Here is a 57,671-nt window from a genome sequence, read left to right on the forward strand (position 1 = left end):
AAGCTTTGCGATAGACGCATTGTTTCAGAAAAAATGCTGAAACGTATGCAAACATCAGGAGAACGCGATAACTATTTGAAAGGCGCACTTGGGCCCAGGCTGGCAGAAGAGTTCAGAGATGCACCACTATTTAATAGTTATCAGTGGGATGCTGTATTCGCTGATAGTGACCTCTATAAGAGTGGTATGAATGGCCAGGGCTTATATGTGTCACCTTCCAGAGATAATGTAGTAGTCTGGTTTGCTACCGACTTTACGGAAATTCCGATGGAAGCTTTCAGCCGAAGAGTCAGCCTGTACCTGGATTAGAGTAATTTAAAAGTCTACTGTCGTTATGTTTAAGTTTCTGTCATCGTGTTTAAGCCTGATTCTCTGCCTGTCAGGTTATTGTGACGACAATGAGCTGGCAAAAAAATTAACCAACCCTGTCGCTGATTTGATCAGTGTGCCCGTGCAAGCCAATTATGATACGGGCTTTGGTCCTCAAGACGGGCACAGAGTAACTGTTAATATACAGCCTGTTATACCCATCGAGATGAATGATAATTGGAATATCGTGTCCAGAACCATTCTACCTTTGATCGAACAAAATGATGTGGCAGGTAACAGCGGTTCGCAATCGGGTACTTCTCTCCTGCACCCAAAAAGGCTGGACATATACGCTACAATCCGAAAGCACTTACGATTGGGAGAATAGTCAATGGAATATTCCAGTAAATGCTGTGCTGTCAAAAGTAGTTCGCATAGGCCAGCTACCGGTGAGCTTTGCAGCTGGTGTGCGTTACTGGGCTGATGCGCCAGAACAGGGCGCTGAAGGTTGGGGGTTCCGCTTTGCGGTTACGGCGATGTTCCCCAAGTAGCTAGCCAGGCTTTGTATGAGAGACAGAGGCTGATCCATTGCATCAGAAGAGTGCGCGATTTAAGTGCGAGAATTGTTAGAGATGGGCTTTGTTGGTGCATGAAATTTAACAAGTGAACGGAAATGGGCCTTTTTTACTCTAAAGACCCGTTTATCAGGTTATTTTCAAAATTTGGCACATTGTCTGCATGTAAGCCACCAAACTCAGTTGGAATCTAGATCAGCTGAATATTCAGGGCTGGGAGCGCGGATCACAATAACAATGTCCGGATTTTCCCTGTTGGCCAACAGGATTCACTCAGGAGAGCTTTTATGAAGTTGGTATCAGCCATCATTAAGCCATTCAAACTGGACGACGTGCGAGAGGCTTTGTCCGAGATTGGTGTTCAGGGTATCACTGTCACCGAAGTTAAGGGGTTCGGTCGACAGAAAGGACATACTGAGCTTTATCGTGGAGCTGAATATGTGGTTGATTTTCTGCCCAAGGTTAAGCTGGAGGTCGGCATTGCAGATGACTTGCTGGATCAGGTGATCGAAGCCATTTCTTCAGCTGCCAACACAGGAAAGATTGGTGACGGGAAGATCTTCGTTACTAATCTGGAGCAGGCGATTCGGATCAGAACTAACGAAACTGGCGAAGACGCTGTTTGATGTGCAGAGCAGCAAGAGACCATAGTCAGGAAATTGATGGTTCTCAGGGTGCATGCACAACAATAAAAAAACTTCGTCGTTTGTTGCAGATACACTAAAAGCACCAGACGACATTCGCAAGAATAAAAATAGCTAATGTGGAAACAGTTTCCGAGTTGAGGAGACTGTTTTCAGGGCACAAATGCCGTAGCAAAAGACTACTTATCTGCTGAACTTTTTTGGGAGGAGCCCTGTGGAAAATCTGGCTCAAGTGTCGTACGCACTCGATACTTTCTACTTTCTGATGTCCGGTGCGCTGGTAATGTGGATGGCAGCCGGTTTTGCCATGCTCGAAGCCGGTCTGGTCCGTTCTAAAAACACCGTTGAAATTCTAACAAAGAATATCGCCCTGTTTGCGATTGCCTCTACCATGTACCTGCTCTGTGGTTACGCCATTATGTACCCTGGAACCAATGAAGGCGGTATCCTGCCGGTCCTTGGCTCTTTGATTGGTACTGAAAACACGGTTGCAGCGGTAACTGCGGGTGGTGATGATGCGCCATACTACTCTGTACGTTCAGACTTCTTCTTCCAGGTGGTCTTTGTAGCGACTGCAATGTCGATCGTTTCCGGTGCGGTTGCAGAGCGCATGAAACTCTGGTCTTTCCTGCTGTTTGCGGTCTTCATGACTGGCTTCATCTATCCCGTTCAGGGCTTCTGGAAATGGGGCGGTGGATTCCTGAACGAAGCTAACTTCCAGGACTTCGCAGGTTCCGGTGTTGTGCACATGGCTGGTGCTGCTGCCGCTCTGGCAGGTGTGCTGCTTCTGGGTGCACGCAAAGGCAAGTACGGTAAAGACGGTGCTGTTAATGCGATCCCCGGTGCCAACCTGCCACTCGCTACTCTGGGTACCTTTATTCTGTGGCTGGGATGGTTCGGTTTCAATGGTGGTTCTCAGCTGAAACTGTCTGATGTTGAAAGTGCGAACGCTGTCGCCCAGATCTTTGTCAACACTAACGCTGGTGCTGCTGGTGGTGTCATTGCTGCTCTGATCATAGCCCGTGTCCTGTTCGGTAAGGCTGATCTGACTATGGCTCTGAACGGTGCTCTGGCCGGTCTGGTATCCATTACCGCTGAGCCGCTGACACCAACCGCAGTATCTGCGACTCTGATCGGTGGCGTTGGTGGTTCTCTGGTTGTTCTGGCCATCCTGGCACTGGATAAACTGCGCATCGACGATCCAGTGGGTGCCATTTCAGTACACGGTGTTGTAGGTATCTGGGGTCTGCTGGCAGTACCGCTGACCAACGACGGTGCAACTTTCGGCGCCCAGCTGTTGGGTATCGGTTCAATCTTCGCCTGGGTATTCCTCTCTTCCCTGATCGTCTGGGCTGCTATCAAGCAGATACTTGGTCTGCGTATTACTGAAGAAGAAGAGTATGAAGGTGCTGACCTGACCGAATGTGGTATGGAAGCTTATCCCGAGTTTATGGGTAAACAGTGATAAGATGCAGGTGATTAAAAAAAGCTGTCGCCGTGTGTGTTGATACTTCCATAACGTGACATAAAACGTTTAGGAATGACATAAAACGACGACTTTGACAAAACAGACCCCGGCAACAATACTTCTGGTGTTGTATGACCGGGGTCTTTTTTATGTATCGTAGAAAACTCGGAAAATCCAAGGTTAACAATATTCATCGTTTCGTTAGCCTCAAGAACCCTTCAACGATCCTCACTGAATCAGCGCTCGAATTTGATAGTTGTTACCCTCTTGAATACAGCTCAAAGGTACTCTCCTATGAGTCCCAGCCTGAGGGTTATGAGTATGTTTTTGAAGGTCGCATTTGCAGATATACCCCTGATTTTCTGTCTCGAATGATAGGAGGTGAAAGACCATATATAGAGGTTAAACCAGAGAGAGTTGCCAGGCGGAAAGATTTTCTGGAGCGTTTTCATTGCATGAAGGCTGCTGCAGAACGTTCAGGCACTCAGCTCTTGTTGTGGACTGAAGAGTATATCCGGAGACAGCCTTACCTAAATAATCTGAAAATACTGCACAGGTATAGGACTGGTGGTGTTCTAGCATCAGAACAAAGAAAAATAATTGAAATAGTGAGATCAAACGAAGAACAGCAACTAAGTCTTCAGGATCATGCTGTTCTGTCTGATATGGAGCTACCTTATTTTCTTCCGCTGGCATATGACCTTCTTGCCAGAAACGAGTTGACCACTGACTTAGATACTTCTCCCTTGACCAAAGACTCTGTAGTGAGAATATGCCATGACCATCGTCCAGCGTTTCACTGAAGGAACTGTGTTTAAGTTTTTTCCAGAGGAGGAAACGCAAGTTGAAAAACTTTTTCGAGTGGAGAATCGCAATGAAAAGGAGCTTGCTCTAAGAGATCTTTTGCAAAGTGGTGAGGTTCTCAAAAAAAGCATAGAAGAGATTGAAACCAGTCTGGCTGCTGGAAGAGTTGAGTTTGTGATCAATAGTCCAGAAAGCTTGGAAGAGGATTCTTTATCTGAAGATTTAGCCAGCTTACCCAAAAAGCAAAGAGAAGAAGTACTACGAAGATTCAAATATGTCAGTAAATTGCGAAAATCTGTTGATTCTTGGACAGAGAAATCACTTTCTCCATTAATTCCTGAGATTGCCAGAGAGCTGAATGACTCAAAACCTCCTGGTTGGAGAACTCTCGCACGCTGGAATGCTGCGTACAGTTCCAATGGTCAAACAGTGAAAGCATTATTTACGGATTATATTAAGCAGGGAAATCATACCAGCAGACTACCAGAGGAAGTTGAGGATTTCATAAAGCAGGCAATAGAAACATACAAGACCAAAGAACGTATATCGATTCAGGAAGCGTGGGATAACCTTGATGGTTATATAACAAAGGCGAACAAGCAAAGATCTGAAGATGAAAAACTCAAAACACCTTGCTATGACATATTCCGAAAACGTATAAAAGCTGAGCCGCCCTATGAATTGATGATGGCAAGAGAAGGAAAGAGAAAGGCTGATATTGAGTTTTCTTCTACAGGTAAGTCCTTGAACCTAGAAAGGGTTTTACAACGAGTAGAAGTCGATCATACGAAGCTTGATGTCTTTGTTGTTGATGATGAGAACTTCCTACCTCTTGGACGTCCCTGGCTGACTACTTCCATAGATGCTTTGTCTCGCTCTATTACTGGCTTCTATATAGGCTTTCATCCACCGAGCTTTTTGTCTCTTATAAAGCTGCTCAAGTCGATAATTATTCCCAAAAATTATATTAGTGAAAAATATCCGGAGATACAGAATCCATGGATTTGCTCTGGTGTGCCAGAGCTGTTTGTTTTTGATAATGGAAAAGAGTTTTGGTCAAAAGACCTTGAGGTTGTTCTGGCAGAGTTAAACATCCAGACCCAATATAATCCTGTGCAAAAGCCGTGGCTGAAAGGGAAGGTTGAGAGGTTATATGGAACCATCAATAAACAATTGTTGATTGATCTACCGGGTAAAACCTTCTGCAATATCCTTGAGCGAGGTGACTATGACCCAGCCAAAAACGCCGTAATAACTTTTACTACCTTCACAGAAATTCTATATACCTGGGTAGTGGATATTTATCAGCAGCAACCAGTAGCGAAAGGAACCATTATTCCTGACCTTGCCTGGAAGGAAGCCATCCTTGATTTCCCTCCTCGGCATGTAGATCCAAAAAGACTGGATGTTATCTTAGGTCGAACCAAGTACAGCAAGTTGCGTCGTGGTGGTGTTCAGTATTCAAATCTTCGATATGACTCAGATGAACTGGCTATGTTGAGAGGCAGAATCGGTAGCGGTACGGTCATGTACAAAGTTGACCCTGATGACCTTGGGTATATTCATGTGTTTAATGAATCGGAGCGGCGTTACTTGAAAGTACCTGCTGTCGATTTTGAATATGCTGATGGTCTCTCTGAATGGCAGCATAAGGTACATAAAAAGTACGCTCGGAAATATATTTGTGCGAAATACAGGCATGATGACGTTGTAGCGGCAAGAGACGCTATCAAAGAGTTGGTTCGAAAGGAGATTGAGCGTTGGGAAAGTCATGGAAGAACCGGAAAAAATAGTACGTCTGTCAGAGCTGCTAGGTATGCCAAAGTCGCAGACAACTCAACAGGCTCTTTGACAAGTGTAACCAAGGAGCCTGGAAATAATGCAGTGAGCTCCAATTCCAGTGATTCATCAGATCAAAAAGATGATTGGTATGTTCCTATTGACCGTTCAGCTTGGAGTTCTTCTGGAGGTGAAGAGTAATGGCGTTAGTACTGTCAGACTGGCAAAAAAAGAGAAGTGCTTACGTCAGAGACCTGCGAATCTGGATGGAGATTCATAACCTTGTTTTTAGTGACATGGAAGAATGTAAGGAGCTGGCAAAGTACGGGGGAGAACCACCATGCATGTTATGTTACGGAGACACTGGAGCAGGTAAGTCAGCACAAATCGAAAAATTTAGAAATGACCATAAGCGCTATGAGAAGGCGGATCGATCAATAATGCCTGTCGTATATTGTGTCTTGCCTACGAAACTGTCAGAGAGAGGCCTGTTGATCAAGATTCTAAAAGCCATTGGTCAGGAGATTGAAGATTACAAGGAACTGGATGAGGAGGATCTGCTGCAATTAATAGTTAAATATGTGGATCAGCTTGGTATTGAGCTTTTCATTATTGATGAAGCCCAGGGGTTTCTGGAACACGAAAGTAGAAAATTGGTATATGACGCTACAGAGTGCTTAAAAAGGCTAATCATTGAAACCAAAAGACCTTTTATCCTGTTTGGGATGCCTTGGTGCCTGCATGCCATTGAACAGAACTCCCAGTTAGCAAGTCGTTTTCTTCGTAGAAGATATCTGTCTCCATTTATCATCTCAGACAAACCAAAAAAGGCAATTTATCTCAACTTTCTGGATGAATTGGACGAGGAGCTTGGGTTTGAAGAAAAAGCGAATTTGAAGAGTCGAGAAATATCTCTTCGACTTTTTGTGGTGAGTCGTGGCAATTTGCGGGTTTTAAGGAATGTTATCGATCAAGCTGCATTCCTTGCAATCAAAGAAAGTACTCGACAAATTACTTACGACCATTTTCTGAAAGCATGTGAGGTATTCTTTCCAGAGGATAAAAATCCATTCCGTATGAAAGACCTTGATCAGATAGAATTTGTTGAGCTAGAGAAACCATCGTACTGGGATCAAAATGCAAAGAGAGGAGTAAATCCAGTTGTTGAGGAAACATTTACAGAAGTGAGAACTCTATCCGAGATATTATAGAGTCCACGTGTAGGTCAGGTTTTATCTGGCCTACACAAAAATAAAAAATTTTTCACCACCCACGCTGCCGCCAACTCCCCGCTTCTTTCGTAACCTCAACCTTGTCTCCAAAGCGAGACTCGAAACGCAACCTACGGTGGGTTGTGTAGAACGCTTGAGGGTTATCTCATGGCTAATAAGTCCAAGACCAGTGCTCCTATGACACCCAGTGCAGCGGCACGCATCCAGAGCAGTGAAGCTAAAGCAGATGGTGGAAAGGTTTCCAGTGGCAGTTTTGCTTCTCGTGCACAGTCTGCTGCAGCTAAGAATACAGGAAGTTCCAAAAAGTAAGTAAATGAATATGGCAGGTGTATGAATGCACCTGCCTTCAAGGATGTTGATAATGCGAAAGTTCAGCAGTTGTAAAGAGATCGGCGCACTGGTCTCAAAGAAAGTCGACCAAGGCTGGTTATTTCAGAACGGTAAAAGGCATGGAAAGCTTATTTCCCCATTTGGCCCATTTCTTAGGGTACCATGCTCACCGAGTGACAAGAGAGCATTTCAGAATTTCAGACGTGACATGAAGGCCATTGAAAGGGAGTATCTATCGGCCTACAAAATTGCTTTTACGTCAGAAAATGCATGTAACTCATTGATTTTTAAAGACTTAATGCTAAACTCCAAGAATTAACACTTTGTATGAAAAAACGGACAGAATGCACCCTACACTGAACTGGATGACAAAGTTTGAGGTTTGTGAATTAGTAAATGAAATACTCTTCGATACAAATATTGTCATTAGGGAAAACCATAAAAAAGCGAAGATAGCATGAATAGTGACAAGACTATATAGCGTTGCAATATTGCTACCGTAGTAGCCTGAAAATTGTGGGAACACAGAAATATAAAACAACGAAACTTTAGGGTTTAAAGTATTAGTCAAGAGTCCTTCTGTTAAAGATAAGATGTATTTTCTCCTATAAAGGCACCGTCCTTTTTCGATGTTGTATCCATCACTCTTTAATTCTCTATATTTAATAGATGACATAAAAGCTTTAATCGCCAAATATGCAAGATATATAGCTCCTATAGTTTTTATTGCATTGAAGATCCCAGTAGAAGTCAATATAATTGCTGATAATCCGAATATAGATAAAGTACCGTGTATAAAAAATGCTGCTACTATTCCAAGCACATTATGATAACCATGCAATTTTCCATATTTTGAAACTGTTTTTATTATAAGTGCTCCATTAGGCCCTGGAGTAATTACCATTACTGATACCGCAAGAAAGAAAAATAAAAGCACTGGTGCACCCCCTATAGTTGTCTGGCGAAATAGATTATTTCAAATAGACGATCCCTGATTTGATTAGAGAATCAGCTATATTTAGTGCATCATCAGAATCAATATCACTAACCTTGAATACCTTCTTTTCGAGTAATAGTCGTTTAATAAATATATGCGCTTGATCTATAGTAATTTCACCTCCTATATAAAAAATCTTATTTTCATTCTCTGAAAAGAATAGGTTTTGGTCTTCGCAAACAGTTAATATCGAATTATGATCAACAACCCTATTCATATCAGAGAATTCAAATGTCGAGTTTATTGATATTGTTCTTTGATGATCGTGAATATCTTTTATTAAACTAAGAGCTGCGTCAAGTAGAATTCTTTCTTCTGTTTTTTCAATACTGTTACATATGAACTCATTAAGAGAGTCAACTAAACGTGTTATTGATCCAGTGTCTTTCCCACTTAAGGTTTTTTTAATGTCGCTTAAAGTAACCGCTTTCCTTAAAAAGGAATGATTATTAACAGCCTGCTCCAGCATTGCATGCAATAAGTGTATCTTTCTGTACGGTGTTAGCGATATTGTGAGGTGAATAGAAGTATTATCACCTTCATTAAGGGCTTTATGAACACAACCTCTTGGCAAATAAAGAATACTCCCAGGAGTTAAAACCTCTGAGTGAAGTTCTATAATATCTTCGACATGTTGGTCATCGTAATCATTGTCCATTGGGTATAAGGTTGATTCTTTTTCAAAGAACCACTTCTTACAGCCTTTTATCTGAAGCACTATTACATCTTGAGTATCATAATGAGCTTTCAAACCTTGAGTGTTTGGAGGTGTAATATACATATTGCAATTTGATTTGCAAAAAAAACTATTTTCAAAATCCCTACAAAGTTTATAAAGGTCAATATTGTTGAGCGCCATAGCCTTCCAAACAAGCATTTGCAACCATTTGGTTCGCAAACCACTCACCATCATTAGCAAGCTCTCTGTAAGCTCGAGAAAATTTATCTTTTGCAAAGATCGGGCTATTAATATCAAAAGAGTGTTTTAAAATCTTTTCGTACAATGGATACTTATTAGCACCTATACTTTTCAACTCCCTAATAACATTTTCAGCAAGCTTCATAGTCTTATCCTTATCGCCTAAAATGTGTCTGACAGAATGAACTGCTCCACTCTGCCAAACAGCTTGCTTTATCAAAAATACAGCTTATTTTTTTGATTTAAACGCATGATTACGAATAGTGAATGCACTTGGGCTTTTTGTTTCAAATGCATGATTACGAATAGTAAATGCACTTGGATTTTTTGTTTCAAATGCATGATTACGAATAGTGAATGCACTGGGGGCATCGACATTAACATCTGCTTTAATTTACATTTTATCATTCCTTTCAAGCTCATGGGTTGGCTACCTTATACTTCACAGGAAGCATGAGAAAATTTAATTGGATCGTCTGCGTAAGTCAATAATTTTTCAAAATAGGAAATGCCTTATATGAGTGCGAAAGTATGCTTTCAAATGGTGCAAAGGCTTTAGCTTTTTGATTTTTCTTAAAAAATATTGTCTCTATGTTTACCCTGTATTTGTAGTTTAATTATTTCAGGTAAGTTCAGCTAATTTTTAGTAGATTTATGCCTTCACATGCAAGAGTGTTACTGTGTCAGTTCAAATTTTAAAGCGTAAGTCAGATGATTGCAGCACAATCCATAGAAGCGCAGGAAAATGCCACTCCGTGTGGAGAATTAGCCGCTATATTGATGCTCAGAATTCCTGAGTAATGGTGCTTATGTTTCTGATCCGCCCAGACCCTGAATACGACGAATCTCTGGAGAGCTATATTATCCGGCTCGCCGAAGAAAACCATTTCAGGGTAAAGAAGCTTTTCCCCCATTTAGGGAAGCTCCTGCAAAAGCAACATGGCAAGTTGGCAGGGGCAATGCCCACAGACCTTGGCTCTTTCAATCTCTATCACGCCAACACTTCCTCAAGTAAACGCTACTGGGCGTTGAGCCTGCTATCTGATTTGTGCTGCAAAGAACACCTGCCTTTTCTGGAGCTGTCGGTACTCAAAACAGATCGGCTGTTTGCGGGGCATCACTCTTCACTGTACTGGAAAGGGCTTGATATTCCCAAGGTGTTTTTTCGATCAGAGAACATTCCTGTATGCCCTCAATGTTTAAAAGAGAAATCTTATATCCCAACTTTTTGGCATATCTCTCTGGTGCGAGCTTGTCCCAGGCATGGTACCGCGCTTGTTTTTAAATGTCCTCAGTGCGGGGTGGGTGTCGATTATATACGAGACGCAGCAGTCCACTCTTGCCGGTGTGGCTTTGATTTAATCTCGGCAAAAACTGAAATTGGGAATCCTCAGTTGGTGAAGTTGGCGGAACGGGTCTACGGGTACAAGACAAAAAGCAAAGGAGACAATCTTCTGTACAGTGCTTCAACGACGGAAGCCGTTTTTGGAGCAGTGCTGTGGTTTATGCTGTGGGCTGATGATTCTGGCGGACCATCTGTGGATGAAGACGACGTTCTGCTTCGGTGCATTGATTTCTTTGATGACTGGCCGCGCAAGCTATACGTCCGGCTGGATCAGCTGGCTCAGGGCGGACTTGAGTATTCTGTGCGGTCGATGCAAGAAACTGCATTTCGCTCTATTTTTGGTTCGTTGCTGAGAGTAAGCCGTTATTTGCCAGATAGTCGGCTGGCGACCAACGACATTCTCAAGTTCGTATTTTCCTTTTTTGACCGGGCTATTTTTCAGGAGGGGCATCCCTATGCTGAAATCGGACAAACCCTGCTGGATGGTTTTGAGGCCTGTGTGATTTTAGGGATTAATACTCGGCATCTGGCACGGCTGATTGAAGAGGGGATGCTGCATCCGTATAGGCTGCAAAAAGACAAGCAACTCATAAGCCCTGAACAGCCGTTATTCAGATTGAATGACGTTTTTGTCCTATGGTGCGTGAGCTTTCAGTCAGGAGAATCCAACCGCAGCCTCTATCTTTCAAGGTGGTGATAATGGTGAAACTGAGTGATCTGCTGGAGGGTAAGGACAGTCAGGAGCGTAACATCAGAATGAAGCATGCCTTTTTCTCTGATGTTCCTGTGGTGATTGATGGAAGTATTGCTCAGGCTCTGATCATTCTGGCAAATTTGACACGATCAATGGGTGACAAGACGGATTTGTTTGATGAAATGGCAGCAAAGGAGCTCTTCAAAAGTGAGCACTGGCATAAAGGCATACTTGCAACCGCGCCATGGGTGGTTACCCATTACTTTAAGGATCCAAACAGTCGTGCCTCTGGTTGCGCCCGATGGTTCCCTGAACACTATGGCGAGGACGGCCAGAAGCATTTGGGATATTCCCATAACAGCAACAAAGTATCGAAGAGCCATTTCCTGGCGACGGAGTTTTTCTGGCATAACCGAGTGACCTCGCTTTTTGAACAGTTCTCGAACGAGAGGGGCAGCCCGTTTATTCAAAAGCTTATCACCCTTGGGTTTCCGGAGAAGCGAGTTCAACCACTACAGGATGCTTGTCGAGGGGGAATGTATAACACTCTACCTGATTTTGTGAGTCCAAACAGTGTGGTGGTCTCTTTTCCCGATGGAGATGGAAATTATATCGCTGTTACCCCGTTGGTTGAGGTTGGTTTTCAGAGATGGATACACAACCTGGTGAGGCATACGAACATTCGTTGTCGTCCGTTATTCTATGCGTGGCCCTTTCAAGTCAGCAGTTTTTTGGCGACTTGCGGAGGGAAACTGTATTGCCTCTATTACCCGCCAAGTCTGGATAAACGTGATCTCAGCCTCGAATCCATACTGGATAAGTGGCGATCTAAAAAACATGTGTTCAATGATCGGGCTATTTTTCGTAAGGGAAATTTGAGCTTTCTTCTGCAGTTGATCTCGAACAGGCAGATTGTTGAAACGGAAAGGCAGAGACAGGAACGACTGAGTAATGAAAGGAACAAGTTAGCACAGGTCATTGAAGAACTTTTTTCATTCCTTTTTATCTTGAGGACTCACTATTTGGCAGGTCAGAGCCAGATTTCCAGAGTTCTAAGTGAAGCTTTGGAAATGAGGCTGATTCAGGGGGGCCTGAATGAGGAAGATCGAGCCGCTGAATATGTGTTGACTTATATCAATACCCTTTTTGAGCATTCCTGGTATTCAGCACAGCTGTCCTACAATCCTGATCTGTTGCCTCTACTGGAACAAGCAGTAAATATCACGCTAAATAAATTTACAGTACCGATTAAAGTCCCGGCAATTTCTGGCCGGTTCCTGCACTTCAAACGACTTTTAGTCTACAACGCCAACGCTAGAAGCAATCCTTATGTTATTGGTCTGCCCTCATTAACAGCCTGGACTGGGTTGGTGCATGCCTTTTTATGCAACCTCGGGTATGAACCTGGCAGAACGGATTTTCGGTTTGCTGTGGTGCTGCGAAAATACGGTCTGAACAAAGGGCATCCCGCTTCGGCTCAAGAGATGAAAAACAGTAGCTTGGTTAATAGTCCAGTGATTGACCACAGAAGTTGTGATGTTGAGTTCGATCTGATCGTACAGCTTCCGGAGACCAGAGAAGAGATAGACCTGAGTGAAGACAACCTGTTTGGCTGTCTACCCTCAAGGTTTGCTGGAGGGACTTTAACGCACCCAATGGAGGGAATTTATGGGCAATGTGAGCTTTACAGGAAATGTGATCGTTATGGGACTGTGGAAGAAGTCTCAGCATCATTGGTGCGGATGCCTAGTTATGGGAGAGTGATTGTCGCTTTACGTAATTCTCCCGAGAGAAGCGAACTGCTGAAATGTCTGTCCCAGGGCAAGAGTTTTCCCATTGGTGGCGGGTTCCGATTCCTGGGTAAACCGGAAACAAGAGTGGGTGCTGGAGGTTGCTCTCATGCTTTTGCGACACCTGTCGTATCCGTTGTTGCATTGCGTCCGGTGCAGCAAATAAATCCACTTGAACGTGCTTTTTGGTCTATTACTTTCAGCAGCTCTGGTATTGAGGTTTCAGTAAAGGAGAATCCAGGTGATGAAGCTGTGTAGTCAGCATGCTCAACAACGATCGATCTACCTTGGGAAAGGATTGTTTTTTTGGGTTGATAATGAGGCCAGGGAGCATCCGCTGTTGCCCGATACAACCACTATTGCTGCAACCAAAGAAGGTTACGCAGAAGCCTATGCTGCTAAAGGGGGCGTAAAAGAAAGTTGCCAGCCCTCATCGTTATCCCATGCGAATATCCAAACCATTCAGGAGGTTTATATGCCACCTGAGTCCGAGGCATTGGTGGTTCGTTTTTCAATAAGGATTAAGGCGCATTCTGGGCAGTTGTATCAATGTGATCGCCCGGAAATGAAGGAAGCCGTGGCGAGGCTAAGTGATGCCTACAAAGAAGTGGGCGGTTATCGAGTGTTGGCCCGAAGGTATCTGGAGAACCTGTTGTTGGGTAACTGGCTATGGGAAAACCAATACACTCTCGGTACAGAAATTCGCCTTCATGATTGCAGGGATAAAGATCAAATGATCATTGATCATGTGGAAACAAGGCGGTGGAACAGAGAGCTGGATGACCTTGAGGAATCCATCGAAAAATGGGTTGATCGATTTGAAAAGGCTCTGACATCCTTGAGAGATTCCTGCTCGCTATTGGTTGAGGCAAGGTTGATGTTACCGCTCTGTTCTGAGGTATTTCCAAGCCAGGCATTTGCCGATGGTGAATCAAGAAGTAAGTTGCTGGCCACTTGTGAAATCAATAGTGAGGAGCAAGTGGTATTCAGCCGCCATAAGCTTGGGGCAGCGTTGCACGAGATTGATGACTGGTTTCCTGGGGCAACATCTCGGAAAAAAGTGAGTGCATATTGTGCGGATAGGAAAGAGCTGACAGCTCACCGACACCCAAGTACAGGAAAGGATTATTTCTCCCTGTTAAAGAATATAGAGCGATATATTGAGTTTCTGGTAGCGAAACCTGATTTGAATGATCCAGCAATGGATGATATCCACTTCCTTATGGCCTGCCATGTGTGCGGTGGTATGAGACCGGAGAAAAAAGAATGAAACGCTTTACCTTCGGTATCCAGTTTCAGCCGGGATCGAATAATGAACTGTTGGTTGGCAGGTGCTTGAAAATCCTCCATGGGTTCCAGTGTAGGCATAGCATCAACAGTGTGGGGGTCACATTTCCGAAATTCTGCGATAAAACCATCGGTGACATCATTGCTTGTGTTTCAGTAGACCGGCTCTGCTTACAGCAACTAATGTCACAGCCGTACTTTCTGGAGATGCAAAGACTTCAGAAGTTTTTCTTTCATGAGATCACCATAGTTCCTGATAACGTTAAAGAAGTTCGATACGGAAAAGAATTAAAAAGCGATAAATATTGTGAAGGAGGCAGGCAGCGGCGCATAAGGCGTGGGCAGCGAATAGCTGAAAAAAAAGGCTATAAATATCTACCGAGGCAGAACCCATCAAGTCGTGTTCGCAATATTCAGTTGTTTCATAACATTCCAATGACCAGCTCTGAGGATCCCACGCAAGTGTTTTACTTTAGGCTCCAGAAGCACGCGGCTAAAAATATATGCTGTGATGGGTATACCAGTTATGGGTTAGCAAACCAGGAGTGTGTATGCGGAACGGTGCCGGATCTGACTTTTACCAAAAAATAATCAGGGCTTTTAGCTGGTTGTTTTTTTAGAAATTTTTTGATCGAGCTAAAAAAGGGTGTTTTGTGGATTGTTGGCCTATCCTCTTGAGCTGTGAGGGTTATATACATTTTCCCTCCCGGTGACCTGCCGAGCAGGCAGTTGGAAATTACACACAAATAGGACGTGTCGAGAATGGTTCGTGACCTGCCGAGCAGGCAGTTGGAAATGCCGACGGTAACTGTTAAGCACCCTCGCCCCCGTGACCTGCCGAGCAGGCAGTTGGAAATCGGAGATCGGACAGCGACACTGATTTTGTAATGTGACCTGCCGAGCAGGCAGTTGGAAATAGAAACAGGTGTAGCGTAAAGTTATCAATTTTGTGACCTGCCGAGCAGGCAGTTGGAAATTGCACGGCAGTGAACATGCTCTGGCTGTCGCTACAAGCATCTCATGACATAAAACAGATAAAAATGACATAGATACAAACAACTTTGACATACCAGACCCCAGCAACAATACTTCCAGTGTTGTTTAGCCGGGGTCTTTTTTATGTACAGGAGAACACTTGATTTGAGAAAGTATAAAAGTGACGCCGGATTAAACTGCTTCTGTCTACTCATCTTTTTCAGAACTAACATACCCATTAGAAATGTGGGTGTCGCAAAACACTCTCTTAATATCAAATTCAGCTTTTATCAGTCTGCCGGGCAGGTTTGGGCAGCCGATTTTCCTTGATTAACTTACGTTCATTGCTTTTCACGCGACGAGACAATTTGTTGATATCTTCTTCTGGTGGCAACTCTTCTGGTGTAATGCCACGTTCCTGCAACATTGTGCGAACGCTTCGGTTGTTCTGAACATGTTCTTGCGTAATGGGGCGCTCTCCCTGCAAGTCATGCTCAGTGACATTGTGGTTGGTAATTTCGGTGGCCAGATTCTTCGCTGCAATGGTCACCGTAGGCAGGAAATCAGCCAGTGGCCGCTTCTCAGGCATACCCAGCTTTTGTTTCATGTTTCTGGTGTTGTTGCCTCCAAACAGGGCGGCATCACCTTTTGACCGAATACGACCAAAACCCCGTTCATCAACGCCCCGCTCATAGATATTTCTCGAAAGCTCGGTTTCAGATTCCCTGAGCTTTTGCCGGGCATCCAGTCGATCCTGAAGCCGTAAACGTTCTTCCAGAACCTCCTGTTTTCGGGTCTGAAGAGCAAAATAGGTTTGGGCAAAGGCAATGGATTCTTTACGGGGGTCGCCATTCTGGGCAACCAGATAGCAGGCATAGCGGGTCAGCATAACATCAGCAACAGGGCGCTGTGCACTGGAGCCCAACTGAACCATTTTCGTGACGTCACGAAAATGGTCGTCTTGAGGATTTCCTGAGTTTTCACAGGCAGCTCTGGCCTTATCTACAACCTTGGTGAAGTTTTCCCAGCGGTCATACCCCAGCTCAGACATCAGCTCCCGTGCATACCAGAACTCTATGGTTGCATCGGCTAATGTGTGGGTAATTTCCTCGAATCGGTTGGTTAGCTGGGAAATCAACGCTTTGTTCATAGTGGTAACCTTCGATTAAGTTATAAAAAATGCTTTGGGTATTATTGCTCAGCAGAGTCTACAGTGCTTTCAATCTTGACGTTTCGCAAGTCGATTTTCCCAGTGACGGCAGCGGTAAGTACAACATGACACCCATATGGCTTATGCTAAGAAAAGTTCTGAAGGAAGCTATACCACCCAACAGGATGTGGTACGGGCCAGTCTGGAAATTGAGCGTAGAATTCAGGAAGAAGCAAATGGCTGGGATATCAGCTCCACTGCTTCTGTCAGCTCTACTACGGCATTAGCCAAATACTTAGACATCGCACAAGATGCGAACTCCAGCCTGAATGAAGGTCTTGAGGCAATAGCGTCTCCCTCTAAAAAAACCGATAAGGAGGTTTCAACGGCTTCAGTTGTGGACTTTGAGTTAGAAGATGATGAGATAGATACAACTGGATGGCAGAGTAATGTGTCATGAATGCACTTTATGATCGATATGACAACATAACGGATGAACAAGATAAAAAGATTCTCCAAGTAAGAAATTGCTATATCAGTTCTCCTAACCTGGATCGTATTCTAGCCGACATTCACCGATGCCGTAGAATATCGGAAAGAGGTGGGTATCCAGAGTGTATGCTTGTACTTGGCGAGCCCAGTGCTGGAAAAACGACTTTAAGGAAGGAGTACCTAAGGCTAAACCCCACAAGAGAAGAGCTAGAGAGATCCGTCGTTAGTGTTTTTTCAAGTGACTTCCCAGATAGAACTGTACCAAAGCAGGCCGCTATCTGCTTTTTGGAGGATCTTGGCCATGAGCTTTCATCTAAAGGGCTTTCAGCACCACAGCTGACAAAAATCCTGGCCAACTTAATGAGGCAATGTGGTGTTGAGATCAGTCTTCTGGATGAATTTCAGCATCTAATTGAAACGAAGTCATTCACTGTTCTTGAAGATGCTGCAAAGTGGCTCAAGATTCTAATCAATACATCAGGTCTTCCTGTTGTTCTCTTTGGTATGCCATACAGTAAAATTATTCTTGATTGTGATGATGCCCTTGCTGGACGGTTTATGATCCAGAGAAGAATTGAGCCATTTCGAATTATTGATAAAGAGCAGCGGAAAGACTTCAGAACTTTTTTAAAAGTATTTAACGACAGCTTGCCATTCTCTAAAAAACCTGGGCTTCACGAGGTGGAGCTTTACCCAAGACTTTTTACCTTCTCTAAAGGCAATATGAGGAGATTGAGGGTTTTAATAAATTATGCCGCTGAAGAAGCCATCCTGAATAATGATGATGAGCTGAATATGGAACATTTCATAGCAGGATATCACTATTACATGGATCACATTACAAAAAAAGACCAGGTTGATGCAGATGAAAAGCTAGAGGCACAACCAAACCCGTTTGATGTTAGTATTGATGAATTGGAGTTCAAACAGATGCAGTCTGCCTCTTGCTGGAAAATGGATGCCCGCAAGGGGGAGTCCCGTATTATACCCGCAAAATATACAAGACTGATTCCTTTACGCTCTTTACTAAAACGCAGATAATATGCGGTTCATTAACACCATGTAGGCATCTTTGAAGTACTTCAGATCCCCCTAGGGTCTGAAATACTAAATTCCAAACCGCTGGTTTAAAGTGTGAGCAGGTGAAGAAAAATTATGACTGTAAAATTTCGCTCATTCTTTCCTGAAAATAGCTTGGGTATTTTTCTATCACAGCAATGGCCCTGTCTCGCTCCTGTTTAAGTTGTTTCACAATTCCTTTTTTATCTGCCCCTGTAAGATTGAGAGATGCCATGAGATCCTGAGAAATCACACGATCTGAAAAGCCGAGCTCATACACAGTGATCGTTGTCTCAGAAGGCAGTCCATATTTAAGCTGTTTTTGAAAACGTTGCAGAAGCTGAACCAGCTTTTCTGTATCGTTTTGGTCAAGCAATTCAACAATTTCGCAGATTGCACCAATAAGGAGAGCACCATCGTAAGCAATCTTACCCTCACAGACTTCTACGACATGATCAACCTTAAACTCCCGTCGTTGGTTACCCCATATCATTTTGGTTTTCTTTGTTTTAATTAGCTTCAGTAAATTACTGAATGATTCTCCACAAATCCATCCATAAGTAATTTCTTTGAGTACTTCCGGTGGGTCAAATCTACTGAAAACACCTCCCCCTACATATTCAGTAATCATAGGCCATACAAGATCAAGCACTTCTATATCCTCTACAAGAGAAAATAAGTTGGTTTCATTTGCACGAACCCAACCTTCAATAGCTTGTGCGTCTTGAACGCCATATAGTGTTCTTCCATAGATTTGACGATGGTTAGAATCCGGTATTTTAGTGTAAATGTTTTTCGCCAAAAGCAGGAATAATTCTCGGATACGCTCTTTTTTGTAGTAGGCATTGGCTAGAAAGAAAGCAAGCGTGCCCTCTGCTAATCCAATGACATCTTCTTCCAAAAGGCTGCCTTCGTTTTCATGCCAATGTGATAGTAAAAAGCTTTCAATGGCGTTGATAAGCTCAATCCTCCATCTAATCTGCCTTTGGAGCTCTTCTCTTGGAAACCCAGTATCAGCAAGTCTTTCAATCAATCTTGCAACATCATCTGGGCCTCCGATGTGAGCTACCGCAACATCTAAATCATCCAAAATTATTCTTATCTTGCCGTTGCTACTCTTAATGAGGTCAAAAAAAGAAAGAAGGTTACTAATGCAAGGCTCCGAGTTTTGTGGCTCAAGCAGTTCTTTTACTTGCTCCCAGCGCCATCTGTCTCTACGAACCTTTTTCTTGTCATAAACCACAGGATCTGAAAATAATATACTGCCTTCGGTATGTAATCCTGCTCGGCCTGCACGACCTATAAGGTTATGGAAGTCACGAACTTTAATACGCTCTGTCCCCTGGTAGACGCTGGTAACAATAAGGTACCGAATGGGCAAATTTACACCTTGAGCCAAGGTGGAGGTGCATATGACAAAGCGTACGAGGTTCTTACGCATAGCGTGCTCTACCGCAAGCCGGATACCATGCGGCGTATTACCATGGTGAGTGAAAATACCGTGAACAGCACTCTGGGATACCGCTGCATCAGCCCCCAGATTTTGAACATACAAGTTCGATAAATGGTCAACCTCCTGCATGTCTGAGAATTCTGTTGGGAACGTTAATGGAGCTCCTCGCTTAATAACGTTTATAGCTTTCTCACAGATCTTGGTAGCTGTTGACTTTCTTCCACAGAAAATAGCGATACTTCCGTTAGGAACGAGTTTAAGGCCGAGATAAAGAGCAATAGACTGTTCATCATTTTCGTTTGGAAAAAACCGATCAGTTCTTTCTCTATCGATTCTTCCAAGGTTTAATTTTTCAATAACTCTGGGAACAAAAAACTCTCTCTCCTCAGCATTTTGGCTATTAACGTACTCAATCCTTCCCAGCTGATCCATCCAACTTACAAATCCAACAGATCTGAAGGTTGGACTAAGAGCAGTTCCTTGCACTACTTCAGGGCTACCATTTAACCATTCTCCAATCGCTTCCGCGTTACTAATGACTGCTGAAATCAGCACTTTTTGAGTGATCTCAGGAAGCATGAAGCGTAGTGATGTCAGAAGTAACTCATAGCTTATGCCGCGGGAGCCATCATCAAACTGGTGACCTTCATCAAAGACAACCAGTCCAACCTGAGATGCAAGCTCCGGATCATGTCGTAAGACATAAAGCAATTTTTCAGGAGTAACAACAAGAATCTGTTGGTGTCCCAGAAACTCAGTTGCTTCAAAATCAGCCTGGGGAGTATCAGACAGTTCATCCACTCTGACTGTCTCATTAAGGAATGCTTCAGCAAGACTGTTCTTTATCTCATGGCATAGCGCTCTGAACGGCGCAATAATGATGGCCAGTGACACACGTTCAGCCAGAAAGGCACTCCTTAAAACCAGCTCAGTTGCTTTCGTTTTGCCTGCACTGGTAGGCATTTGGACGATAGCTGATTCACCTTTAAGAACACCTGCCCGACCCAATAAGTGTTGAGCTGGCCAGAACTCTTTGATAAAGGTCTCTTTTTGTAAGGCAGAAAGCCATTTGACACGGTTCAGTCCAGAATAGAGCGGCAGCGCTTTCCATGAAGAGTTGTCGAGTTTTTTTCTTAATACAGCACCTATTACATCTCCGAATAACAGTTGCCTGGGTGTACCAAAGTCATAGACAGAATTCCTAAGTTGTCTAGCCAGATCAACCAGGAGCTCTTCGCCATCTCCCTCCGCAATATAGCGAGAAAGTTGTCGTGAAATTTCATCGATCAATTTACCGTAAGGCCCGGTTGACCCTTCAAAATAGGTGTTGATGTTCGCCTGCAACATCCAGAGTAATAAAGCCTCAAGTCCTTCTCCATCCAAGTCAGGACAGTTGCCTTTGATACATTTGGCCAGGACTGAAGCACTACCGGGTAAATCACAGAGGTAGTATGAGGAAGATCCTAGTAGTAGAAGATAAGGGTCAAGCGATTCATTCAGTTTTGTTTGAAGGTAAGAGTCAAAGAAACGTGCAGAAAAGAGCAGATTACTTTTCAGCTCAGTGAGCAAGTCTTGATCTGGTTCCTCAAGGTTGATTGCCGCAGCGAGATCTCCCAGCAATGCAATGGATATTCTGAATAGCTTGGCTGGATCTTGAGTGATTTTGATATGGTGCTCTCTGGGCACACTGTATTCGAGCATCTTGGCTTTTGAGCGGGTGACCCCCAGTAGATGCAGGGATCTTTGTTCAGGCCTCATTAGCAGCCCTCCTGTATAGCTCGTGAACCAGAGTCATCATATTAGGACCTTTGATCACCAGTAGTACCAAATTATCGATGTTTGGATGGGGTAGAAACTCTTTGGATTTTGCTGACTTGGGGATTTGAGTGCAGTTGGATAATGCAAGTTCATCAACATCAAAAAATTCATCGGAAATAAGTGCAGCAGCGCCAAACTTCTCCTCATAGGGGATATCTACTGGGGTCTGAAACCTTGCAATCTTCCGGGCCTGTTCAAAATCGCGCCTCTCATGGAGTTTTCGCTTAATGAAGTTCAGCGACTCATCAATACGAATATGATCCTTGGCTGAATCATTGATAGCATCCTGCAGACGATTAATCTTTGACTTTGAGAACTTTGTTTTGGATTCAAAAACAAACAGGCTATCCTTGCCCGATGCTTCACCGCTCTCCTGATCGAACCTGAACCCTATCACATCGCTTCCTTTGGGGGACTCATCTCTGACAACTTTGGATGACCACCGTATTCTGGGAACCCAGAAGCCTGAAAACCATTGAAGGTAATCACAAACCAGAATTTCTCCAAAGTCGCCAGCACGTATGCCCGGACCCAGTTTGCTGCTTTGACAGGGGAAAATAGTGTTGTTCAGGTAGTCTGCACACGAAAGCCTGCCACGGAGAAACTCGATATCACTATCCAGGCAGTAGTGATTCCGGAAATGCCTGGCCCATGCTGTGAGCACTTCCTCGTCCTCCGCATGACGAAACTCCCAGAGCTCAATTTCTTTACCATCAGCAGTCCTTAACCGTTCACCAGTATCAACGAGCCACTTTTCAACATGCTCTGTAGTCCAAGGCATTTACTTCTCACCTATGGCAATTAATCACTTAGATCCTGAATGGCAAACTCATCATTGATTTCAAACAGTGCTGGCGTTGAGCTTTTCACGCCAATGCCGTATTCCATCAGAAGCGTTACCAGTTGTTCACCATTCATCAATGCGATTGGGGTCTTGTCGGGTTGTGCAGCCTCGTTGATCGCTCCTGAACTAAAGTTGCTGGTAGTAATTATTAGCCCTTGCTCATGTACGCCGAGACTACCACGAACCTGCTGTACAACGGGAGCCTGGATATTATTTTTGGGTTTCCATTTTTTAGCCTGTACAGCCATTTTGATGCGGACTACATCGCCAACCACCAGGATTCCACGAACATCAATGCCGCCATCACCGCTCAGCTTGGTAACTTCGACACTTTCAAAACCCATTTCTGCTAGCAAAAGTGAAATGAGTTCTTCAAACTCTCCGGGCTTCATAGCCAGCAGCCGCTTATGTAAGGCCTTGCGAATCTGAAGATTATGCTGCTCAATCTGGAAGGTTAATCCTCGTTTCATCCATTGACTTAAGCCAACATAACCCTTGCCATGTTGAACAAAACGTGGATGATCCCCACGTTTTTTTTGCCTTTTGATCTCGCTAATCACCTGAGCATACATAGTGGCTTCTGGTGTTTTTCCAGCCGTGACCAGCCAGCCTTGTTGCAAAGCCTTCTGGGTGATCTCCTTATAATGCATAGGCTTTTTGTTACCAAAATTCTCAAGCACTTTCTGAGCACATTGAGTGAATGAAAAGCCATGATTTTCAGAGGCTGATTCCACCGGTTTTTTTACAGCCTTATGAACCAAGCCATCCGGGATCGGCATTTCACTACTATTCCGAAGCGCAAATACCTGAGGGCCAACTTTTACAAAAGCAGAGTCATCCCCTTTAGCCTTGATATCAGAATAAATACGGGCGCTAACGCTAGCATTTGGTGTTTTACCTGCCGACTGCCATAGGCCATCAGAGATGATCTGTTGAGCGATATCTTTGGCATGCAGCGCTTTCCCCGCCTGCTTTAAAACCTGAATGGCAGCGGATTTAACATCCATGATTAGCTCCTGGTGAGGTTCGTCCTGAATCTTGCTGATAGGTCACACCAAACGTAGTGTCGCCCTGCCATTTCTTGAATGAAGGGTTATCGCTGAACTGCTTGAATAACTCGGTATTATCCGCCAGCAGATCAATCATTACCCGTTGCAGGGCTGCATCGTGCTCTATTCTGGCAGTCTTCTTGTCGTTATTTTTCATGGCATTCTGGTAGGCTGCGTCTGCTGCTACCTTGGCCGGGATTTCTTCGACAATAATCTTGCTGACTTTGTCGCCATCCCTCCAGTCGAAACTCCCGAACTGGTCATTGAATGTCTTGATAATATTGCTGAGTTGATCCAGTTCCGGCTCTGGCATGCGGCCACCCCCACTGGTTGGCACTGAGCCTATTTCGGCATCCTGATCTTGTAGACTGATGCTCTGACTGCTTTTCACTTCAACGCGGTAACTGTTCATATCAATGGCTTCCAGTATGCCCCGGGAGCAACTCGTTGCCCTCGTCGTCCTGAACCGGCTTCGGGCTTATATTGATGCGGTTGTCGAGAAATTTTTCTACCAGGTGGCCGAGAATATCCGCTTCAATCAGTGTTGGGATCTGATTGCGGAACTTGAACTTATCGAGAATCTCCTTCACGTTGTTGGAGAATCCATCCAGATATTCTTCAAAATCGGCTTTAAACTGTTGTGTTTTTGCGCGGTTTTTCAGATCACGGAGTGTGAAAGGAGAGATATTATAAAACGCTTCACCAGAGGCCTGGCAGAGTGCAGCGTCCTGATTGGCGATACCAGCGTTAACCAGCTGCTCCTGCATTGCCAGTACACGTTCTTTGCTGGGCTCCAGTACAGCATCCAGACGACGAATGACTGTCATCGGCAGAATAACGTCGCGATACTTGCCACGCACATAGATATCCCGAAGTACATCGTCGGCAATACCCCAGATAAAACGCACAATACTGTTATGGATTTCGTGGTTCATAGCCGGGTGTTACTCCTGGGTTATCTTTTGGGGGCTTCTTTTGGGTGACTTTTTGGGAGGGGAAGGTTCAGCAGCTCCGCCCGTTTTAACCCAGGCATCAAGCTCATCTTTTTTGAACTTCCAACGTCGGCCCAAGCGGTGGGCTGGCATACCCTGCTTATCGATCCAGCGGTATACAGTATCGCTGCTCACACCAAGATACTTACCGATTAGCTGCACTGTCCAGATTGACCACCTCTACCGTTCAAAAGTCACCCACTCTGCTGTTATCCGGTGACCACCCCGCTGCTCAAGGTCCAACATATTTCTTATAATCGTCCATTCTGTCCAGTAGTTTTTTAATATATGGGTGTTGCTCCAGCCTGATTGGTTTCTCATTGAACAAAACATGCTCAAGCTGTTGTACCTCTGTCAGAAAAACCGACCATAAAAATGCTCTCTCATCCAAGACGGTTTTCTGAACCAGCTCTATTTCTTTAGCTTGACTTAACCACTCTTCAAACTATGACAGGCTGTTGTAAAAAAGTTCATACGCATAACCGAAAAAACAATTCATTATGCAGTCCTGGTTCTGATTGCGATCTGTGAACACAAAATAGAAAGGTTCGCAAGAGTCGATGCTATGCAAGCGCCGAAGTCGCTTTGAAATGACGTCATAGAGATCATGTGCTATCGCCGACATGGGACTCAAAACACAAAGCCGAAGAAATAGCTTAATGGCTGTAATCTGTCGTCCATGTATCCGATAACAGTCGTCTTCTGACCCTGCCACTCCTTCCTCAATAGCCAGTACCAGAAAGCAGGTAAGTGAATTCAAATCATAAGTACCTGGCCAGTTGGTTTCGCATATTCTGGTGAGTGGATTTTTTCATCCTTCAAGGCGCAACGACGGGCGCGTAGCCATAGCTACGCAACCAGAGTTGGAACGCAGAAGGGTGGAAAAAGCCGCCGTCCAGAATATGCGAAACCAACTGGTTAGGTACTTAAGGCACTTCTACTTGAAAGTGTTCGTTATTTGTTCTTTTGATGAACATTTGGTGACATTTAGTGGTAAATCTTGACAAGCACTGCCATAAAAGTATCCAATCCAAACTCACAAGGAACAGAATAATTATAGGAAGTCGCACCGATGGATGGTGTACGCAGTTCGGAATCAGCAGTGACCTGTCTGGTGATGCTGGCCCGTTTTCATGGATTGGCCGCTCAGCCGGAGCAGATCAAACACCAGTTTGGTGATTCCGATCGACCTGTTGAGGGGTTAGACCTTTTAAGGGCCGCAAAATTTTTAAAGCTCAAGGCTCGTCGTACAGAAGTTCAGTGTGAAAAACTTCAAGATCTGCCTCTACCCGCCATTGCCCGTCACTCTGATGGCCATTACTTTATCATTGCCCGCTTTCATGATGGCAAAGCACTGATTCAGGACCCTTTGAAAGACCGGCCTGAAACGGTATCGCTGGATGTACTGGTAACCCTGTTCACTGGTGAACTCTTTCTATTCACCAAGCGATCATTGCTACCAGGGGGAATGGCAAAATTCGACTTCAGTTGGTTTATTCCGGCCATACTCAAGCATAAAAAACTGATTTATGAAGTGCTGCTGGCATCCTTCTTTATTCAGCTCTTTGCCCTGATTACGCCTCTGTTCTTCCAGGTCATTATCGACAAGGTTCTTGTCAATCAGGCACTAACGACACTGGATGTATTGGCTTTTGGTCTGCTCGTGCTGTCAGTCTTTGATATTGTGCTGAATGGGCTCAGGAACTATGTGTTCAGCCATACTACCAATCGGGTAGATGTGGTGCTGGGTTCCCGGCTTTTTAATCACCTGCTCCGCTTGCCCGTTGCTTTTTTTCATGCCCGCAGAGTCGGTGACACGGTAGCCCGTGTCCGTGAGCTGGATACAATTCGGGAGTTTATTACCGGTTCTGCGCTGACGCTGTGTATTGATTTGTTGTTTACTATCATTTTCTTTGTAGTAATGTACCTCTACAGCCCGACACTGACCTGGATTGTTCTCGGCTCTATTCCTTTCTATATCATTCTGTCCCTGATAGTAACGCCTGTTCTTCGTGCCCGATTGAATGAAAAGTTCAAGAGAGGCGCAGAAAACCAGTCCTTTCTGGTGGAATCTGTCACCGGGATGGAAACCATTAAAAAGCAGTGCGGTTGAGCCTCAGATGCAACGAGTCTGGGAAGATCAGCTTGCAGCTTATGTCTCTGCCGCGTTCCGGGCGATGAACCTGGGTAATATTGCCAGCCAGTTTGCAGGGCTAATCAACAAGGTAGTCACAGTGCTGATTCTCTGGGTTGGCGCCACCCTGGTGATCAATGGTGAGCTATCGGTCGGTATGCTGATTGCCTTCAATATGATTGCTGGCAGGGTCAGTGCACCTATTTTGAAACTGGTTCAACTTTGGCAGGACTTTCAGCAGGCAGGTATTTCCGTTCAGCGGCTGGGCGATGTTCTGAATAAACCCACAGAGCCGGGACATGACCCAAATCGTACGACACTTCCAACACTGAAGGGTGTTGTCAAGTTTGAACATGTCACGTTCCGCTATCAACCCGATCGTCCTGCTGTCTTGAATGGCATCTCCATCGCCGTCAAACCGGGTGAAGTCATTGGCATTGTCGGTCGCTCCGGTTCAGGAAAAAGCACACTTACCAAACTGGTACAGCGACTTTATGTGCCTGAGTCTGGTCGAGTATTGGTCGATGGCATTGACCTTGCGTTAGTCGAGCCCGCCTGGTTGAGAAGGCAAGTCGGCGTGGTGCTTCAGGAAAACTTTCTGTTTAACCGCTCAGTACGCGACAACATAGCACTGGCTGATCCGGGTGCCTCTATTGAGCGGGTCACTGCTGCCGCCCAGCTGGCAGGTGCCCATGACTTTATTCTTGAATTGCCTGAAGGTTATGACACTCAGGTTGGTGAACAGGGTAGCTCCCTCTCTGGTGGGCAGAAACAGCGTATTGCCATAGCTCGGGCATTACTGACCAATCCGAAAATTCTGATCTTCGATGAAGCCACCAGTGCCCTGGACTACGAGTCCGAGCATATTATCCAACAGAATATGAAGCGGATCAGCCGGGGTAGGACGGTTTTTATTATTGCCCATCGTCTTTCAACTGTGCGGGATGCTGACCGCATCATTGTCATGGAAAAAGGTCGTATTGTGGAAGAAGGCGCTCATGATCAACTGGTTAAGCAAGGCGGCCATTACGCCCGACTGAATGCCCATCAACATGGTTTGCGGGAGGCTATCTAATGGTCAGACCACTTTGGGAAAAAGCGACCAGGTTCCTGTTGTCCAGAACAGAAAAGCAGGCAGCATTGCACAATACACGACGCCAATTTCTACCGGCAGCTCTGGAAGTGGAGGAAACACCGGCGAACCCGACCAGCCGAATAATTGTAAAAACCATCATCCTGTTATTCACAATAGCCATTGTGTGGGCTTGCGTGGGCAGGATTGATATTGTTGCCACGGCACAGGGCAAAATCGTACCGGGCGAGCGCGTAAAAACCATTCAGCCGATGGTGATAGGTGAAGTACAGGCCATTCACGTTCGGGAAGGCGATGAGGTGAAAGCTGGCGATCCACTGGTTTCTCTGGTTGGCATTGTGACCGAGGCAGAACTGGTCAGGCTGAAAAAAGAAATAATCGCTCTTGAGCTGCAACTGGCCAGACAACGGGCGTTTGTTAGTTATCTTGATCAACCAGCCCAAGACCAGCCGGACAGTATCCGGGTACCCCAATATAAGCCAGCTGACCAGTACTCGAGTGGCTCGCCGACACAGGAAACACTGGCTTTTGAAGAACAGTTGCTTGCCCAGCAGATAGAAGACTACTTAACGGCTTCAGACACCCTAAAGAGCCAGCTTAAGAGTAAAGTGGCTGAGCAGCGGACTATTGAAGCTATCGTCAGCAAGCTCCAGCGGATTTTACCGATCATTGAAGAGCGAACACTGGCACTGGAGGGGCTCTACAAAAAGAACTTCGGCTCAAGGGTTCAGTATCTCGAACTGGAACAGCAACGCATAGAGCTGGAAGAAGATATCAAGGCACAAAAAGCGTCGGTTCAGCAGCTGGTCGCAGAACAGGAAGAGACTCAAAACCAGCTGCACAGCCTCCATGCCCAGAAACGCCGGGAGAGCCTGGATCAACAGGAGCAGGTTCGTCGCCAGCTGACCAGCCTGAAGCAGGAAAGCATCAAGGCCCAGGAACTGCATGACCAGCAGAAGATTGTTTCGCCCATAGACGGCACAGTGCAGCAACTACAGATCCACACTATTGGCGGTGTCGTCCAGCCTGCACAGGCACTGATGCAGATCGTACCTAAAGAAGCAACCATGGAAGTTGAAGCCTGGGTGCTGAACAAAGATATCGGCTTTGTGCAGGAAGGCCAGCGGGCAGAGGTGAAAATCGACACCTTCAACTTCACCAAATACGGTCTGATTGGGGGTGAGCTGATCAATATCTCCGACGACGCTGTACCCGATGAAAAGCAAGGATTGCGGTACCTGGCCAATGTCCAGATAGAAAAAGACTGGATGCTGGTAGAGAAAAGGAAAGTGAATCTGTCGCCTGGCATGAGTGTAGCTGTGGAAATTAAAACCGGGCAGCGGCGATTGATAGAATACTTTTTGAGTCCGCTTTTGAGGTTTAAGCAGGAGAGCATCAGGGAAAGGTAAAGCCTTTTTCTGGGCAGTCTATTTTATTGATTCAGTTACAGGTAGAGAGAATGAAGAAGAGAAAAGTAAAACAAGAAATGCAAGAACTACTCAACAAAGGTATGGGAAAAAGTGAAATTTACAAAAAATATCAGGATAACGGCCTACCAGAGAAAAAACTGGCCTTAATGGTAACTGCACTTCCTGATCCTTTCTTGTGCCAGAAGTATGAAAAAATGAATAACCTGCTTATTCTTATAATGTTCGTTCAGGCAAGCATCGCAGCTCTGATTGGTTTCAATACGGGGGCCTTGTTAGGAGGGCATAACATTATCCTTTTTGGTCTGATCAGTATTGCTGTGCCCGTACTGTTTATTATTGGTTTCTATCGCTATAGCTTAACAGCCTACAATGCTTTTCTTATCCTTGGCATTATCCAGTTCCCCCGCTTATTCAAAGATATAGGGCAAGTGCCAGTTTTTACCACTTTGGTCGTTGTCTTTTCAATATTGAGCTTGGGCTACGTCTGGTTTTTGAAAAGTAGGCTTTATCCAGACAGTGGACTGTTTGGTGTAAAGAAAGTTAATGAGTGGGGTTAACCACTTTAATAGCTATTATTGCTGTTTGAATATAAAAAAACTGATACGAAAGATTTTGGTAGTGATATTTTATTTTTGAGAAAAGATTAATAAATGTATAAGGTTTTTAAAATCATAGCTAAAGCCTCTGTTTTCGTTTTTCTCTTAGCTTTTATTATGTGCCTAGTGATCTTGGTGAGCTATAGAGAATATATCGATAGAGTAGTTATGGCATTTTACCCAGCTTATGGTCAAAGCCAATCCATAAGTATGGAGCTTGAATATATCAGTATACCAAGTATTAGTGGAAGTAGTGCTAATAATAAGGTGGTTTATTTTGGTATACCTAAAACATACTTATTATATAACAATGAAGAAGAAAGTAGCCGTGATTTAATTCGTCTGCAGTTATTTTTAAAAAATGGTGATCTACATTCACGGGCAGATTTTTTTAGCGGTAGTTTAAAAAAGAGTGAAGACTATTATATGATTTTTGTTGATATACAAACATCTAATGGTCTTTATATTAAAGAGCGTTCTATTCCGAGAATAAGAAAACCGAATACTTATAAGTATGTTAGCTTTTATGAAGATTTTGTTCGATATGAAAATGAACGAAATACTGGAACTAACTACATACTTTTGCCAAAAAAACAGGAGAATGAAAATGGAATATACATAGACTGTCCAAAAAATGGAAATCCAAAAAACCTTCTTTGTACTGCTTACTCTCACCTTAATAGAGATGTTGCGTATTCATTTATGGTTAAAGCTATTGAGATTGACAGCTATAAGCAGATTGATAAGAAAGTCAGAAGAATGATTTTTGATTTTATGAAAAACCATAAGAAAAAATAGGACTTAAGTTTGAATATACAAGATATTCTATCAACTAAAGCAGTTGATCAAGTTACAGAACAACATTTGGCTATAATGGATAGCCTTATAAATCAGGGGAAGCGAGCTGAAGCATACATTTATTATGCAAAATTAAGCAACCTTAATGTTGAACAAACTAATCAACTTATGTTGCAGGCTCAAATAACAACTTATAGTGGTGTTATTGGCGGTGCAGCACTCGAAGGTAATTATGGAGCAAAAGTATCAGATCCAGAGAATTACAATTTATCACTAGATCAATTTACAGTGGATATAGAAAAAGGCTTGGTTAGTGCTATTAGAGCAGACATAGAGTCTGGTAATTCAGGAAGAATCACTCAAAACCAAATACAAAACGCTGATCAGGCTGTTTGGGCAAGTAAGGGGATGTATAGTTTATTTCCAGGTAATTATCAGACGCACGACAATATAAATGCAATAGATACTAATAATCTAAAAGATTACCTTCTGGCAGTAAGTGCGTTAGAGGGTTCTGGTTTAGGTAAGTTGCAATCGGAATTTTCGAGCATAGAGTATGACTCTATTTCAGATAATGGTTATACCTTATATGTCAGTAAAAAAACAGGTGTAGTAGAAGGTGTTTTTCCTGAAAGTGGCCCTTATGCTGTAGCAAATAAGTTTTATGATTCCATAGGGCTTTCAGAAGCTAGAGCTACAGAGCGAGATGCAAAGTGGAGCTTTTTAGGAGCAAACGGAAAAGAGTTTGATCCTAATGCTATTGCCCCTGAATATGGAATTAATATAGTTGAGGAGCTGAATGACGCTGTTGATGAAGTAAAGGGGGCAGCAGATTATCTTAGTTACTTGTTGAAAGAGTACTTTGGTGCGGAAAATCATGACGTAGACAACTCCCTCCTCGACATCGACACCCACACCACTCAGGGTACTTCCGAAAACTCGCATTTCGATCCAGAGCAGTCATCCAGCCTGATTGATGAGGGGTATCTGGAATACGACAGTAACTGGTATGCGCTCTCTACCGACAGCATTGTCAACGACAATGGCATTCACAACACCCTGATTGGCGATATCATCGGTAACGGATTACGGCCCGGTAACCATAACCTCAATCTGGAGTTCGACTATGGTCTGGGTTCTGTCTCCTCCCTCCACCAGGCTGTTGCCAGCAGCTATCCGGGTAGAGAACAACGAACAATGGAGCGATTGTCGTGATGAACCTCTTTTACTCCACGTTGGGATACGGGTACCTCCTGAAAAAACTGAAATCAGCGGTTAGCCTGGTTTTCTTATTGCCAGTCACCCTCTGGGCAGAACACAAACAATCTGACAACTTTCGGATCACCCGAGACCGCTCTAATTTTGTAGAGGGCATTGAAGGGAACGTCTGCAAAGCTTTTCTGGAGGTTATCAATCGTATTCCAGAAGAAAAGCTGTTGCCTTGTCACACCCCGGATTTCAGTGATAGCCCCTTTAATCTGGTGCCTTTTACGCCGCTGGACAGTAAACGACAGATTGAATACGGAAAGATTCTCTATCACCGGGATAATGGCACAGAAGCTTACCGGAATGCCTGGCCGGAGAAAGAAAAAGAGTATGAGACAGGCTACAGCAAACTCTCTGAGGCTTTTCTAGACTTGGATGGGGATGGGGTTAAAGAGCATGTAATTGAAGAACGAGTTCCAACCAAGCTTTGTATACCTTCAATAAAAGGAGAAGCGCTATCGACTAAGGAGAAGTGGGATGACTTAAGTAACGATCAAAGATATAGGGCTGCACAAAAGTACGGCTTCAGCAAACATTATGTTGTGTTCACAGCGGATAGAAAACGTGAATGGATGGCTTTGGTTGAGAATATTGTCCAGTATGAACAGCGTTTTTTTTCAATAGCAACAATATTCACTCTAGATCGAAAAAATAAGATAGGAAACTGGAGAGATAGGGAATGGGTTGAGCTAGATAGAATACAAAAAAACAGAAAAAAAGCTCGCTTCGAAGCATGGCCTTCATGCAAATATTGGCTTAATGAAAATGTAAAATGATAAAAGGATTTTATGATGAGTCTGTTCGAAGAAATAAAAAGATTGGAAGATGCAAAATTGAACGTTTATGCTGATTCCAAGGGCATTCCCACGATTGGGGTTGGTTATAATCTACAAGAACGAATAGTACTTGAAGCTGTACTGAACCAGTTTGGTTACAGCATTAATTCTATTGGAATTGATGAGTTCAAAACTCTTACGGATGAATTATTAGATATTTTTGATAAAACTTGGTCCCCACAAAACACGCCCACCTACACTATCCAGGTCAACCAAATCCTGTCGGACTATGCGATCAAGGTCACAGACGGCAGCAGCCCGAGAATCACCTTCACCTTTGAAAACACCACCACGGATATGGAGCCCGTATTCGATACGGCCATTGCTTTTATTGAAGACGATGTGGTCAACCGTCTTCAGGTTAAGCTGGGTACAAGCCAGCAAAATGCCCAGAACCTGTTTGATGGCCTGTCCGATGCCCATAAGGCTTCCCTGCTCTCTCTGGCTTATAACGGTGGTCCAGCGATTATTGGCAACAACCTGAGCAAGGCCATGGATGAAGGAGATTGGGCCAGTGCTTATTTTGAGATTGCCTATGCCAGTAACTGGAATGACACCGATGGTAATGGCCAGGGGGATACCCGAATCTACGGTATTCATCTCAGAAGACTGGATGAGGCCAGAAGCTTTTCGGAGAACCTGGATACGGCTCAGTCAAAGGCTTTGCTTGACAAGTTGTCTTCAGAAAAGAACCGTATCACGGGTTATTTAAATGAGCTAAAAAGCAGCCTTGAAAGTGGGGGTTACGCTGAGGTGGCCATTGCAAAACGGGTGGCCTTGTACGATGACCTGAATAATATGGCAAGAGACCTGAGAAATGAACTGGGCAGCTCTGGCGTTAATCCGCCTTTCACCACCCCTATCAGGAATACATGGACTCGTAAAAAATGCCCAAAATTTGAATGATCGTCCACTGCCTTTCCTTCAAGCCAATCACATGTTCCTCCTGATTATTGACCGTTAATACACTAAGCCCCTGGAAACAGAAAAATACCCATCTTGCTGTTGGGTTCTGGCAGGGTTTTTTTTCTGGTCTGGAAATACACGACTTTGCTTTTTCAGTTCCTGCCTGATTCTGTGCTGGATAGCAGCATAGACCATCAGGCATAGAGTCATCACCATTAACAGGGCTTCAATACGTTCCGCTTTCTTCAGATAGAGCGAAGAGACCAGAAAGTCCGGGCTCTTCAGAAACCGAAAGCCGCCTTCAACTTTTTGTTGCGACTTATAAGTAGACAGCAGCTCAGAGGCATTCAAACTATTTTTATCCAGTTCATTGGTGCTTAGGATAAAACAACCCAGTGAGGCTTCTGCATGCTCCCTTTTCTCGCAGGAAACAAAGCATTCAGCCTGCACAAAGTACTCGAAGTGATCAGGCTTGCTATCCGGCGATGGTCTTCCTTTGCCCGAATAGCAAGGTTTACGGATAACCTCTGGCTCTGTTTCGCTTTGGCAAAGTTTCGATTGTTTCTGCCACAAGGCAAAAGCCTTCAATGCATCGTCCCGGCACAAAAAGGCCTTTTTGCTCAGCTTCTCCAGATCACGGGCCTCTTTCAGTGACTGCTTTTGCATCTTTCGGGTCAATGTTTTCCGTTCACTAAGCCCGCGCTTTTTGTTGAGAAACAGGAACCATCGTTGCTGAACCCCTCCGTAGCAGGAAGGCACTTCAGCTGAGTAGTAATCTTCATAGCCTTCAACAGGCACCAGCGACATGGTTGGCGCTTTGCAGACCAGCTCCTTTGCCTCCTTGATGTTCAGGGGCACCCGGGAGATAAACAGCTGCTTTTGCTCATCAAGCAACTGAAGGGTTTCTGCAACATACATGACAGCATCAGCAACCAGATAGCGGCTATTCAAAGCGGCCTTAAAACATGACAGATGATTTTTGATAATTTCCTGAAAACAGGTTTTGTCGTTTACATTACCGCTGGCAGGGGCCATAAACACAGGGATGCCCGCCTGATTTTCAGTCATTAACTGCAAGACTACCTGATTCAGGTCAGGCCGGTGGTCACGGCTGTAACCTTGGCAGATATGAATACAATTTAAGTCGTCTGGATTGTCATGACTGTTATAGACTCCATCCACATGAAAGCTGGTGCCATCCAGATTTAATGCCTTGCAAGGAAGTTTCAGATGATTGACGACCTTGACGGCCAGATTGAGATACAAGTCGCTAACACCAGCGTCGTACAAACTGTCGAGAGCCCGACCAAGTACCTTGTCGTTCAAGTGTTCAGCCTGTATATCTTCCCCGATAAGGCGGTCAATCGGCTTATCCTCAAAAAACTCAGGGAGCATGTACAGAGTTTGCCCCGTAAAGCCCAAGCCATTGATGATCATTGCAACTACAGCTTGTCCAATAGTGACATTACGAACATCGGAGTCATTTGTGATACGGGCATCAATGTATTCGGCTATCTTTAACTCCCGACACATAGCGGCAACCAAGCCAAGGTGGTTGAGGTTCTTAGACTGGTATTGAGCTTGAGGCATGTTGGTGCACCTGAATGTCTGTTTATTTCTTTGACAACAGATTTTAGGCAAATATCAATCGGGGTGGTGAAAGGCAGTTTTATCCTCAATTTCTTGCAATCCTCGCTACGGACGCTTAAGTCCGACAGGCTGCTAGTGCCATTTTCTTGGGCCAGGTTCGCCGAATGATGCCATTCGTGTTTTCGTTAGTTCCTCGCTGATAACTGGCATAAGGTTTGGCAAAGTAAACATCCGCATTGAATGCCTTGCTGACCTTCTCGTGAGCAGCAAACTCACCCCCGTTATCCAGTGTAATTGTATTAACCGATGAGACGCGCTTCAGAAGTTCTATCATCCTATCTGCCACGGTTTCAGCTTGCTTGGTGTCAACTTTTCCAATCAATGTTAAACGACTCTTACGATCAACAAGGGTAACCAGGTGGGCGTTCTGTCCAAAGACGGTATCGCCCTCCCAATCCCCTATGCGAGATCGCAAACCAATGATCTCAGGACGTTCCTTGATATCGATCCGGTTTGGGATAAGTGCGACCGAGGTCTTTTTTTATGTTCCGGAGAACACTTGATCTGAGACAGTATATAAGTGACGCCGGATTAAACTGCTTCTGGCTATTCATATTTTTCAGAGCTCACATACCCGTTAAAACTGTGTTGACGCGTCCGACTATAATCAATTGGTTCTTTTGAAAAACGAGTGGCTAACGGAGTATAGTGCTCTCTCAATCTTTCCCGTTAAACTAACCTGAGTTACCTCTCCATGGAAGACCTGTTTCAGACAGCTCTCGGCATCGCCTCTCCCTGGTTTATTGAGTCTGTTAAGTTCAACACTGAGCAGTCACGGCTGGACATATACGTTAACTTCCAGAAAGGCTCTACCTTCCGGGACAGCATAGAGGATGACCCTTCCGGCAAGGCATACACAGCCTTTGACACTGTTAAGAAAACCTGGCGGCATCTGAACTTCTTCCAGCATGAGTGCTACCTGCATGCTCGTGTACCACGGATTAAACGAGATGATGGCAGAGTCCGTCTGATTCCTCCGCCCTGGAGTGGCAAGCTCAGCGGTTTTACCCTCTTGTTTGAGGCTTTCCTAATCCAAATGTGCCGATCAATGCCGATTCACCACGTCAGCAAGATAACCGGGGTTTCTGACTACCGGCTATGGATACTTCTTGAACTCTACGTCAATGCGTCCAGATTTGATGAAGACTACAGTCGTTTACATACCTTGGGCATGGATGAAACATCGGCCACCAAAGGGCATGACTACATCACGCTATTTGTGGACCTTGAGGAAAAGAAAACCCTATTTGTCGCTGACGGAAAAAGCAGTGATACCGTTAAGGCGTTTACAGAGGACCTGAAAGAGCACAATGGCAAGCCGGAACAGGTCAAACAAGTGAGCTGCGATATGTCGCCAGCCTTTATCAAAGGAGTTCGAGAGGAGCTGCCATCAGCAGAAATCACCTTTGACAAGTTCCACATCATCAAGATCATCAACGAAGCTGTCGACAAGGTTCGCCGGGAAGAAGCTAAAACCAACCCGCTGCTTAAGGGGGCGAAGTACATCCTGTTAAAGAATGAAAGCAACTTGACGGCAAAGCAAAAAACACATCGTGAAAGTCTGAGTTTGCCTGGCCTCAACCTGAAGTCAATTCGAGCTTTGCAGATACGGGAGACCTTTCAGCAGCTCTACACGGCGACCAACAGAGAAGAGTTTGAAGCAAGGCTCAAGAAGTGGTACTTCTGGGCAACACACAGCCGCCTGAAGCCTGTTATCAATGCAGCGAAAACCATCAAACGACATTGGGATGGCGTTATTCAGTGGAAAGACAGCCAAATCAACAATGGCTTACTGGAGGGGTTAAACTCGGTGATACAGGCTGCAAAGCGAAAGGCAAGGGAATATAAGAAGCCACACTTCAAGATAATGGTATATTTGCTGACAGGAAAGCTCGACTTCAGTAGGGTGAGCGAAGCCTGCTTACCCACTTAAAATTCAAAAGAACCAATCAATTTCAATATATTCAAACACCGCCTGACGCATCTGCTGCCCCATTCATCATAGGCATACAAAGCTGCGTTTCTACTTTCAAAGAATGAAAGTAGCTTTCAACGCAAGCATTATTTCAGCAATCAACTTTACGACTCTTACTTTGCTCTCATTCGTTTTTGTAGAGGATGTTTCTAAAGGTTTTTAAACCCTACTGGCTTCCTCGACCACGAAGTGAAGTGTCGGTAGACAGAACTCTGGAGAATGGCAATGGGTATTGCAAAGAGCTTGTCTATTGCGGGTTTGGTTCTCTTATTGGCATCAAGCTGTATGCAGGCATTTGCTCAAACGGCCGTTACTGCCTCGCCAACAATGCAACCTCAACTGATCCACGGGCTTAATATAGATCCGAACATGTTGCCGGTAACGACCGCTCCAACACCCACAGGAGGCGTTGTCCCACCAAGACATTGTGGGCCCCACAGGGTTATGAGTGTCTCATGGAATAAGGACAGTACACTCATGGCTGTGGGAATGGGTTCCGGCGGTTCCGGATGCCCTTTTTCAGGTCCCGTACAAATCTTTGATATGAGTGACCCGGCGAGGCCCAGACTGCTGCATACCCTGCACGATTTTAAAGACCGGGTGAGGGCTGTTGCCTTCAACCACGACGGCACCCGGCTGGCAGTCGGGGGAGATGATAAAAAGGTCAGGATTTATGACCCAGTGTCCCCGTCCGCCCCCCTTGCTACCCTGTCCGATGCGACAGGCCCGATTCGCAGCGTTAAATACAATCACGGCGGCACTCAGCTGGCAGTGGGTGGGAACGATCAAAAGGTCAGGATTTATGACCCAAGGGACCTGTCCATTCGCCCGACAATTCTGACCGATTCACGAGGCTGGGTAATGGACATTGACTACAGCCACGACGACACCGAACTGGCAACGGTATCAAGAGACTACAGACTCAGGGTTTATGACCCGAGGGATCTGTCCATTGCCCCGCAAGCTAAGATCCCTTGGCTTGGTCAAATGCGGAGCGTTAAATTCAACCACGATGGGACGCTGCTGGCAATTGGGGGAAGTGATCTTGGAAGGCCGGAAAAAAGGGTTGGGGTTTATGACACAAAGAACCTGGCCAGCACGAAGTATACTCTGTTGGGTGCGACAGACAAGGTCATGAGCATTGACTTCAATCACGACAGCACCCGAATCGCCGCCGGGTCGGCTGATTATAAGGTCAGGATATATGACATGTTGAATCTGCCTGGCGTTTTGTACACCCTCTCTGATGCGACAGATGTTGTACGGAGCGTTGAATACAACCACGACGGCACCCTGCTGGCAGTTGGGGCGGAAGATGGAAAGGTGAGGATTTATCAGGTCGCTACAGGAGCGCCAGCGACAACATCGTCATCTGCGCGTCCCTCAACCAGTCAACTCACAACTGCTTCGCCATCTGCACGTCCCTCAACCAGTATACCTACCACTGCTTCTACAACCATTTCGAGATCTCCATTAGGAAATTCAACGCTGACCAGACCTTCATCGTCGTATACAACCCAGCCAACAACGTCTGGTACTACAAACATGCGCCCTCTATTGATCCATGTGATTAATATAGATCCGAACGTTTTGCCGGTAACGACTGCTCCAACACCCACAGGAGGCGTTGTCCCACCAAGATATTGTGGGCCTCACAGGGTTATGGGTGTCTCATGGAATATGAACAGTATGCTCATGGCTGTGGGAATGGGTTCCGGCGGTTCCGGATGCCCTATTTCAGGCCCCGTACAAATCTTTGATATGAGTGACCCGGCGAGGCCCAGACTGCTGCATACCCTGCACGATTTTAAAGACTGGGTGAGGTCCGTTGCCTTCAACCACGACGGCACCCGGCTGGCAGTCGGTGGGGATGATAAAAAGGTCAGGATTTATGACCCAGTGTCCCCGTCCACCCCCCTTGCTACCCTGTCTGATGCGACAGGAGCGGTACGCAGCGTTAAATACAACCACGACAGCACCCAGCTGGCAGTGGGTGGGCAAGATCAAAAGGTCAGGATTTATGACCCGAATGACCTGTCCATTTCCCCGCACACTCTGTCCGATGCAAGTGATTGGGTAATGAGTGTTGACTACAACTACGACGGCACCCAGCTGGCAGTGGGAGGGAGAGATAAAAAGGTCAGGGTTTATGACCCGAGGGATCTGTCCATTTTCCCGCGCATTCTGCAGGATTCAAACGGTCAGGTACGGAGCGTTAAATACAATCACGACGGCACTCAGCTGGCAACTGGGGGAAGTGATAATAAGGCACGGAATAGGGTCAGGATTTATAACCCGAATGACCTGACCTTTGCGCCGCAAGTTCTGTCCGATGCGAGAGACTGGATCATGAGCATCGACTTCAATCACGACGGCACCCAGCTCGCAGTTGGGTCGGGTGATCGAAGGGTTAGGATATATGACATGTCGAATACATCTGACCTCCTGCACACCAAACTGCCCCCGCCCATTGCGTCCAAGGCAATAAATCCAACACGCCCCCTGTACATCATCTCTGATGCGAAAAACGATGTACGGAGCGTTGAGTATAATCACGACGGCACCCTGCTGGCAGTTGGGGGGGAAGATGAAAAGGTCAGGATTTATCGTTTCGATATAAGAGCGTCAGCTACAACATCGTCATCTACACGTCTCTCAACCAGTAAACTAACCACTGCTTCGTTCTTTGCAAGTCACTCAACCAGTAAACTCGCCACTGCTTCTACAACCATTTCGGGAGTTCCATCAGAAAATTCAACGCTGATCACGCATTCATCGTCGTATACAGCCCTGCCTCACAATACAAAAGCGCCAAGCCTGCCGGGTAGTTGCCCGCAGCCAGAAGGAATACCCCTGTTTCAAGCGTATGATGCAAAAAATGAGCAGATATACGTTGTCATTCAGCCTGAGTCGCATACCAAAAAGGTTAATCTGGCACGTTATAAAGGCTCTGAACTGGATGAACAATTTGGTCTGTGTGGCATTGTGACTTACACAACCTCTGCCAGCAGTTTCAGAAGGTTGGCTTCCTATCAGTCTCTGGCTGGACAGGTTATTCACGAAACTACAGGCTCTCACCTTGACCTTATTGCAACGCCAACGTCTGGAAAAACGGTTCTGTTGGAGTTTCCGTTAATTGTCGGCCAGGGATACCGGGCACGATTCAGCGTACACGACAAGGTATTTCCTGAAGGGGTTCAAATTAATGATACTGCTCATCATCAAGGTGTCATGTATTTAACAGGAAAAATCAATAACAAACTGTTGATGAGCAGTTATCATCAACAACGACTCACGTTTCCTAAAAAATGTTTTAAGAGCGATGGGGAACGAGGACTTTTTTTGAGGGTTTCCCCAGATGGCAAGCACCTTTATGTAACAGGCATCAGTGGCGGTAAAAATGCGCCCTATTCTGTATTTATAAGACAGTTCGAAAAAAAACAACTCAATCCCGCTTTCTCTTTTGGATACAATGGCAAAGAGATAGTAATTGACACAAACATTGAAAGTGACAACAGTCTGCAGGACATTCTGATTCAAAAGAACCATGTTTATGTTGCCGTATTCAACCCAGCATCAGAGAAACTCTCCATTTGTCGGTTCGCCACTGACAATGGACAAATGGATAGCGCTTTTATTATTGACGATACGATTCGTTGTTCTTCAGGCACATCTGGTAGGTTTTTAACCGTTAGACTGGTGACTGCGAAAAATTGTTTGCAAGCCATTATTTACAACAGTAATGGGCAACTGTCTGTTATTACTTATGAAAATCAGGTCAATGTCCATCATTTTGACACCGCATTCAAGATCCCGGCAACAAGGTCAATGCGCCCGGTTTTTGTGGGCAATAACGCCTATCTGGCAGCTGCATACGCCGATATTGAGAAGGGTACCCGGCATGTCCGGATGCAGGTGATTTCTCTGCATCTTGAGAACCTGTCGCCTTCACCCCCCGGAGAATTCCCTGAGTGGGGTATTGGGCTTATTACAGTGGTTGTTGTGGTCCTGGTTGTCGCGGTTTCAGTCTTAGTCCATAAGAAGTTCAGGAGGAAACCACCCGTTCCAGTAAGTGATGCCACGAATGCGCTCCAAGAGTGATGATCATTAATAACCACCAAACAGTCTGGCAACCAGATCAACCCGCTGATGATCCTCTGGGATTAACGAGAAGACACCTGACATTCCTGTACAGCGTATCAAAGCCCATTATCAGCAAATAGGGTCAGCAACGCTTCCGCATGAAATCGTATATATTTATCCATACCGAAAATGGTGATTTTTTTTAACGATGTGCTTACGAGGATCCAGTAATCACAGTACAGCAGCGTTAACATCTGGAAATGAATGGATTGATAGCTACCTATCTGAAAGTCGTCGTAAGATACAGCGTTTAGCAGAAGATGTTGAAGAGCTGATTGAAGCGCCAACACCCACTGAGACTCACGTCTATTGTTGCTGTTTTCTGAAATAGCTGTCTCGACAACTGTTATTTTACCGCTGACCGACAGCGTCAGGCACCTCACATCTTTCCCTGTTTTTTAACCGGGCGGCAGTGAATTTTGTGTCCATTTTCATTGCCTCAGATCACCAAGCTGGAATTCTGGAGAGTGGTTATGGGCATTGCAAAGAGCTGTTCTATTGCGGGTTTGGTTATCTTATTGGCAACAAGCTGTATGCAGGCAGTTGCTCAAACGGCCGTTATTGCCCGGCCAACAATGCAACCTTTACTGATCCACGAGATTAATATAGATCCGAACATGTTGCCGGTAACGACCGCTCCAACACCCACAGGAGGCGTTGTCCCACCAAGTTATTGTGGGCCCCACAGGGTTATGAGTGTCTCATGGAATAAGAACAGTACGCTCATGGCTGTGGGAATGGGTTCCGGCAGTGCTGATCCCAAATGCCCTTCTTCAGGCCCCGTACAAATCTTTGATATGAGTGACCCGGCGAGGCCCAGACTGCTGCATACCCTGCACGATTTTAAAGACTGGGTCAGGACTGTTGCCTTCAACCACGACGGCACCCGGCTGGCAGCCGGGGGGAATGATAATAAGGTCAGGATTTATGACCCAGTGTCCCCGTCCTCCCCCCTTGCTACCCTGTCCGATGCGACAAAAGCGGTACGCAGTGTTAAATACAACCACGACGGCACCGAGCTGGCAGTGGGTGGGCAAGATCACAAGGTCAGGATTTATGACCCGAATGACCTGTCCATTTCCCCGAAAATACTGCCATATGCAAATGATTGGGTAATGAGTGTTGACTACAACCACGATGGCACCCAGCTGGCAGTGGGAGGGAAAGATCAAAAGGTCAGGGTTTATTATCCGAGGAATCTGTCCATTCTCCCCCATACTCTGCACGAGTCAAATGGTCAGGTACGGAGCGTTAAATACAACTACGACGGCACTCAGATGGCAACTGGGGGAAGTGATAGAAAGGTCTGGAATAAGGTCAGGATTTATAACCCGAATAACCTGACCATTCCGCCGCAAGTTCTGTCCGTTGCGAGAGACTGGATCATGAGCATCGACTTCAATCACGACGGCACCCGACTCGCAGTTGGGTCAGGTGATCGAAAGGTTAGGATATATGACGTGTCGAAACCAGCTCGCCTCCTGCACACCATCTCCGATGCGAAAAGCGATATACAGAGCGTTGCCTACAACCACGACGGTACCCTGCTGGCAGCCGGTGGGGAAGACCAAAAGGTCTGGATTTATCAGGTCGGTATAAGAGCATCAGCGAAAACATCACCCTCTACACGTCTGTCAACCAGAAAACTGACCACGACTTCTACGATCATTTCGGAATCTCCGTCAGCAAATTCACTGCTGAACAAAACTTTATCGTCGAATACAACTCTGCCTCACAATACAAATGCACCCAGCCTTTCGGCTGGCTGCTCACCGCCAGGAGGAATACCCCAGTTTCAAGCGTATGATGCTGCAAATCAGCAGATATACGTTGTTATTCAGCCTGAGTCGGATCCCAAAAGGATTATTCTGGCACGTTATAAAGGCTCTGAACTGGATAAGCAATTTGGTCTGTGTGGTATTGTGACTTACACAACCTCTGCCAGCAGTTTCAGAAGGTTGGCTTCCTATCAGTCTCTGGCTGGACAGGTTATTCACGAAACTACAGGTTCTCACCTTGACATTATTGCAACGCCAACGTCTGGAAAAACGGTTCTGTTGGAGTTTCCGTTAATTGCTGGCCAGGGATACCGGGCACGATTCAGCGTACACGACAAGGTATTTCCTGAAGGGGTTCAAATTAATGATACCGCTCATCATCAGGGTGTCATGTATTTAACAGGAAAAATCAATAACAAACTGCTGATGAGCAGTTATCATCAACAAGGACTCACGTTTCCTGAAAAATGTTTTAAGAGCGATGAGGAACGAGGACTTTTTTTGAGGGTTTCTCCAGATGGCAAGCACCTTTATGTAACAGGCATCAGTGGCGGTAAAAATGCGCCCTATCCTGTATTTATAAGACAGTTCGAAAAAAAACAACTCAATCCCGCTTTCTCTTTTGGATACAATGGCAAAGAGATAGTAATTGACACAAACATTGAAAGTGACAACATCCGGCAGGACATTCTGATTCAAAAGGACCATGTTTACGTTGCTGTATTCAGCCCTGAGAAAGAGAAACTCTCCATTCGCCGGGTGGCGACTGACACTGGAGTGATGGACAGTGCTCATATTATAGACGATGTGATTCGTTTTCCTTCAGGAAAACCTGGTTCGTTTTTAATCGTCAGACTGGTGACTTCAGACCATTATTTGCACGCTATTATTTACAACAGTAATGGACAACTGTCTGTCATTACTTATGAAAATCAGGTCAATGTTCATCATTTTGACACCGCATTCAAGACCCCGGCAACAAAGTCGATGCGCCCGATTTTTGTGGGCAATAACGCCTATCTGGCAATTGCAGACGCTGATATTGAGAAGGGTATCCGGCATGTCCGTATGCAGGTGCTTTCTCTGGGTCTTCAAAACTACAACCCAAAGAACCTTCCCCCTTTATCACGAGCAGAAATCCCGGACTGGGGTATTGGGCTTATCGCGGTGGGTGTTGTCTTCGTTGCAGCGGTTTCAGCTACCGTGTTCGTTAAGAAGCTCAAAAGCAGACAACCAGTTCCCGTGAAGAATGTCACGGATTTGTTCCCCGAATTATGATCATTTCCGGTGTTTGAGACATAAAAAGTCTCCACAGACACTGAGTCGGCTACCTAACTCGACATCACCGGATAATAAAAACTACAGAAGGCGTATAAAACGACTGGCCCTGAATGTCTATTTTGTCATCCATAGTTCCGTTTAGAGTCTATATTTCCCGTTCAGGAACTGTATCTGGCAAATCAGAATGAGAAAGTCATTCAACCTGTTTCCGTTACTTTTGTGCTTGCTTTATACGACGGCACAGGCCAGCCCCCCCTCACAAAATGATTTTGATTTTCTTAAGCCTCTTAATGACAACGCACTGGTGGCAAACGGGCTTGAGTTAACAGAAAGCATTGCCGGAGTCTCTTTGTCTACCTTGCTCAATGTGGGTATATGGTGGGGTGTATGTAAAAGAGCAGGAATAGCTTTCGGGCATTCAAGCACACACAGTCTGACTGAATCGGATGCAAAGGAGTTGGAGAAGTTGAAAACGAATTTCTGTTTGCAGCTGGCCCCCTTGGTGACTATCGCAGAGGTGGCGCTGGCCGGGCATGTATCTCCCTCACCCCTGGAACAGCGCTGGTGGAAACCCCTGTATTTTGCCGGTGCAGGAATGGCAGCTTATGCTGCCAGTTCGAAAAGGAGGGAGTACATACCTGTTGCAGTCTTGATTTACCTTGCGTCCGAAGCGGTATCAAGAACTGGAGCCAGTGCTATTTCGGCGTTAGCTCTAAGAAAAATGAGCCTGAGGGAAGTGGTAACTGATTGGTATGCGGCTGGGGAATACCCAATATTGTCTGTGATTAATGGGGTTATGGCAGGTACTGTCGCCTATGAAGCTATGATCCATAAAGGTTTCAGGCCAGCAAAAGCGATTCTTGCTTCTGTTGTCAGCGCAGCGATTGCCGGTACCCTCTCGGGTTTTATTTCATTATTAACAATTGATGTGGGCGGACAGACAGAGACCAAAGCCGGGACCGGAGTTCTAGTTGGAGCTCTGGCCGGAGTAGTAGTCGGAATCGGAGCAGATGTCGGAGCTGTGGCCGCAGCCGCAGCCAAAGCCACAATCATAGCCGCAGCCATAGCCAAAGCCACAGCAACGGCTACAGTCATAGCCAAAGCCGATTTCAGAGCAGGAGTCGAAGCCGCAGCTGGAGCCATAGCTGGAGCTTTTGCCTTTGGCGGAGTTGCAGCCTTGCTTATGTTGGGCAGTTTCAGGATAACCTCAAACAACCCGCTTATTAAAGCCGGTGTCACTCTGTTGCCTGCGTTGACTTTCGCTGTTATCAACAGTCTTTCAAACTACGCCGTTTATGGCTATCCAATGGAAGAAAGCTTTTCAGAGACAGCTTGGACCCAGTGGAAAAAGTTCTATGCGCCCCTGGATTATCTCTCGACTCTGTTTAACTGACAGAATCAACTTTCAATTCCATTTACCCGAAGTGCCCCTGAGGCTAACAGGAAGCAGACCATCAGGCCGTGATGAGACTTCAGTAACAGAGCCTCGCTATGTGTCTGCTGCCTTAGGATTTTGTCATCCATAGCTCCGTTTAGGGTCTATATTTCCCGTTCATTAGCTGTACTGGGAAAATTACCATGAAAAAGTCATTCAACCTGTTTCCATTGCTTTTATGTTTGCTTTATGCGACGGCACAGGCCAGCCCCCACTCACAAAATGATTTTGATTTTCTTAAGCCTTTTAATGACACCGCACTGGTTGCAAAAGGGCTTGAGTTAACGGGAAGCATTGCCGGAGTCTCTTTATCTACCCTGCTCAATGTGGGCATATGGTGGGGTGTATGCAAAACAGCGGGAATAGTCTCGGGGCTTTCAAGCACATATGATCTGGCTGAATCGGATACAAAGGAGCTGGAGAAGTTGAAAACGGATTTCTGTTTGCAGCTGGCCCCCCTGGTGACTACCGCCGAAGTGGCGCTGGCCGGGCATGTGTCTCCCTGGCCCCTGGAACGGCGCTGGTGGAAACCCCTGTATTTTGCCGGTGCAGGAATGGCAGCTTACGCCGGTAGTACGAAAACGAGGAAGCACGTACCTGTCGCAGTCTTGATCTACCTTGCATCCGAAGCGGCATCAAGAACTGGAGCCAGCGCTATTTCGACATTAGTTCTAAGAAAAATGAGCGTAAGGGATATGGTGACTGAATGGTATGCGGCTGGGGAATACGCAATATTGTCTCTGATTAATGGGGTTATGGCAGGCGCTGTCGTCTATGAAGCCATGATCCATAAAGGTATCAGGCCAGCAAAAGCGATGTTTGCTTCTGTTGTTGGCGCAGCGATTACGGGTAGCCTCTCGGGAATTATTTCATTGTTAACAATTGATGTGGGCGGAGAGACATTAGCCAAAGCCGGGATTGGAGTTTTAGCCGGAGCTGTAGCCGGAGCAGGAATCGGACTCGGAGCAGGAGCAGGATTAGGAGCCGGGGCCGCAGCTTTACTCACAGTCACAGCTGCAGCTTCAGCCGCAGCGACAGCCACAGCCACAGGCGCAGTTCCAGCCGCAGCTCCTGCCGGGTTCAGAGAGAGATTAGTAGCCTTAGTTGGAGCCGAAGTTGGATCTTTTACCTTTGCCGGATTCGCAGCCTTGCTTATGTTGGAAAGTTCCAGGATAACCTCAAACAACCCACTTTTTAAAGCCGGTGTCACTCTGGTGCCCGCGTTGACTTTCGCTTTTATCAATAGTCTTTCGAACCTCGCCGTTTATGGCTATCCACTGCAAGAAGGTTTTTCAGAGACCGCCTGGACTCAGTGGAAAAAGTTCTATGCGCCTCTGGATTATCTCTCGACTCTCTTTAACTGACAGATTCAACCTTCAAATCCATTTACTCGAAGCGCCCCTCAGGTTAACAGGAAGTAGACCATCAGGCTGTGGTGAGACCTCATTAACAGAGCCTCAATATGTGTTTGCTGCCTTATCTGCACCGCACGTTAAGGATTTTGTCATCCTTAGCTCTGTTAAGAGTCTATATTTCCCGTTCAGTAACTGTATCTGGCAGGTCACCATGAGAAAGTCATTCAAACTGTTTCCTTTACTTTTCTGTTTGCTTTATACGACGGCACAGGCCAGTCTCCCCTTAAAAAATGATTTTGATTTTCTTGGGCCTTTAAATAACACCGCACTGGTGGCAAACGGACTTGAGTTAACTGCAAGCATTGCCGGAGTCTCTTTGTCTACCCTGCTCAATGTGGGTATATGGTGGGGTGTATGCAAAACAGTGGGAATAGTCTCCGGGCTTTCAAGCACATATGATCTGGCTGAACCGGATACAAAAGAGCTGGAGAAGTTGAAAACAGATTTCTGTTTGCAGCTGGCCCCGCTGGTGACCACCACCGAGGTGGCGCTGGCCGGGCATGTGTCTCCCTGGCCCATGGAGCAGCGCTGGTGGAAACCCCTGTATTTTGCCGGTGCAGGAATGGCAGCTTACGCCACTATTGCTTCGAAAACCAGGGAGCACTTACCCGTCGCAGTCTTGACCTACCTCGCGTCCGGAGCGGTATCTGGAACTGGAGGCAGCGCTATTTCGGCGTTAATTCTAAGAAAAGTGAATGTGAGGAATATTACAACTGAAACGTATGCCTCCTGGGAATACTCATTGTTGTCTTTGATCAATGGGATTATGACAGGCGCTGTCGTCTATGAAGCCATCATCCATAAAGGCTTTGGGCCAGCAAAAGCGGCTCTTGCTTCTGTTGTCAGCTCAGCGATTGCAGGTACCCTCTCGGGAGTTATTTCAGTATTAACCATTGAGGTAGACGCACAGGCACAGGCTTTAGCCGGAATTGTAGCTGGAGCCATAGCCGGAGCTGGAGCCACAGCTATAGCCGGAGCTGGAGCCATAGCCGGAGATGCAGCCGGAATCAAAGCTGTAGTCGCAGTTATAGCCGGAGCAGGAGCATGTGCGGGTGCCATAGCCGGAATCGGAGGTGGGGCTTCAGCTTCAGCAGTAATCAGAGGCATAATCGGAGCCGGAGTCACAGCCGGAGCCTTTACCTTTAGCGGAGTCGCAGCTTTGCTTATGTTCGGCAATTGGAAGATAACCTCAAACAACCCGTTTATCAAAGCCGGTGTCACTCTGGTGCCCGCGTTGACTTTCGCTGTTATCAATAGTCTTTCGAACCTCGCCGTTTATGGCTATCCACTGGAAGAAGGTTTTTCAGAGACCGCCTGGACTCAGTGGAAAAAGTTCTATGCGCCCCTGGATTATCTCTCGACTCTGTTTAACTGACAGATTCAACCTTCAAATCCATTTACTCGAAGCGCCCCTGAGGTTAACAGGAAGTAGACCATCAGGCTGTGGTGAGACCTCATTAGCAGAGCCTCAATATGTGTTTGCTGCCTTATCTGCACCGCACGTTGTAGTTAAGGATTTTGTCATCCGTAGCTCTGTTAAGAGTCTATATTTCCCGTTCAGTAACTGTATCTGGCAGGTCACCATGAGAAAGTCATTCAAACTGTTTCCTTTGCTTTTGTGTTTGCTTTATACGACGGCACAGGCCAGTCTCCCCTTAAAAAATGATTTTGATTTTCTTGGGCCTTTAAATAACACCGCACTGGTGGCAAACGGACTTGAGTTAACGGCAAGCATTGCCGGAGTCTCTTTGTCTACCCTGCTCAATGTGGGTATATGGTGGGGTGTATGCAAAACAGTGGGAATAGTCTCCGGGCTTTCAAGCACATATGATCTGGCTGAATCGGATACAAAGGAGCTGGAGAAGTTGAAAACGGATTTCTGTTTGCAGCTGGCCCCCCTGGTGACCATCACCGAAGTGGCGTTGGCCGGGCGTGTATCTCCCTGGCCCCTGGAGCAGCGCTGGTGGAAACCCCTGTATTTTGCCGGTGCAGGAATGGCAGCTTACGCCAGTGTTACGAAAACGAGGAAGCACATACCTGTCGCAGTTTTGACCTACCTTGCGTCCGAAGCGATATCAAGAACTGGAACCAGCGCTATTTCGACGCTAATTCTAAGGAAAATGAACGTGAGGGATATTAAAGCTGAAAGGTATGCCGCTTGGGAATACATGATATTTTCTGCGATGAATGGGGTTATGGCGGGCTCTGTCGCCTATGAAGTCATCATCCATAAAGGCTTCAGTCCAGCAAAAGCGGCTCTTGCTTCTGTTGTCAGCTCAGCGATTGGGGGTACCCTCTCGGGAGTTATTTCAATGCTATCAATTGATGTGGACGGACAGACGCAGGCCCTGACCATAATCGTAGCTGGAGCCTTAGCCGGAATCGAAGCTGGAGCCATAGCCGGACTCGGGGCTGGAGTCTTAGCCTTGGCCTTAGCCAGATTCGGAGCTGAAGTTATACCCACAGCCACAATCGAATCTGTAGTCAGAGCTGTTGCCGGTGGAGGAGCATGTGCAGGAACCCTGGCCGGAATCGGAGCCGGAGCCGGAGCCGTAGCCGGACTCGGAGCTGGAGCCTCAGCAGAAGTTAGTAATGGAATCTCAGGCGGAATCGGAGCCGGAACCCTTACCTTAAGTGGAGTCGCAGCCTTGCTAATGTTCGGCAATTGGAAGATATCCTCAAACAACCCGTTCATCAAAGCCGGTGTCACCCTGGTGCCTGCATTGACCTTCGCTGTTATTAATAGTCTTTCAAACTACGTCGTTTATGGCTATCCACTGGAAGAAGGTTTTTCAGAGACCGGCTGGACTCAGTGGAAAAAGTTCTATGCGCCTCTGGATTATCTCTCGACCCTGTTTAGATGACAGACGCTTGAAGTGCCCCTGAGGTTGACAGGAATTAAACCATCAGCCTTGGTGAGAAGAACACGGTAAAAGAGCCTCATTATGTGTTAGTTGCCTTATCTGCAGCGCACGTTGGAGTTAAGAATTTTGTCATCCATAGCTCTGATAAAGGTCTATATTTCCGGTTCAGTAGCTGCATCTGGTAAATCACCATGAGAAAGCCATTCAACCTGTGTCCATTAGTTTTGTGTTTGCTTTATACGACAGCACAGGCCAGTCCCCCCTTACAAAATGATTTTGATTTTCTTGAGCCTTTAAATGACACCGCACTGGTGGCAAACGGGCTTGAGTTAACGGTAAACATTGCTGGATTCTCTCTGTCTACCCTGCTCAACCTGGGTATCTGGTGGGGTGTGTGTAAAACAGCGGGAATAGTCTCGGGGCTTTCTAGTAAATATGATCTGGCTGAATCGGATACAAAGGAGCTGGAGAAGTTGAAAACGGATTTTTGTTTGCAGCTGGCCCCCCTGATGACCAGCACCGAAGTGGCGCTGGCTGGGCATGTGTCTCCCTGGCCCCTGGAGCAGCGCTGGTGGAAACCCCTATATTTTGCCGGTGCTGTAATGGCAGCTTATGCGGCTATAACGAAAACGAGTGGGAAGATACCTGTTACAGTCCTGATCTACCTTGCGTCCGAAGCATTATTAAGAACTGGAGCCAGCGCTTTTTCGGCGGTAATTCTAAGAAAAATGAGCGTGAGAAATACTACAACTGAATGGTATGCGGCTGGAGGGTACACGACATTGTCTGTGGTCAATGGGATTATGGCAGGCGCTGTCGCCTATGAAGCCATGATCTATAAAGGCTTCAGTCCGGCAAAAGCGACTCTTGCTTCCGCTGTCAGCGCAGCAATTGCGGGTAGCCTCTCGGGAATTTTTTCATTGTTAACAATTGATGCGGGGGAACAGTTAAAGGCTGAAGCTGGAGCCTTAGCCTTAGCCGGAGTCGGAATCGCAGCTTTAGCAGGAACTTTTGCCGGAGCCGGAGCCATAGCAGGAGCCGGAGCAGAAGTCGGAGCTATAACCGGAGCCGGCGCTGGAGCCGAAGCCGGGGCCGTAGCTGGAGCCATAGCCAGTGCCACGACCTCAGCCGGAGCCTTGGCCAGATTAGGAGCCGGATTCGGAGTCGGACTCGGATCCTCAGCTGTGGGCGGAGTTGGAGTCCTGCTTATGTTCGGCAGTTCGAAGATAACCTCAAACAACCCATTTATCAGAGCCGGTGTCACTCTGGTGCCTGCATTGACCTTCGCTCTCATCAACAGTCTTTCAAACTACGTCGTTTATGGCTATCCAATGGAAGAAGGCTTTTCAGAGACCGGCTGGACTCAGTGGAAAAAGTTCTATGCGCCTCTGGATTATCTCTCGACCCTGTTCAACTGACAGACTCAACTTTTAGCAATTGAATCAGCGGTGAACTCTGGCAGTTACACAAGGCTCTTTCGTAGATCAGTTTGAACTCAATGACCTTTTTCTGCTGGTTTTTTGTGTTTTTACATTGGTCCAGTCTTCCACGAGCAGAGAGGGTACCCTGGCGAATTCACGGGTATTGTTGGTGATGCATGTCATGCCAAGACTTCGGGCATGACCCGCAATGAGATTGTCGTATACGCCGACTTGCTGGCCTTTTGAGCAAAGGTGTTGCCGGATATTGGCTGAGTGATCGGCGGCTTTTTCATCAAAGGGCAAAATGGACACCCTCATGAGAAACTCGTTTAGTATAATGATTTTGGTCTGCTTTCGTTTTTCGCTGTCTGAGTTATAAACACCGAACATCAGCTCATCATAGGTGATTGAGGAAATGAACATATCACCATTGTGGCTGGTTATCTTTTGGCGTACTTGCCTGGGGTCGTCTTTTTGCATAGCGAAGATAACCATGTTGGTATCCAGCATATATTTCATTCGCCCCAATCCCCCAGATCTCTGGCCTGCATGTCGGGTTGAGGCTGACGCTCAAACTCAACAGCGTTTTCATCAACCATCTGAAAGAATGAGTCCCAGTCTCCTTTTATCGGAGTGATCAGTATAGATTCTCCACGTTTGGAGATCCTGACACGATTTGTGCCTTCTGGCAGCTCAAGCTCTTTGGGGATTCTGACCGCCTGTGAACGGTTGTTTCTAAATACACTGGTTTCCATGTTTAGTCCTGTATATATATTTTGTATATCCAAAAAGTAGACTATAACAGCGGGTAGATCAATAAGTTCGGAGAGGTTGTCATCAATAGACGGCGCAACTATCGACGCCCCTGAGCTGGAAAATACTCTACTACCCCTTCGTTCAGTGTTGCTTTGCCTGATTTTCATCATTACATGAATGGCTGGTGTAGAATTGGGCAGCTAATGGCAGGCTTAGCCGGAAGGCTTCATCTTCGAAGCTTCGGTCCAGATAATGCTTTTTAAACTCACTGTTTTCGATTGAGCCTTCTTCCAGCTGCCGGACATGCACCAGTTCATGAGCCATGGTGACTCTTATTTCACTGGGTTCGAGTCCTTCTGCCAAGGCTATCAGGTACTTTTTCGGCCCGAGCTGTTTGGTAAAGCCCTTTATTTCGGGCTTATCCATTTTTTGTGTCAGATGAACAATAGTGACACCACTGACTCCCAGTTCTTCCATATAGAAAGCCTGCATAGCAAGAAAGTCACAGCCAAAGTTATTCAAATCGTTGGCGTGAGACAGTGCTGTCAGAAAAGAAAGAGGCAGTATGAAAGCAAACCAAAATCTCTGAATCATTAAACAGGCCTGTTAAGCTATCCAAAAGGGCTTAATGCCCAATGCAGTTCGGCAAAACAGGAGAAGACTTGATATGAGTTGGTTTCAGAAACTGATTCAACTGTCGGAAAAAGACAGGGGCTTCCATCTTATCACTGATGAGCTGGAGTCAAAGCTTCCCGAGCTTTCACTCTATCAGGTGGGTCTGGCTCATATCTTTATTCAGCACACATCCGCGTCCCTTACTCTGAATGAGAATACAGATCCGGATGTTCGTCATGATATGGAAACATTTTCCCTTCAAGCTATTCCGGATAGTGCCGACTACTATCGCCATGTTCTTGAGGGGGCTGATGATATGCCGGCCCATATAAAATCAAGCTTGTGGGGTGCCAGTGTGATGATACCTGTTACCGGGGGCCGATTTAATCTCGGGACCTGGCAGGGACTCTGGTTAGGAGAGCACAAAAAGCGCGGCGGAAAACGTCGCTTGATTGCGACTTTACAAGGCCGTCTATATAGGTAATTATAATTTCATTGGTCTTTTTTAACAGCAGTATATCAATGGAGGACTCGAACCGACTGGCGTTTTACCAACGCTGGACTATAACTAAAAAAATCGGAACTAAAGTCTTAAAATATGGGTTGGAGCACAGATTGCTCCATTGACCAGTATCCAAGAGGAAATAGCTATGGCACGGAAAACGCCGAAAAAAGCTGCTGCTGGTTTTGACGGGGTTGATATCAGTTATCTGGGGAGTCGAGACGAACCCGCTGATCAACGCACAGTTGAATCCCGGAAAAAACTCAGAGAGAGTCTTAACGCTCAGGTAGAGGCCTTTCTTAAGTCCGGTGGTGAAATAGAAGAGGTCCCATCAAACGTTACTGCTGATCCGCCCAAAAAACCTTCGAGCGAATACGGTAACCGTACAATTTAAACCGATTTTTAAGCCCGACATTGTCGGGCTTTTTTTTGGCGGTGCGCCGAGTATGGCGCGTAGCGCCAAACGGCGCTGTTCCAGTACGCGTGGTGGCGGCTGGATGACTTGGAGGTGAAAGTCCTCTATCAGCCCGGCAAGGGGAATGATTAGCCGAACGGCAAGGGTGTCCATCGTGAGGTGGAATCTGAAGAAAGCTGAAGGCAAAACACTGACCCGACGAACAGGAATCGCATAGTAGGCGGTCGTAGTGGGTAAGAAGGCCATTATCTTCAAAGCCCAATACTTGCATGGAAACTGCGGACGTAGATGCGGCGGGTATAAGTGGGAAGGTCACGCGCATTACCTCGGGAGATCTGTTCTCCTGCCTCAGGCTACCGGCATCGTGAGGTGTTGGGATGGGAAAACAGAAGTCAGCAGACTCCATAGTAGGTTTGTTGCCGCAAACTGAAGGGCTGAACCTGTAAATGATGTGAAGTAAGCGATCTCTGCCTGTTTAGAACAGATGCTCGAAAGAGGCCTTTAAATCCGAAAGAGTGGAAGACAGTATCTGAAGCTTGGGTTGGGTGTTTATTGGACAGCAGGCGACGTATTACAACGAAAGCTGAGTTTACAGGAACCGCCGTGGTACGGAACCGTATGCCCGGTGGTGTGAAAGGACGGCGGGGGCAACCCCGCCTCCTACTCGATCCTCTTATATCTGAACCCTCACTAAAGGGCCCTCTGAATATTCTTCCAGCTCACCAATAGACTCCAGTGAAAGACCATGCTGCCGGGTGATGGCCAGAAACGCTTCTTCGCTTTCCCTGTCCACAGCGACCAGTAAGCCACCACTGGTCTGTGGATCACACAGGAGTTGTTTTTGCTCTTCTGTGATGATCCCGGCTTTATGCCCATAACTGTCAAAATTGCGTACAGTACCGCCCGGAATGCAACCTTGTAGTTGGTATTCACTGACGTGGGGGAGTAGTGGTAGAGCGCTCATTCTGATATTGGCCGCTACTTCGCTGCCTTCACAGACTTCAATCAGATGACCCAGCAGACCAAATCCTGTGACATCGGTCATGGCACTGATACCCGGTAATTGCGCCAGCTCTGAGCCAATTTTGTTAAGTGTGCACATGGCATCACGAGCCAGGTGGCTGTGTTCGTCCCTGAGCAGCTTTTTCTTCTGGGCTGTGGTGAGAATACCGATACCAAGAGGCTTGGTAAGGTAAAGCTTGCTACCTGCCCGGGCCTGGTCATTGCGCTTGAGCTGCTCTAGCGGTACTTTGCCAGTGACCGCCAGTCCGAAAATAGGCTCCGGTGCATCAATGCTGTGCCCACCTGCCAAAGGAATACCGGCATCAGCACAAGCCCGACGACCGCCATCGACAACTTGTGCGGCAATTTCAGGGGGCAGCCTATTCACTGGCCAGCCCAGAATGGCAATAGCCATCATGGGCTTACCTCCCATGGCGTAGATATCACTGATCGCATTGGTGGCAGCGATTCGTCCAAAATCGAAGGGATCATCAACAATAGGCATGAAAAAGTCAGTGGTGCTGATCACGCCTTCACCATTTCCGAGGTCAAAAACAGCGGCATCGTCCTTGCTGGAGTTACCGACAATCAGTCCGGGGAAGTCAGGCAGCTGAAGGTTGGTTTTTAGAATGCCATCGAGAATTTGTGGCGAAATTTTGCAGCCGCATCCTGCACCATGGCTGTATTCAGTCAGCTTGATGTTGTTGGTGTACTGGGAGGTCATTAAAATGCTCAAGAGGGATAAAATGGAAAAATCATGCACTTTAGCACTAATAGAAGTAGAAGCAAGCAGTGGGAGAGCCGGAGTCCAGGGAATCAATGCCAGATAACAGGCTACCAGGTTGTTAGTGCTGTCATCACTCTTTAGAAGGGAATTGTTTTAATTATCGTTCTCTTATGTTTTGTTGCTAATTAATGGGTGTCATTTCCGGCAGAATTTGGTTAAGGCCATCTGGTTCAATATATCGAATGGATGGGTCCTGCTGAGTCAGGCTTTCAATATCCAGCGATGAATCGGAAAGAAAAACAATACCGCAGGATCCGAAGGGGCGTACCAGTGATATCGTCACCTCTGAAGAGAGTTTGTCCAGCTTTTCGATCAGTAGTTCTGCATCGCAGCTTTTAACAATACCTGAGTTAAATACGGCAACCCAGCGATGAGTGTAGTGACTGAATTCTGAATATGAGAAGAGTGATAGTGAAGCAGTGAAGAAAAGCAGGAGTAAACGATTCATTATTTTCCTTCCAAAAAGTTAGATGGCAGAAAAACGTATGTTACTAATCCAGTATTTTCGGAGTAAGAAGGCTCTGCCTGTTTTTATTAAGTAATAGCAGATATTTTTCACCCGTCCGGAAATAAAAAGAAAGGAGCCTTTTGTTATGAATTATTCAAAGCAGGCTCCGGTTCTTATTATTGTTTCTGGGCGTATCATGGTAAATGAAAGGGCGCTTTAGTCATCAAGCTCAGAGAAAATCAGTTGTTTATAGGCAAAGACAATTTTGATTGAAGGTCTTTTCAGAATTTTTTGAATCCAGAAGCTGAACCATTGTGGTGCATTCATATCCTCTTCTTCATAATCGAACACTGTCGGCAGGTATTCAATGGGGTGAATCGTACCTTCGTCATCAATGACTGAGAAAAGTAAACCAGGTGGGTTGGCTATGCCGTCATTGCTTAGCCAGGGCTGGCAGAAAAAACTCATTTCAAGATCCATCGACCAAAGCTTAAAGTTCTTACTGACAATCAGTTTGAAGCGAGCCTTGTTTTTGGTTTTTCCCGCGCTCGCTATGTATTCAAGAGGCTCTGCACGGGCCGGCATTTTACGAACATTCAGGCCTTCTATGGGTTGGGTCCCGGACTCGAACCAGGACTTCATATCAGCTGCCTTTTGAGTCAGAAAGTTGCTGGCATTAACAGGGGGGGCTGAGACGGTCATCAAATACTTTCCTTTTTTATTTTCGCGCACTATGTCATCTAGAGCTCATCGCCCGGAAATGTTGTCAGGCTACACAGAAATGACGGCATATTACAATAGTTTATGTAACTAAAGTGATACTTTTATGTAAGCGTATTTGAGAGCAGACTCTTTTTGAGCCTGTTTCTGTGGCAGCAATTCGATAGCAGTGATTTTTCAGACTCAATAACAGGTGAGATTATTTCGGGTTCTGGAGACGATATTTTTCCCACCAGACATCAGAGAATGTCAGAATAATATTAATAATTATTGTTGCGGATATTGAAAGAATAGCCACTGCCTGCCATGTGGGCAGACAGGAAGATACATAGGTAAACTGTAACAACAGGAAGTAATGTGCTGCACTCAAAATAATAAGAAACAGATTGCCTGTCAGTCTGCTTTTACCTAACCAGCTCAGACTATGACGGATGGTCAGTCCCAGCATTATCCAGATACAAGCCAGCCATGGCGGAAGAATTCGACTCTCACCGGCAAATTGAAGAACGCTTATATTGCTCATCACACTGTCCAGGGCGCTACCGAGAATCAGGGTAATAAACATAATCTCCCGCTCTTTTTTCCATGAGCCGTAGGTAGAGAAGTGTACTATCAGAATGATGACTGCTGCGGCAACAGCCCAGGTTGATCGGGTTGTCATGCACACCAGCCAGCCTGCCAAAGCCAGGCCACTGTTAAGCCAGAAAGTATTCAGTTGTTTCATCTAAAAAACCATTTAAAAGACAATGGGTCTGAAAACAGGTTTGGGGTCAGAGGCCAGAAGTTCGCTGATGGTTTCCAGTCCTCTTTTGAGTTGATCTCTTGATGATGGACTACTGATACAGATTCTCACGGCCTGAGGCGCAGCCGAGCTGCCAACCGCAAAAACTTCAGAGTGCAACACTTTAACATTTTTACTTTCCAGCTGTTGGACAAATGTTTCTGCCCGCCAGGGTTCTGGCAGTCTCAGCCAGGCATAAAAACTATAAGGCTGTGACTGAATATCAAGGTGCCCGATAGTTTCTTTCAGAATGTCCTGCCGGTGCAGGATTTCTTCCCGCTGCCAGTCTGTCAGTTGCCGGGCTTCCCCGGAGTCAATCCATTCCGTTACCACTTCTGACATCAGTGGCGGTGCGCTCCAATAATTGTTTTGCATGGCAATTCTGATTTTGAGGTTCAAGTCTTTCGGGCTGCAAATAAAACCGACTCTCAGCCCTCCCGCCAGGAATTTGGAAAAACTTGAAGTGTACACCACTCGTTCCGGCGCAAGGCTATAGAGAGACGGTAAGCGGTTTTCAGGTGGAATAAACTGCACATCGTCTTCAAGAATCACAAGGTTGTGCGCAGCAGCAACGTCCAGAATTTCCTGACGCCTGGCCAGTGGCATTAAAGTGGCCGTC

General features: G+C 45.9%; 50 protein-coding genes, 2 pseudogenes and 1 CRISPR repeat array (1 of these 53 only partly in view). Of the genes and pseudogenes, 32 read left to right on the top strand and 20 right to left on the bottom strand.

Annotated elements, in window-relative coordinates:
* Positions 1-45 precede the first annotated feature (45 nt).
* From ACOJUN_RS11465 to ACOJUN_RS11500, 8 genes are all read left to right on the top strand, one after another.
* Positions 46-309: a hypothetical protein gene (locus tag ACOJUN_RS11465; RefSeq protein WP_422136738.1), complete on the top strand. Its 264-nt coding sequence runs from the start codon at positions 46-48 to the stop codon at positions 307-309.
* 25 nt (positions 310-334) lie between these two features.
* On the top strand, positions 335-697 hold the full coding sequence (locus ACOJUN_RS11470) for a hypothetical protein (RefSeq protein ID WP_422136739.1): 363 nt from the start codon (positions 335-337) through the stop codon (positions 695-697).
* A 474-nt stretch (positions 698-1,171) separates the two neighbouring features.
* Positions 1,172-1,510: a P-II family nitrogen regulator gene (glnK, locus tag ACOJUN_RS11475; RefSeq protein WP_422136740.1), complete on the top strand. Its 339-nt coding sequence runs from the start codon at positions 1,172-1,174 to the stop codon at positions 1,508-1,510.
* 232 nt (positions 1,511-1,742) lie between these two features.
* A complete protein-coding gene (locus ACOJUN_RS11480; RefSeq protein WP_422136741.1) occupies positions 1,743-2,993 on the top strand; it encodes an ammonium transporter in 1,251 nt (416 codons plus the stop codon).
* Between the two features lie 152 nt (positions 2,994-3,145).
* Complete coding sequence (locus tag ACOJUN_RS11485) at positions 3,146-3,799, top strand: TnsA endonuclease N-terminal domain-containing protein (RefSeq protein WP_422136742.1); 654 nt, start codon at positions 3,146-3,148, stop codon at positions 3,797-3,799.
* Positions 3,774-5,780, top strand: a complete 2,007-nt coding sequence (locus tag ACOJUN_RS11490; RefSeq protein WP_422136743.1) for a transposase — start codon at positions 3,774-3,776, stop codon at positions 5,778-5,780. Before ACOJUN_RS11485 ends, ACOJUN_RS11490 begins: the two co-directional genes overlap by 26 nt.
* Positions 5,780-6,790: a TniB family NTP-binding protein gene (locus tag ACOJUN_RS11495; protein WP_422136744.1), complete on the top strand. Its 1,011-nt coding sequence runs from the start codon at positions 5,780-5,782 to the stop codon at positions 6,788-6,790. Before ACOJUN_RS11490 ends, ACOJUN_RS11495 begins: the two co-directional genes overlap by 1 nt.
* A 168-nt stretch (positions 6,791-6,958) precedes the next feature.
* Complete coding sequence (locus ACOJUN_RS11500; protein WP_422136745.1) at positions 6,959-7,120, top strand: hypothetical protein; 162 nt, start codon at positions 6,959-6,961, stop codon at positions 7,118-7,120.
* Between the two features lie 322 nt (positions 7,121-7,442).
* Here ACOJUN_RS11500 and ACOJUN_RS11505 read toward each other — a convergent pair whose 3' ends face one another.
* The 3 genes from ACOJUN_RS11505 to ACOJUN_RS11515 are packed head-to-tail and all read right to left on the bottom strand — an operon-like array spanning position 7,443 to position 9,202.
* The gene (locus ACOJUN_RS11505; RefSeq protein ID WP_317143599.1) at positions 7,443-8,078 is read right to left on the bottom strand and encodes a LysE family translocator; all 636 of its coding nucleotides are present in this window, start codon (positions 8,076-8,078) and stop codon (positions 7,443-7,445) included.
* A 34-nt stretch (positions 8,079-8,112) separates the two neighbouring features.
* Positions 8,113-9,051, bottom strand: a complete 939-nt coding sequence (locus ACOJUN_RS11510) for a JmjC domain-containing protein (RefSeq protein ID WP_422136746.1) — start codon at positions 9,049-9,051, stop codon at positions 8,113-8,115.
* Complete coding sequence (locus ACOJUN_RS11515) at positions 8,978-9,202, bottom strand: hypothetical protein (RefSeq protein WP_422136747.1); 225 nt, start codon at positions 9,200-9,202, stop codon at positions 8,978-8,980. Before ACOJUN_RS11515 ends, ACOJUN_RS11510 begins: the two co-directional genes overlap by 74 nt.
* Before the next feature lie 655 nt (positions 9,203-9,857).
* Between ACOJUN_RS11515 and ACOJUN_RS11520 the strand changes: the two genes are divergently transcribed.
* From ACOJUN_RS11520 to cas6f, 4 genes are read left to right on the top strand one after another with little or no spacing between them, the layout of a single operon-like run.
* Positions 9,858-11,099 carry a TniQ family protein gene (locus tag ACOJUN_RS11520; protein ID WP_422136748.1) on the top strand — a complete coding sequence of 414 codons (1,242 nt, stop codon included), beginning with the start codon at positions 9,858-9,860 and terminating at the stop codon, positions 11,097-11,099.
* 2 nt (positions 11,100-11,101) lie between these two features.
* Positions 11,102-13,144, top strand: coding sequence for a type I-F CRISPR-associated protein Csy2 (locus ACOJUN_RS11525; protein WP_422136749.1), 2,043 nt, complete (start codon positions 11,102-11,104; stop codon positions 13,142-13,144).
* Positions 13,131-14,156: a type I-F CRISPR-associated protein Cas7f/Csy3 gene (locus ACOJUN_RS11530; protein WP_422137066.1), complete on the top strand. Its 1,026-nt coding sequence runs from the start codon at positions 13,131-13,133 to the stop codon at positions 14,154-14,156. Before ACOJUN_RS11525 ends, ACOJUN_RS11530 begins: the two co-directional genes overlap by 14 nt.
* A complete protein-coding gene (cas6f, locus tag ACOJUN_RS11535; protein WP_422136750.1) occupies positions 14,153-14,764 on the top strand; it encodes a type I-F CRISPR-associated endoribonuclease Cas6/Csy4 in 612 nt (203 codons plus the stop codon). Before ACOJUN_RS11530 ends, cas6f begins: the two co-directional genes overlap by 4 nt.
* A gap of 118 nt (positions 14,765-14,882) precedes the next feature.
* Positions 14,883-15,150: a CRISPR direct-repeat array (repeat unit 28 nt; unit sequence GTGACCTGCCGAGCAGGCAGTTGGAAAT).
* Between the two features lie 278 nt (positions 15,151-15,428).
* Here cas6f and dinD read toward each other — a convergent pair.
* The gene (gene dinD, locus ACOJUN_RS11540) at positions 15,429-16,298 is read right to left on the bottom strand and encodes a DNA damage-inducible protein D (RefSeq protein WP_422136751.1); all 870 of its coding nucleotides are present in this window, start codon (positions 16,296-16,298) and stop codon (positions 15,429-15,431) included.
* 136 nt (positions 16,299-16,434) lie between these two features.
* Between dinD and ACOJUN_RS11545 the strand changes: the two genes are divergently transcribed.
* On the top strand, positions 16,435-16,758 hold the full coding sequence (locus ACOJUN_RS11545; protein ID WP_422136752.1) for a hypothetical protein: 324 nt from the start codon (positions 16,435-16,437) through the stop codon (positions 16,756-16,758).
* Positions 16,755-17,831, top strand: coding sequence for a TniB family NTP-binding protein (locus tag ACOJUN_RS11550; protein ID WP_422136753.1), 1,077 nt, complete (start codon positions 16,755-16,757; stop codon positions 17,829-17,831). Before ACOJUN_RS11545 ends, ACOJUN_RS11550 begins: the two co-directional genes overlap by 4 nt.
* Before the next feature lie 112 nt (positions 17,832-17,943).
* On the opposite strand, the gene ACOJUN_RS11555 is transcribed toward ACOJUN_RS11550, so the two are convergent.
* From ACOJUN_RS11555 to ACOJUN_RS11580, 6 genes are read right to left on the bottom strand one after another with little or no spacing between them, the layout of a single operon-like run.
* Complete coding sequence (locus ACOJUN_RS11555) at positions 17,944-21,060, bottom strand: DEAD/DEAH box helicase (RefSeq protein WP_422136754.1); 3,117 nt, start codon at positions 21,058-21,060, stop codon at positions 17,944-17,946.
* Entirely contained in the window at positions 21,050-21,901 is an 852-nt protein-coding gene (locus ACOJUN_RS11560; RefSeq protein ID WP_422136755.1) for a Hachiman antiphage defense system protein HamA, read from the bottom strand. Before ACOJUN_RS11560 ends, ACOJUN_RS11555 begins: the two co-directional genes overlap by 11 nt.
* Positions 21,902-21,921: 20 nt before the next feature.
* On the bottom strand, positions 21,922-22,971 hold the full coding sequence (locus ACOJUN_RS11565) for an HTH domain-containing protein (RefSeq protein ID WP_422136756.1): 1,050 nt from the start codon (positions 22,969-22,971) through the stop codon (positions 21,922-21,924).
* Positions 22,961-23,425, bottom strand: a complete 465-nt coding sequence (locus ACOJUN_RS11570) for a hypothetical protein (RefSeq protein ID WP_422136757.1) — start codon at positions 23,423-23,425, stop codon at positions 22,961-22,963. Before ACOJUN_RS11570 ends, ACOJUN_RS11565 begins: the two co-directional genes overlap by 11 nt.
* Position 23,426: 1 nt before the next feature.
* The gene (locus ACOJUN_RS11575; protein WP_422136758.1) at positions 23,427-23,948 is read right to left on the bottom strand and encodes a type I restriction-modification system subunit M N-terminal domain-containing protein; all 522 of its coding nucleotides are present in this window, start codon (positions 23,946-23,948) and stop codon (positions 23,427-23,429) included.
* 9 nt (positions 23,949-23,957) lie between these two features.
* Positions 23,958-24,176, bottom strand: coding sequence for a helix-turn-helix domain-containing protein (locus ACOJUN_RS11580; RefSeq protein WP_422137067.1), 219 nt, complete (start codon positions 24,174-24,176; stop codon positions 23,958-23,960).
* 901 nt (positions 24,177-25,077) lie between these two features.
* Here ACOJUN_RS11580 and ACOJUN_RS11585 point away from each other — a divergent pair.
* From ACOJUN_RS11585 to ACOJUN_RS11620, 8 genes are all read left to right on the top strand, one after another.
* Positions 25,078-26,118 (top strand): ABC transporter transmembrane domain-containing protein, encoded by a 1,041-nt coding sequence (locus ACOJUN_RS11585; protein ID WP_422136759.1) that lies wholly within the window; start codon positions 25,078-25,080, stop codon positions 26,116-26,118.
* A gap of 7 nt (positions 26,119-26,125) precedes the next feature.
* Complete coding sequence (locus ACOJUN_RS11590; protein WP_422136760.1) at positions 26,126-27,214, top strand: ATP-binding cassette domain-containing protein; 1,089 nt, start codon at positions 26,126-26,128, stop codon at positions 27,212-27,214.
* Positions 27,214-28,641 carry an HlyD family type I secretion periplasmic adaptor subunit gene (locus tag ACOJUN_RS11595; RefSeq protein ID WP_422136761.1) on the top strand — a complete coding sequence of 476 codons (1,428 nt, stop codon included), beginning with the start codon at positions 27,214-27,216 and terminating at the stop codon, positions 28,639-28,641. The genes ACOJUN_RS11590 and ACOJUN_RS11595 overlap by 1 nt, the downstream gene beginning before the upstream one ends.
* 50 nt (positions 28,642-28,691) lie before the next feature.
* A complete protein-coding gene (locus ACOJUN_RS11600; protein ID WP_422136762.1) occupies positions 28,692-29,219 on the top strand; it encodes a hypothetical protein in 528 nt (175 codons plus the stop codon).
* A 93-nt stretch (positions 29,220-29,312) separates the two neighbouring features.
* The gene (locus ACOJUN_RS11605; RefSeq protein ID WP_422136763.1) at positions 29,313-30,056 is read left to right on the top strand and encodes a hypothetical protein; all 744 of its coding nucleotides are present in this window, start codon (positions 29,313-29,315) and stop codon (positions 30,054-30,056) included.
* 9 nt (positions 30,057-30,065) lie between these two features.
* Complete coding sequence (locus ACOJUN_RS11610; protein ID WP_422136764.1) at positions 30,066-31,271, top strand: hypothetical protein; 1,206 nt, start codon at positions 30,066-30,068, stop codon at positions 31,269-31,271.
* The gene (locus tag ACOJUN_RS11615; protein ID WP_422136765.1) at positions 31,268-32,098 is read left to right on the top strand and encodes a hypothetical protein; all 831 of its coding nucleotides are present in this window, start codon (positions 31,268-31,270) and stop codon (positions 32,096-32,098) included. Before ACOJUN_RS11610 ends, ACOJUN_RS11615 begins: the two co-directional genes overlap by 4 nt.
* Positions 32,099-32,110: 12 nt before the next feature.
* Positions 32,111-33,064: a hypothetical protein gene (locus ACOJUN_RS11620; protein WP_422136766.1), complete on the top strand. Its 954-nt coding sequence runs from the start codon at positions 32,111-32,113 to the stop codon at positions 33,062-33,064.
* On the opposite strand, the pseudogene ACOJUN_RS11625 reads toward ACOJUN_RS11620, so the two are convergent.
* Both ACOJUN_RS11625 and ACOJUN_RS11630 read right to left on the bottom strand, forming a co-directional pair.
* A pseudogene (locus ACOJUN_RS11625) lies at positions 33,021-34,654 on the bottom strand (IS1634 family transposase). The gene ACOJUN_RS11620 and the pseudogene ACOJUN_RS11625 sit on opposite strands and share 44 nt — an antisense overlap.
* Positions 34,655-34,787: 133 nt before the next feature.
* Positions 34,788-35,183, bottom strand: a pseudogene (locus tag ACOJUN_RS11630) (IS30 family transposase); the annotation flags it as partial.
* 225 nt (positions 35,184-35,408) lie between these two features.
* Here ACOJUN_RS11630 and ACOJUN_RS11635 point away from each other — a divergent pair.
* The 8 genes from ACOJUN_RS11635 (at position 35,409) to ACOJUN_RS11670 (ending at position 51,023) form a co-directional block, all read left to right on the top strand.
* A complete protein-coding gene (locus ACOJUN_RS11635) occupies positions 35,409-36,647 on the top strand; it encodes an ISL3 family transposase (RefSeq protein WP_422136767.1) in 1,239 nt (412 codons plus the stop codon).
* A 267-nt stretch (positions 36,648-36,914) separates the two neighbouring features.
* Positions 36,915-40,790, top strand: coding sequence for a WD40 domain-containing protein (locus ACOJUN_RS11640; protein ID WP_422136768.1), 3,876 nt, complete (start codon positions 36,915-36,917; stop codon positions 40,788-40,790).
* Between the two features lie 515 nt (positions 40,791-41,305).
* Positions 41,306-43,888, top strand: a complete 2,583-nt coding sequence (locus ACOJUN_RS11645) for a WD40 repeat domain-containing protein (RefSeq protein WP_422136769.1) — start codon at positions 41,306-41,308, stop codon at positions 43,886-43,888.
* 187 nt (positions 43,889-44,075) lie between these two features.
* Positions 44,076-45,284: a hypothetical protein gene (locus ACOJUN_RS11650; protein ID WP_422136770.1), complete on the top strand. Its 1,209-nt coding sequence runs from the start codon at positions 44,076-44,078 to the stop codon at positions 45,282-45,284.
* Between the two features lie 185 nt (positions 45,285-45,469).
* Complete coding sequence (locus ACOJUN_RS11655; protein ID WP_422136771.1) at positions 45,470-46,690, top strand: hypothetical protein; 1,221 nt, start codon at positions 45,470-45,472, stop codon at positions 46,688-46,690.
* Between the two features lie 202 nt (positions 46,691-46,892).
* Positions 46,893-48,116, top strand: a complete 1,224-nt coding sequence (locus ACOJUN_RS11660) for a hypothetical protein (protein WP_422136772.1) — start codon at positions 46,893-46,895, stop codon at positions 48,114-48,116.
* Positions 48,117-48,324: 208 nt separating this feature from the next.
* On the top strand, positions 48,325-49,605 hold the full coding sequence (locus ACOJUN_RS11665; protein WP_422136773.1) for a hypothetical protein: 1,281 nt from the start codon (positions 48,325-48,327) through the stop codon (positions 49,603-49,605).
* Between the two features lie 191 nt (positions 49,606-49,796).
* Positions 49,797-51,023, top strand: a complete 1,227-nt coding sequence (locus tag ACOJUN_RS11670) for a hypothetical protein (RefSeq protein WP_422136774.1) — start codon at positions 49,797-49,799, stop codon at positions 51,021-51,023.
* Positions 51,024-51,089: 66 nt separating this feature from the next.
* On the opposite strand, the gene ACOJUN_RS11675 is transcribed toward ACOJUN_RS11670, so the two are convergent.
* The 3 genes from ACOJUN_RS11675 to ACOJUN_RS11685 all read right to left on the bottom strand — a co-directional run bounded on the left by ACOJUN_RS11675 (position 51,090) and on the right by ACOJUN_RS11685 (position 52,376).
* Entirely contained in the window at positions 51,090-51,545 is a 456-nt protein-coding gene (locus ACOJUN_RS11675; RefSeq protein ID WP_422136775.1) for a PIN domain-containing protein, read from the bottom strand.
* Entirely contained in the window at positions 51,542-51,781 is a 240-nt protein-coding gene (gene vapB / locus ACOJUN_RS11680; protein ID WP_317143578.1) for a type II toxin-antitoxin system VapB family antitoxin, read from the bottom strand. Before vapB ends, ACOJUN_RS11675 begins: the two co-directional genes overlap by 4 nt.
* A 142-nt stretch (positions 51,782-51,923) precedes the next feature.
* A complete protein-coding gene (locus ACOJUN_RS11685) occupies positions 51,924-52,376 on the bottom strand; it encodes a hypothetical protein (RefSeq protein WP_422136776.1) in 453 nt (150 codons plus the stop codon).
* A 73-nt stretch (positions 52,377-52,449) separates the two neighbouring features.
* Between ACOJUN_RS11685 and ACOJUN_RS11690 the strand changes: the two genes are divergently transcribed.
* Positions 52,450-52,881, top strand: coding sequence for a secondary thiamine-phosphate synthase enzyme YjbQ (locus ACOJUN_RS11690; RefSeq protein WP_422136777.1), 432 nt, complete (start codon positions 52,450-52,452; stop codon positions 52,879-52,881).
* 166 nt (positions 52,882-53,047) lie between these two features.
* Positions 53,048-53,293 (top strand): hypothetical protein, encoded by a 246-nt coding sequence (locus ACOJUN_RS11695; protein WP_422136778.1) that lies wholly within the window; start codon positions 53,048-53,050, stop codon positions 53,291-53,293.
* A gap of 694 nt (positions 53,294-53,987) precedes the next feature.
* On the opposite strand, the gene selD is transcribed toward ACOJUN_RS11695, so the two are convergent.
* The 5 genes from selD to ACOJUN_RS11720 all read right to left on the bottom strand — a co-directional run.
* Positions 53,988-55,040, bottom strand: a complete 1,053-nt coding sequence (gene selD, locus ACOJUN_RS11700; protein WP_422136779.1) for a selenide, water dikinase SelD — start codon at positions 55,038-55,040, stop codon at positions 53,988-53,990.
* Positions 55,041-55,224: 184 nt separating this feature from the next.
* On the bottom strand, positions 55,225-55,551 hold the full coding sequence (locus ACOJUN_RS11705) for a hypothetical protein (RefSeq protein WP_422136780.1): 327 nt from the start codon (positions 55,549-55,551) through the stop codon (positions 55,225-55,227).
* Between the two features lie 216 nt (positions 55,552-55,767).
* A complete protein-coding gene (locus tag ACOJUN_RS11710) occupies positions 55,768-56,253 on the bottom strand; it encodes a hypothetical protein (RefSeq protein ID WP_422136781.1) in 486 nt (161 codons plus the stop codon).
* A gap of 217 nt (positions 56,254-56,470) precedes the next feature.
* The gene (locus ACOJUN_RS11715) at positions 56,471-56,995 is read right to left on the bottom strand and encodes a DUF2878 domain-containing protein (protein WP_422136782.1); all 525 of its coding nucleotides are present in this window, start codon (positions 56,993-56,995) and stop codon (positions 56,471-56,473) included.
* 12 nt (positions 56,996-57,007) lie between these two features.
* Positions 57,008-57,671: the 3' portion of a PLP-dependent aminotransferase family protein gene (locus ACOJUN_RS11720; RefSeq protein ID WP_422136783.1), read on the bottom strand. 734 nt of this gene lie beyond the right edge of the window; the window shows 664 of its 1,398 coding nt (coding positions 735-1,398); its start codon lies beyond the right edge, outside the window — the gene reads right to left on this strand; the stop codon is at positions 57,008-57,010.

The organism is Endozoicomonas sp. ALD040, assembly GCF_049275945.1.
Taxonomy (GTDB): Bacteria; Pseudomonadota; Gammaproteobacteria; order Pseudomonadales; family Endozoicomonadaceae; genus Endozoicomonas_A.

Excerpts from the sequence above, each read along its gene's own strand:
- ACOJUN_RS11465 (WP_422136738.1), top strand. The coding sequence starts at position 46 with ATGCAAACATCAGGAGAACGCGATAACTATTTGAAAGGCGCACTTGGG.
- ACOJUN_RS11470 (WP_422136739.1), top strand. The coding sequence starts at position 335 with ATGTTTAAGTTTCTGTCATCGTGTTTAAGCCTGATTCTCTGCCTGTCA.
- glnK (WP_422136740.1), top strand. The coding sequence starts at position 1,172 with ATGAAGTTGGTATCAGCCATCATTAAGCCATTCAAACTGGACGACGTG.
- ACOJUN_RS11485 (WP_422136742.1), top strand. The coding sequence starts at position 3,146 with ATGTATCGTAGAAAACTCGGAAAATCCAAGGTTAACAATATTCATCGT.
- ACOJUN_RS11490 (WP_422136743.1), top strand. The coding sequence starts at position 3,774 with ATGACCATCGTCCAGCGTTTCACTGAAGGAACTGTGTTTAAGTTTTTT.
- ACOJUN_RS11495 (WP_422136744.1), top strand. The coding sequence starts at position 5,780 with ATGGCGTTAGTACTGTCAGACTGGCAAAAAAAGAGAAGTGCTTACGTC.
- ACOJUN_RS11500 (WP_422136745.1), top strand. The coding sequence starts at position 6,959 with ATGGCTAATAAGTCCAAGACCAGTGCTCCTATGACACCCAGTGCAGCG.
- ACOJUN_RS11510 (WP_422136746.1), bottom strand. The coding sequence starts at position 9,051 with ATGATGGTGAGTGGTTTGCGAACCAAATGGTTGCAAATGCTTGTTTGG.
- ACOJUN_RS11515 (WP_422136747.1), bottom strand. The coding sequence starts at position 9,202 with ATGAAGCTTGCTGAAAATGTTATTAGGGAGTTGAAAAGTATAGGTGCT.
- ACOJUN_RS11520 (WP_422136748.1), top strand. The coding sequence starts at position 9,858 with ATGGTGCTTATGTTTCTGATCCGCCCAGACCCTGAATACGACGAATCT.
- ACOJUN_RS11525 (WP_422136749.1), top strand. The coding sequence starts at position 11,102 with ATGGTGAAACTGAGTGATCTGCTGGAGGGTAAGGACAGTCAGGAGCGT.
- ACOJUN_RS11530 (WP_422137066.1), top strand. The coding sequence starts at position 13,131 with ATGAAGCTGTGTAGTCAGCATGCTCAACAACGATCGATCTACCTTGGG.
- cas6f (WP_422136750.1), top strand. The coding sequence starts at position 14,153 with ATGAAACGCTTTACCTTCGGTATCCAGTTTCAGCCGGGATCGAATAAT.
- dinD (WP_422136751.1), bottom strand. The coding sequence starts at position 16,298 with ATGAACAAAGCGTTGATTTCCCAGCTAACCAACCGATTCGAGGAAATT.
- ACOJUN_RS11545 (WP_422136752.1), top strand. The coding sequence starts at position 16,435 with ATGGCTTATGCTAAGAAAAGTTCTGAAGGAAGCTATACCACCCAACAG.
- ACOJUN_RS11550 (WP_422136753.1), top strand. The coding sequence starts at position 16,755 with ATGAATGCACTTTATGATCGATATGACAACATAACGGATGAACAAGAT.
- ACOJUN_RS11555 (WP_422136754.1), bottom strand. The coding sequence starts at position 21,060 with ATGAGGCCTGAACAAAGATCCCTGCATCTACTGGGGGTCACCCGCTCA.
- ACOJUN_RS11560 (WP_422136755.1), bottom strand. The coding sequence starts at position 21,901 with ATGCCTTGGACTACAGAGCATGTTGAAAAGTGGCTCGTTGATACTGGT.
- ACOJUN_RS11565 (WP_422136756.1), bottom strand. The coding sequence starts at position 22,971 with ATGGATGTTAAATCCGCTGCCATTCAGGTTTTAAAGCAGGCGGGGAAA.
- ACOJUN_RS11570 (WP_422136757.1), bottom strand. The coding sequence starts at position 23,425 with ATGAACAGTTACCGCGTTGAAGTGAAAAGCAGTCAGAGCATCAGTCTA.
- ACOJUN_RS11575 (WP_422136758.1), bottom strand. The coding sequence starts at position 23,948 with ATGAACCACGAAATCCATAACAGTATTGTGCGTTTTATCTGGGGTATT.
- ACOJUN_RS11585 (WP_422136759.1), top strand. The coding sequence starts at position 25,078 with ATGGATGGTGTACGCAGTTCGGAATCAGCAGTGACCTGTCTGGTGATG.
- ACOJUN_RS11590 (WP_422136760.1), top strand. The coding sequence starts at position 26,126 with ATGCAACGAGTCTGGGAAGATCAGCTTGCAGCTTATGTCTCTGCCGCG.
- ACOJUN_RS11595 (WP_422136761.1), top strand. The coding sequence starts at position 27,214 with ATGGTCAGACCACTTTGGGAAAAAGCGACCAGGTTCCTGTTGTCCAGA.
- ACOJUN_RS11600 (WP_422136762.1), top strand. The coding sequence starts at position 28,692 with ATGAAGAAGAGAAAAGTAAAACAAGAAATGCAAGAACTACTCAACAAA.
- ACOJUN_RS11605 (WP_422136763.1), top strand. The coding sequence starts at position 29,313 with ATGTATAAGGTTTTTAAAATCATAGCTAAAGCCTCTGTTTTCGTTTTT.
- ACOJUN_RS11620 (WP_422136766.1), top strand. The coding sequence starts at position 32,111 with ATGATGAGTCTGTTCGAAGAAATAAAAAGATTGGAAGATGCAAAATTG.
- ACOJUN_RS11635 (WP_422136767.1), top strand. The coding sequence starts at position 35,409 with ATGGAAGACCTGTTTCAGACAGCTCTCGGCATCGCCTCTCCCTGGTTT.
- ACOJUN_RS11640 (WP_422136768.1), top strand. The coding sequence starts at position 36,915 with ATGGGTATTGCAAAGAGCTTGTCTATTGCGGGTTTGGTTCTCTTATTG.
- ACOJUN_RS11645 (WP_422136769.1), top strand. The coding sequence starts at position 41,306 with ATGGGCATTGCAAAGAGCTGTTCTATTGCGGGTTTGGTTATCTTATTG.
- ACOJUN_RS11650 (WP_422136770.1), top strand. The coding sequence starts at position 44,076 with ATGAGAAAGTCATTCAACCTGTTTCCGTTACTTTTGTGCTTGCTTTAT.
- ACOJUN_RS11655 (WP_422136771.1), top strand. The coding sequence starts at position 45,470 with ATGAAAAAGTCATTCAACCTGTTTCCATTGCTTTTATGTTTGCTTTAT.
- ACOJUN_RS11660 (WP_422136772.1), top strand. The coding sequence starts at position 46,893 with ATGAGAAAGTCATTCAAACTGTTTCCTTTACTTTTCTGTTTGCTTTAT.
- ACOJUN_RS11665 (WP_422136773.1), top strand. The coding sequence starts at position 48,325 with ATGAGAAAGTCATTCAAACTGTTTCCTTTGCTTTTGTGTTTGCTTTAT.
- ACOJUN_RS11670 (WP_422136774.1), top strand. The coding sequence starts at position 49,797 with ATGAGAAAGCCATTCAACCTGTGTCCATTAGTTTTGTGTTTGCTTTAT.
- ACOJUN_RS11675 (WP_422136775.1), bottom strand. The coding sequence starts at position 51,545 with ATGAAATATATGCTGGATACCAACATGGTTATCTTCGCTATGCAAAAA.
- vapB (WP_317143578.1), bottom strand. The coding sequence starts at position 51,781 with ATGGAAACCAGTGTATTTAGAAACAACCGTTCACAGGCGGTCAGAATC.
- ACOJUN_RS11685 (WP_422136776.1), bottom strand. The coding sequence starts at position 52,376 with ATGATTCAGAGATTTTGGTTTGCTTTCATACTGCCTCTTTCTTTTCTG.
- ACOJUN_RS11690 (WP_422136777.1), top strand. The coding sequence starts at position 52,450 with ATGAGTTGGTTTCAGAAACTGATTCAACTGTCGGAAAAAGACAGGGGC.
- ACOJUN_RS11695 (WP_422136778.1), top strand. The coding sequence starts at position 53,048 with ATGGCACGGAAAACGCCGAAAAAAGCTGCTGCTGGTTTTGACGGGGTT.
- selD (WP_422136779.1), bottom strand. The coding sequence starts at position 55,040 with ATGACCTCCCAGTACACCAACAACATCAAGCTGACTGAATACAGCCAT.
- ACOJUN_RS11705 (WP_422136780.1), bottom strand. The coding sequence starts at position 55,551 with ATGAATCGTTTACTCCTGCTTTTCTTCACTGCTTCACTATCACTCTTC.
- ACOJUN_RS11710 (WP_422136781.1), bottom strand. The coding sequence starts at position 56,253 with ATGACCGTCTCAGCCCCCCCTGTTAATGCCAGCAACTTTCTGACTCAA.
- ACOJUN_RS11715 (WP_422136782.1), bottom strand. The coding sequence starts at position 56,995 with ATGAAACAACTGAATACTTTCTGGCTTAACAGTGGCCTGGCTTTGGCA.